We start from the raw sequence: 55,182 nt of genomic DNA, 5'->3' as shown, positions 1-55,182 counted from the left end.
ATCGGGTGAACACGCATTCCAAACCGTCCGACCTTCGCATCACCGACATGCGGGTCGCCGAAATCGTCGGCGCGCCGTTCACCTCGGTGCTGCTGAAGATTTACACCAACCAAGGCATCGTCGGGCTTGGCGAGGTGCGCGACGGCGCCAGCGCCACCTACGCGCTGATGCTGAAGAGCCGGTTGCTTGGCGAGAACCCATGCAACATCGACCGACTGTTTCGCCGGATCAAGCAGTTCGGCGGGCACGGCCGGCAAGGCGGCGGCGTATCGGCGATTGAAATCGCGTTGTGGGATCTTGCCGGCAAGGCATATGGCGTCCCGATCTATCAGATGCTCGGCGGCCGTTTTCGGGAGAAAGTGCGCGTCTACTGCGATACCGACGCCGCCGTACCGAGCGGCACCGAGACTGGTAAGCGCCTCAAGCAGCGCATGGAGCTCGGCTTCACCTTTCTCAAGATGGATTTGGGATTGATGCAGATCGCGGATGTGCCCGGGGCGGTCGTGTTTCCTGCCGGCTCATTGGAAGGATACCGCGATCCTCCCAATCGCGGGCCGCTGAAAACTATTGAAGAGCGGCGCGTCCGCAATGCTGCCTACGATTTGCATAACGTCCAGCACCCGTTTACCGGCCTTCACTTTTCCGACAAGGGCCTCGACCTGCTGGAACAATACATCGCCGAGGTTCGCGAGGTCATCGGCATGGATGTGCCGCTCGCGATCGACCATATCGGCCATATCTCGATGCAGAACGGCATTCGCCTTGCCAGGCGAATTGAAAAATACGTGCCGGCCTGGCTCGAGGATGTGATCCCATGGCAGTATACCGAGCAATACCGACAACTGCAGGACGCCACCACGGTGCCGATCTGCACCGGCGAGGACATCTACCTCAAGGAGGGCTTCGAGCCTCTTCTCAAGAGCGGCGGCGTCTCCGTTATCCACCCGGACCTGCTCACCAGCGGGGGGATCCTCGAGACCAAGAAAATCGGCGATATGGCGCAGGACCGCGGCGTCGCCATGGCCATCCATATGGCGGAAAGTCCGATCGCGGCAATGGCCGCGGCACATGTCGCGACCGCGACCGAAAATTTCATGGCGCTCGAATACCATTCCGCCGATGTCGACTGGTGGGACGATATCGTCACCGGCCTTCCGAAGCCGCTGGTGCAGAACGGCTTCATCACAGTTCCGGACAAACCGGGCCTCGGGATTGACGACGTCGTCGACGAGGTGATCTCGCAGCATCTGCAGCCGGGTGTCGCCGCCATATGGCAGCCTACCGACCACTGGGACGATGAGTATTCCTGGGACCGCACCTGGAGCTGAGGCGAAAAGGAACCGAAGATGAAGATCACCGATCTCCGCTGTGCCGTCATCGGCAAACACCCGATCGTCCGCATCGTCACGGACGAGGGCCTCTACGGCTTGGGCGAAGTCGAATTCACCAAGTCCTATCTGAAGCCCTGGGTGCTGCATTTTCGCGACGCGCTGATCGGCGAGGACCCGACCGACGTCGAGCGAGTCATGCTGAAGATCCGCCAACGCGGCTCTTTCAAGCCCTATGGCGCGGCGGTGAGCGCGATTGAGCATGCGCTTTGGGATATTGCCGGCAAGGCCGCCGGTGTGCCCGTCTACAAACTGCTCGGCGGCAAGGTGCGGGACAAGGTGCGCGTCTATAACGGCTCTGTTCGCCGGAAACGCACGGGCGACCGGCCGGAGGATTACGCCGCCGACGTCAAGTGGATGATGGAGCAGCCGCAGAACTTCTTCATGATCAAGCAAGGAATCTCGTTCCACTCCAACATGAAGGACACCATCGAAGATTTCCACTACGGCGTAACGCAGAAGAAGGCCGGCTATCACGGCGCCATGGATCAGGGCGTGATCAGCGAGCGCGGTTTCAATCACATGCTCGATTGCGTGATCGCCATGAAGGAAGTGCTCGGCGACAAAGTCAGCCTGGCGCTCGACTGCGGTCCCGGCTGGATGCTGCCCGACGCGATCAAATTCGCCCGCGCGGTCGAAAAGTACAATTTGATGTGGCTCGAGGACATGCTGTCTGGCGACTACGTGCCGTGGGTCAATCCGCAGGCCTATCGGGAACTGACAACCTCCACCTCGACGCCCATCCACACTGGTGAGCAGATCTATCTGCGGCACAATTTCAAGGAACTGATCGAGACGCAGGCGGTACGCGTCATCGGCCCCGATCCAGCCGATATTGGTGGCATTGCCGAGCTCAAATGGGTCGCCGAGCACGCCTATATGCACTCGATCCTGATGGCACCGCACGGCACTGCCAACGGCCTGCTGGGCCTCGGCGCGCTGATCAATGTCTGCGCCACGTTGCCGGCAAATTACGTCGCGTTCGAGTACCCGAGCGCCTCCGACCCCTGGTGGGAGGATCTGGTAATCGGCTTGCCGCCGCAGATCGTGAAGGACAGCATGGTGGACCTGCTGGAAGCGCCGGGGCTGGGCCTCGACATCGACGCTGAAGCGGCCAGGAAATATCTGAGCGAAGAGGATGCGGGCTTTTTCGACTGAACCTCCCTGCGCCTGTCGCGGCCAGCGGCAGTAGAACTAAAACAGCCGCCTGCCTCGCGGCAGGCGGCTGTTTGCTTTGTTACGATTATCTAAGATTACATATGGATCGGCTTGAAGAAGGTCGCAAGCGCGGCTTCCTTCACCGCTTCCGACATGGTCGGATGCGCGTGGCAGGTACGGCCGAGATCTTCCGACGAACCGCCGAACTCCATCAGCACGGCGATCTCGTGGATCATCTCGCCGGCGCCGAAGCCGACGATATGGCCGCCGAGCACCCGGTCGGTTTCCTTGTCGGCAAGGATCTTAACGAAGCCGTCGGTCGCCAGCATCGCACGCGCCCGGCCATTGGCCGTGAACGGGAACTTGCCGACCTTATAGGCGACGCCTGCCGCCTTCAGCTCTTCCTCGGTCTTGCCGACGGAAGCGATTTCCGGCTGGGTGTAGACGACGCTCGGAATGACCTCGTAGTTCACATGGCCATGCTGCCCGGCGAGGATCTCGGCAAGCGCCACGCCCTCGTCTTCTGCCTTGTGCGCCAGCATCGGACCCTTGACCACATCACCGATCGCATAAATGCCGTCGACATTGGTCTTGTAGTGACCGTCGATCTCGACACGGCCACGATTGTCGAGCGTCACACCGGCCTCTTCGAGGCCAAGACCCGCCGTATAGGGCTTACGTCCGGTGGCAATCAGCACGACCTCGGCGTCGAGCGTCACCTTATCGCCGCCCTTGACCGGCTCAAAGGTGACCTTGGCGCCCTTGTCGCCCTTTTCGACGCCGGTGACCTTGGCGCTGAGATTGAAATCGATGCCCTGCTTGGCCAGCATGCGCTGGAATTGCTTGGAGACTTCACCGTCCATGCCGCCAAGGATGGTGTCGAGATATTCGACGACGGTGACCTTGGCGCCGAGGCGTGACCAGACGGAACCGAGCTCGAGGCCGATGACGCCGCCGCCGACGACGATCAGCGTTTCCGGCACCTTCTCCAGTGCGATGCCGCCGGTGGACGAGATGATGGTCTTTTCATCGATCTCGACCTGCACGCCGGGGATGCCGGCGACGTCGGAGCCGGTGGCGATGACGATGTTCTTGCCTTCGATCTCCTGCATCGTGCCGTCTTCGGCGGTGATGGCGACCTTGCCGGCCGAGATGATCTTGCCGCTGCCCTGGAAAGCATCGATCTTGTTCTTCTTGAAGAGGAAGGCGACGCCGTCGACATTCGACTTCACCGTGGCGTCCTTGTGAGCCATCATATTGCCGAGATTGAGCGTCGGCGCCGCAATGTCGATGCCGAGCGCGCTCATGCCGTGGCCGGCCTGATGGAACATTTCGGAGGCATGCAGCAGCGCCTTCGACGGAATGCAGCCGACGTTCAGGCAGGTGCCGCCATAGGTCGCGCGCTTTTCGACGACGGCGACCTTGAGGCCGAGCTGGGCTGCCTTGACGGCGCAGACATAGCCGCCCGGGCCGGTTCCGATAATGATCACATCGTAAGACATTGCTTCTTTCCCTTTGGATTTTTCAATTAGTCGGCCGCGCGCGACAGCGCGAGGCGGAAGCCGAAGCCGACGAGCGCCGCTCCGGTAACGCGGTTGAACCATTTGCCGCTGGCGATGAAGCGGTCACGGATCGCCTTGACCGTGAAGAAATAGGAGACACCGGCAAACCAGGCGACCAGCGCCGTCGCCATGCCGATGCCGTAGGAGAACTGGATCAGCGCCGGCGTGTCGTGATGCACCAGCGTCGAAAACAGCGACAGGAAGAACAGCACCGGCTTCGGGTTCAGTGCATTGGTGATGAAACCCATGCCGAGGCATTTCAGCATCGAGACCGGCTTGCGGTCCTCGGCCGTCACTTCGATCTCCTGCACCTTGAAGCCCGGCTCGCGGAACGACTTGATGCCGAGATAGACCAGATAGGCGACACCCGCCCATTTGATCATCGCAAACAGCATCAGCGATTTCGACACGATCAGGCCGAGGCCGAGGATGGTGTAGCTGATATGGAAGAGGAGCGAGAAGCCCATGCCGAGCCCGGTCATAACAGCGGCGCGGCGCCCATGCACGATGCTCTGGCGCAGGATGACGGCGAAATCGGCCCCCGGCACGACGATGAAGATCGAGAAAACCGCCATCAGGCCGAGAAATTCGAGAATATACTGCATGCTGTTTTATGCCCTGTCTTCTAGCGGCCGCCGCTCACATTGAGGATCGCGCCGGTTATATAGGAAGCCGAAGGGGAAAGAAGATAGAGGATCGCATCCGCCACCTCCTCGGCCGTGCCGGCCCGCTGCATCGGGACCGACGGCGCCATCTCGCGCGCCCGGTCCGGCAGCCCGCCCGAAGCATGGAGGTCGGTTTCGATGATGCCGGGCCTGACCGCATTCACGCGAATGCCCTCGGCAGCGAGCTCGCGCGAAAGCCCGACGGTGAACGTGTCGATCGCCGCCTTCGAGGCGGCATAATCGACATATTGCGTCGCCGCGCCGAGGATCGCCGCCATCGACGAGACGTTGACGATCGCCCCGCCCCGTCCGCCGTGCCGGCTCGACATCCGGCGTATGGCCGCTGCGGCGCAGAGCATCGAGCCGGTCACATTGACGCGCAGCATGCGCTCGATCCGCTCTGCCGACATCTCATCGACCCGCTGAGGATAGTCGACGATGCCGGCATTGTTGACGAGACCGTCCAGCCGGCCGAAATGGCCGTCGACCGCCGCAAACATCGCAGCGATATCCGCAGCCTTGCCGACATTGCCCTCGATCGCCACCGCCTCGCCGCCATTCTCGACGATCGACGCCACGACCACATCTGCGGCCTTGCGGTTGGACGCGTAATTCACCGCGACACGCCAGCCCTGGCGCGCAGCGAGACGGCAGACAGCGGCGCCAATGCCCCGGCTCCCGCCGGTCACGAGAACAACAGGGGTATCGCTCATGTCGCACACTCCTTGAATGTCAGCACATCCCATGGCGCCACCGACGCCTTGCCCTCGCCCCAGGCGCTGGATTCCCGGATGGCAGGGCCAAGGCCGGGCAGCACCAGCCTTTCGGCCGCCACGGCCCCTTCCGGCTGCAGATTGTCCATCTCCCCCTTGGCATCCACGCCATAGACGGCGCCCTGCCAGACCGTGCAGGCATCGAGATCGGCGCCGGTCGCATCACCCTCGGGGCAATTGAACATCAGAATGCCGATGGCGCGCACCGGATTTTCGGATGGCATGACATAGCCTTCCATCACGACCGGCGTCTTGAGGGCATGGACTTTAAACTGGTTGCTGGCGGCAGCCGAGGCGGAATTCAGCGGTGAAAAGCGCAATTCATAGGCGCCATCGCGATCGACATAAACGGCCCGTTCCTGCTTGCATTCCGCCCCGAGCAAGGACACCGGAACGGCGCAAAACGCAGCGGCGGCGACTGTAGCCACGCCTTTCCGCCTCGCCGTGATCCCGACACTCCCGCTCATTGCAGCTTCGGTTCCTTCCGCCCGTCGGCATTCTCGACCACGTTGAAATCCGTCAGCAGCACCAGCGCCCGGCCATCCCGGTCGAGCCCCCAGAAAACCGGATAGAAACCGTCGCCCCAGCCGCTCCAGAACACCGCGACATTGCCCTTCTTGCCGGTAATCGGCCGGTGCAACGCATAACGGCCCTTGTTGGCATCAAGGTCCGCAGCCAGCACATCGTCGTAATAATTGACATCGGCGTCAGGTTTTTGCGCCTGCGCCTGCGCTTCACGCTCTCCGATCAGCTCAAGCGTATCGGCATCCATGTAACAGCCGAGGCCGGCATCGACCGGGTAGCCGAAAATCTCGCCGTCCTTCAGCGTCGCGACGTCCTGGCCGGGCAGGACGGCAAGCTCCCAATGATCAGGCTTGCCCTCGGCAAACCGCATGCTGGCGGCAGCGATGCGCCCGAAGGCCTGGTAGAGCGTCACCGGATATTCGCCCGGCGCAACCGTTCTTGCGAGCGCCGGACGATCGGGCTGGGCGAGCGGATCGGCCGCGACGATGCGCCCGGAGGTCAGCTCGACATTGCCCATATGGATCACGCCTATCGACCGTCCGGAAAGTTCGGCGTCGCTGAGCGCCACCAGCTCGAAATTGCTGCTTGCCTTGCCGATATCCAAGCCGGCCGCCGCCGCGGAGACCGGGACATGCGCGGCGGCAGCGCAGAGAAGAAGGCGCGCCGCTCGCATGATCCGGTTCCGCATCGAAAGCGCTCCCTTAGAGATCGAGAACCAGACGTTCCGGATCTTCCAGGCTCTCCTTGACGCGCACGAGGAAGGTGACCGCTTCCTTGCCGTCAACGATGCGGTGATCGTAGGACAGCGCCAGATACATCATCGGACGGATGACCACCTGGCCGCCGATCGCCACCGGCCGCTCCTGGATCTTGTGCATGCCGAGAATGCCGGACTGAGGCGCGTTGAGGATCGGCGACGACATCAGCGAGCCGTAAACGCCGCCATTGGTAATGGTGAAGGTGCCGCCCTGCATGTCGGCCATCGAGAGCGAGCCGTCACGGGCTGCCTTGGCAAGACGGCCGAGTTCCTTCTCGACTTCGGCGATCGACATCTGGTCGGCATCGCGGATGACGGGAACGACGAGACCCTTGTCGGTGCCGACGGCCATGCCGACATGGCAGTAGTTCTTGTAGATGACGTCGGTGCCGTCGATCTCGGCATTAACCGCCGGCAGTTCCTTCAGCGCATGCGTGACGGCCTTGGTGAAGAAGCCCATGAAGCCGAGCTTGACCCCGTGCTTCTTCTCGAAAATGTCCTTGTACTTGTTGCGCAGATCCATGACCGCCTTCATGTCCACCTCGTTATAGGTGGTGAGCATGGCGGCGGTGTTCTGCGCGTCCTTCAGGCGCTTGGCGATCGTCTGGCGCAGGCGCGTCATCTTCACGCGCTCTTCACGCGAGGCATCCTCGACCGTCGACGGGCCGCGTGCAGCGGCAGGAGCGGCGGCGGGTGTCGCAGCCGGAGCGGAAATGCCCTTGGCGACGGCAGCAATAACATCACCCTTCAGCACCTGGCCGCGCTTGCCGCTGCCGTCAATCTGATCGGCCGAAAGGTTGCTTTCGGCAAGCATCTTCGAAGCCGCCGGTGCCGGCGGCATGGTGGAGACGGAGGCGCTCGACGCCGATGCGGCAGCAGCGGCAACCGGCGCCGGCTGAGCGGGAGCAGCAGCGGCCGGCTGGGCAGGCGCGGCGGCCGGTGCAGCAGGAGCCGGTGCGGCCGCAGCGACCGCACCTTCGGCGATCTGGCCGAGCAGTGCGCCGAGGCCGACGGTCTCGCCGGCGGCGACAACGATTTCCGAAAGCGTGCCGGAAGCGGGTGCCGGAACTTCGATGGTCACCTTGTCGGTTTCAAGCTCGAGAATCGGCTCGTCGGCCTTGATGGCGTCGCCGACCTTCTTGAACCAGGTGCCGACGGTTGCCTCGCTGACGGATTCACCGAGAGTTGGAACGCGGATTTCTGTGGCCATTGTTCAGATCCTGATTTCGTGTGTGTTCGTTTTAAGCGTTTCAGACGGCGGGCGGCCGCAAGATGATCGAGGGCATCGGCAGGATATCGAAACGGAAACCGAAACCGGAAGCAATGACCGGGTCGCCGTCGGCAAGAGCCTGCGCCGCCGCCTGATCCTCGACTTCGACGATTGCCATGCCGAAGGCGCCTTCACCCTCGAAGACGGGGCCGACGACGATCGCCGATCCCGCAAGCGCGTGCCGGTGCCAGTATTCGACATGGCGCTTCATCGCCGCCATTTCCTCTCCGGTCCCGTCATGCGGGAAAGTGGGGCGCGGCGGCAGCAGTCTCAGAAAGAAATAAGCCATTTGCGCCCCCCTTGTATTAGCCGCCCAATGCATCCTCGAGGAATGCGGCGAGCTGCGACAGATGCTTGGACATCAGGCCTGTCGCCGGCGAGGCGGCGGCCGGACGGCCGGTGTAGCGGACGCGCTGGTACTTTGCGTCGATGTGGGCGAGCACCCATTCGAGGAAGGGATCGATGAACGACCATGCGCCCATGTTCTTCGGCTCTTCCTGGCACCAGACCATCTCCGCATTGCGGAAGCGCGACAGCTCGTTGATCAGCGCCTTTGCCGGGAACGGATAGAGCTGCTCGACACGCAGGAGATAGATGTCGTCGATGCCGCGCTTTTCACGCTCTTCGAGAAGGTCGTAATAGACCTTGCCGGAGCACATGACGACACGGCGGATCTTGTTGTCCTTCTGCAGTTTGATCGGGCCGTCCTTGATCACCTCGGCATCGTCCCAGAGCAAGCGATGGAAGGCGGATTCACCGGCCATTTCGGCAAGCGTCGAGACCGCCCGCTTGTGGCGCAGCAGCGACTTCGGCGTCATCAGGATCAGCGGCTTGCGGAAGTCGCGCTTCAGCTGGCGGCGCAGGATGTGGAAGTAGTTCGCCGGCGTCGTGACGTTGGCGACCTGCATGTTGTCCTCAGCGCAAAGCTGCAGGAAACGCTCGAGGCGGGCCGAAGAGTGTTCCGGACCCTGGCCCTCATAGCCATGCGGCAGCAGGCAGACGAGGCCCGACATGCGCAGCCACTTGCGCTCGCCCGACGAGATGAACTGGTCGAAGACGACCTGCGCGCCGTTGGCGAAATCGCCGAACTGCGCTTCCCAGAGCGTCAGCGCATTCGGGCGGGCAAGCGAATAGCCATATTCGAAACCGAGCACGGCCTCTTCCGAAAGCATCGAATTGATGACTTCGTAGCGACCCTGCGTCGGCGAAAGATTGGCGAGCGGAATGTAGCGTTCCTCGGTTTCCTGATCGTAGAGAACCGAGTGGCGCTGCGAGAAGGTGCCGCGTTCGCAATCCTGGCCGGACAGGCGGATCTTGCTGCCTTCGACGCAGAGCGCGCCGAAGGAGAGCGCTTCGGCCATCGCCCAGTCGATGCCCTCGCCGGTGGCGATCATATTGGCGCGGTTTTCCATGAAGCGCTGGATCGTGCGGTGCGCATTGAAGCCCGCCGGGATCTCGGACAGCTTGCGGCCGATTTCCTTCAGCGTCTTCATCGGCACGGCGGTCTTGCCGCGGCGCTGCTCGTCGGCATTGTCAGCGGCGCGCAGGCCCGACCACTCACCATCAAGCCAGTCGGCCTTATTGGGCTTATAGTGCTGGCCGGCCTCGAACTCCTGTTCGAGATGAGCGCGCCAGTCGGCCTTCATCTTCTCGACTTCGCCTTCGGTCAGCAGGCCCTCGGCGACGAGGCGCGCCGCATAGAGCTGCAGCACGGTCTTGTGGCCGCGGATCACCTTGTACATCTTCGGCTGCGTGAAAGACGGCTCATCGCCTTCATTGTGGCCGTAGCGGCGGTAGCAGAACAGGTCGACCACGACGGGCTTATGGAACTTCATGCGGAATTCGGTCGCGACCTTGGCCGCATAGACCACCGCTTCCGGATCGTCGCCGTTGACGTGGAAGATCGGCGCCTCGATCATCTTGGCGACGTCGGACGGATAGGGCGACGAACGCGAGAAGGCCGGGTTCGTGGTGAAGCCGATCTGGTTGTTGATGATGACGTGCATGGTGCCGGCGACGCGGTGGCCGCGCAGGCCGGACAGGCCGAGGATTTCGGCAATGACACCCTGGCCGGCAAAAGCTGCGTCGCCATGGATCAGCAGCGGCAGAACCTTGGCGCGTTCGGAAAGCGGAATGATGTCGCCGTCCCAGACGGTAGCGCTCATATCCTGCTTGGCGCGAACCTTGCCCATGACGACCGGATCGACGATTTCCAGATGCGAGGGGTTTGCCGTCAGCGAGACATGCACCTTGTTGCCGTCGAATTCGCGGTCGGAAGAGGCGCCGAGATGGTACTTGACGTCGCCCGAACCTTCGACTTCGTCGGGTGCGTAGGAGCCGCCCTTGAACTCGTGGAAGATCGCCCGGTGCGGCTTGCCCATGACCTGGGACAACACGTTGAGGCGGCCGCGATGGGCCATGCCGAACACGGCTTCCTTGAGGCCGAGGTGGCCGCCGCGCTTGAGGATCTGCTCCAAAGCCGGGATCAGCGACTCGCCGCCGTCGAGGCCGAAGCGCTTGGTACCCTTGAACTTGACGTCGAGGAACTGTTCGTAGCCTTCAGCTTCGACCAGCTTGGCGAGGATCGCCTTCTTGCCTTCGGCCGAGAAGGCAACACCCTTGTCCGGGCCTTCGATGCGCTCCTGGATCCAGGCCTTCTCTTCCGGATTGGAGATGTGCATGAATTCGACGCCGAGCGTCGAGCAATAGGTGCGCTCGAGGATATCGATCATCTCGCGGATGGTCGCGTATTCCAGGCCGAGCACGTTGTCGATGAAGATCCTGCGGTCGTAATCGGCTGAGGTGAAGCCGTAATTCTCCGGCGACAGCTCGCGATAGTCGTCGACCGAAGCGGCGATGCCGAGAGGGTCGAGCTTGGCATGCAGGTGGCCGCGCATGCGGTAAGCGCGGATCATCATGATGGCGCGGACGGAATCGCGCGTCGCCTGCAGAACGTCGGCGCCGTCGGCGGGCTTGCCCTGCGCTTCGGCCTTGGCCTTCACCTTGGTTTCGATGACCTTCTCGACGATGCCCCAATCGCCATCGAGAGCCGACACCAGGTCGCCGCCAGCCTGAAGCGGCCAGTTCTTCTTGCGCCAGGAAGCGCCCTTGGCCGCCCTCTTCACATCGCTGGGATCTTCCTCCAGCGCCTTGAAGAAGGTGCGCCACTGATCGTCGACCGATGCCGGGTCCTCTTCGTACCGCGCATGAAGCTGCTCGATATAGGCAGCGTTGGCGCCATCCAGAAACGAGGTGATCTGAAACTGCTCGTTGGCTTCTTGCCGTGCCATGGTGATATGCGGACGCTTCCGTCCGCCTCCTGACTTTGATGAATTTGCCGGCTCGATCGCCGGCTGCCGCATTCCGATCGCCGCCTGTCCGCGGCGCATCTGCATGTCTCGTGCCGTCAAGACCGGGCGGAAGCGCAGATGCCGTCCTCCGCCCGGGTATTAAGTTGGTTTAGCCCTTGAGGACTTCAACCAGCGTCTTGCCGAGGCGGGCCGGAGACGGCGACACCTTGATGCCTGCCGATTCCATCGCCGCGATCTTCGATTCCGCGTCGCCCTTGCCGCCGGAGACCACAGCACCGGCATGGCCCATGGTGCGGCCCTTCGGTGCTGTGCGGCCGGCGATGAAGCCGGCCATCGGCTTCTTGCGGCCCTTCTTGGCCTCGTCCTTGAGGAACTGCGCGGCGTCTTCTTCTGCGGAGCCGCCGATTTCGCCGATCATGATGATGGAGGTCGTGGCTTCGTCGGCCAGGAACATTTCCAGCACGTCGATAAACTCGGTGCCCTTGACCGGGTCGCCGCCGATGCCGACGGCCGTCGTCTGGCCGAGGCCTTCGTTGGAGGTCTGGAAGACGGCTTCATAGGTCAGCGTGCCCGAGCGGGACACGATGCCGACCGAACCCTTGCGGAAGATCGAGCCCGGCATGATGCCGATTTTGCATTCTTCCGGCGTCAGGATGCCCGGGCAATTGGGGCCGAGCAGCCGCGACTTGGAGCGGTCGAGGCGAGCCTTGACGCGCACCATGTCCATGACCGGGATGCCTTCGGTGATGCAGGTGATGAACGGGATCTCGGCATCGATAGCCTCGATGATCGCGTCGGCGGCACCGGCCGGCGGAACATAGATGACGGTCGCGTCGGCGCCGGTCTTTTCCTTGCCCTCGGCAACGGTCGCGAAGATCGGCAGGCTTTCGCCCTTTGCGCCGGACCAGGTTTCGCCGCCCTTCTTCGGGTGGATACCGCCGACCATCTGCGTGCCGTAGTAGGCGAGCGCCTGTTCGGTGTGAAACGTGCCGGTCTTGCCGGTCAGACCCTGCACGAGGATCTTGGTGTCTTTATTGACGAGAATAGACATGCGAGGCCTTTGTCTAGGAGAGGTTGGAAGACGTGGGGGACGAACGACGATAGATGCCGCTGACGACCTCCTGCCAAGTATCGCTGCCTGCAGGCGAAAAGCTGACGCCCATCCGGTAGCAGTCTTCATTTTCAAATGCGAATACGGTGCGCTGTCTGCCGCGCGGCGAAGTCTTCATCAGCACGAGTTCATTGCCGGGCCACTCGCCGGAAGCCGGCGAAGGCGGCGCAAAACCCGCGGTGTCGAATTGGTAGAGCTTGTAGGCCTGGTCTGAGACATCGAAGCCGAAAACATTTCGGGCCTCGAACGAAACAGCACCATCGCGCGTCTGGCGGTAGCGCTGCTCGATGAAGAATCCACCGAACAGCGTCTCGCCGGAAAGCTCGGCGCTGGCCCTGCCTTCGCTCGTCCACGCCGACGCCGCGACATGCTCTTCCCCTTCCCAGGTGCCGGCGAAGGCATTGAGGCGGAGATGAGCAGCAGATGGCGTCGACTGGAAGGCCATGATCGCTCTCAGCCGTTGATCGCCGCGACGATCTTCTTGGCCGCATCGTCCAAGTCGTCAGCCGCCGTAATCGCCAGACCCGACTCGTTCAGGATCTTCTTGCCGAGCTCGACATTGGTGCCTTCAAGGCGCACGACCAGCGGAACCTTGAGGCCGACTTCCTTGACCGCGGCAATGACGCCCTCGGCGATGACATCGCACTTCATGATGCCGCCGAAGATGTTGACGAGAATGCCTTCGACCTTGGGGTCTGCAGTGATGATCTTGAAAGCCGCAGCAACCTTCTCCTTGCCGGCGCCGCCGCCGACGTCGCAGAAGTTGGCCGGCTCCTTGCCGTAAAGCTTGATGATATCCATCGTCGCCATGGCAAGGCCCGCGCCGTTGACCATGCAGCCGATATTGCCGTCGAGCGCGACATAAGCGAGGTCCCACTTCGAGGCCTCGATTTCCTTGGCGTCTTCTTCGGTTTCGTCGCGCAGCGTCTTGACGTCGTCGTGACGGAAGAGCGCATTGCCGTCGAAGGACATCTTCGCGTCGAGAACCCGCAGATGACCATCCTTCATGACGATCAGCGGATTGACCTCGAGCAGCGCCATGTCTTTCTCGTTGAAGGCCTTGTAGAGCGCCGGGAAGAGCGACTTCGCATCTTCGGCGGCCGCACCGTCGAGCTGCAGAGCCTTGGAAATCGCAGTAACGTCGGCAGCCGTCACGCCAGCTTCCGGATCGATGGCAATCGTCTGGATCTTCTCCGGCGTGTCATGGGCGACAGCCTCGATGTCCATGCCGCCCTCGGTGGAAACCACGAAAGCCACGCGGCCGACCGAACGGTCGACCAGCAGCGAGCAATAGAGCTCGCGAGCGATGTCGGCGCCGTCTTCGATATAGAGGCGGTTGACCTGCTTGCCGGCGTCGCCGGTCTGCGCCGTCACCAGCGTATGCCCGAGCATTTCCTTGGCATGGGCAACCACTTCGTCGATCGACTTGGCGAGACGCACGCCACCCTTGGCCTCCGGCGACAGTTCCTTGAACTTGCCCTTGCCGCGGCCGCCGGCGTGGATCTGGCTCTTGACCACGTAAAGCGGGCCGGGAAGCGACTTGGCGGCAGCCTCAGCCTCTTCGACCTTAAGAATAGCCACACCCTCGGCGACTGGCGCGCCATAGCCCTTCAGCAGAGCCTTGGCTTGATATTCATGAATGTTCATGGGTCTATCCCTGTTTGGATTACGTCAGCGCCAATTACTTGAGGGCAGGCGCGATATTGATGCAGGCTTCGCAGAGACCGGCGACGGCGCCGACGGACTTGTCGAAGGCTTCCTTCTCGGTCTTGTTGAGATCGATCTCGATGATGCGCTCAACGCCGCCGGCGCCGATGACGGTGGGAACGCCGACATACATGTCCTTGACGCCGTACTGGCCGCTCAGGTGAGCCGCGCAGGGCAGAACGCGCTTCTTGTCCTTGAGGTAGGATTCGGCCATCTCGATCGCCGAGGCGGCCGGCGCGTAATAGGCCGAGCCGGTCTTCAGCAGGCCGACGATTTCGGCGCCGCCGTCACGGGTGCGCTGGATGATCTCTTCGAGGCGTTCCTTGGTGACCCAGCCCATCGTGACGAGGTCGGTGAGCGGAATGCCGCCGACCGTCGAGTAGCGGGCGAGCGGCACCATCGTGTCGCCGTGGCCGCCGAGCACGAAGGCGGTGACGTCCTGGACGGAGACGTTGAATTCCTTGGCGAGGAACAGACGGAAGCGCGAGGAGTCGAGAACGCCGGCCATGCCGACGACTTTGTTGGCCGGAAGGCCGGAAAACTTCTGCAGCGCCCAGACCATGGCGTCGAGCGGGTTGGTGATGCAGATTACGAAAGCGTTCGGGGCGTATTTTTTGATGCCGGCGCCGACCTGCTCCATGACCTTGAGATTGATGCCGAGAAGATCGTCGCGGCTCATGCCCGGCTTGCGGGCAACGCCGGCGGTGACGATGCAGACGTCAGCGCCTTCGATCGCGGAATAGTCGCTGGCGCCCGTCAGATTGACGTCGAAGCCTTCGACCGGCGAGGACTGAGAGATATCGAGACCCTTACCCTGAGGAATGCCGTCCGCAATGTCGAAGAGGACAATGTCGCCCAGTTCCTTCAGGCCGGCGAGGTGCGCCAGCGTGCCACCAATCATGCCAGAACCAATGAGTGCGATCTTGTTACGCGCCATTTCGCTGTTTCCTTTGCCATCAAATTCGGTGAACGACGCGTCAAGGCACCGCCCAATGACGCAATCGCATAGACCGAAAGCCCAAAAATGGCAATCCATTAATTTTGATGCAGCAATTTCAATCGTTTAGATACAAAAATTCTTACGTAAACGTAAGATATTATGTCACCAAATTGTTATTCGGCGGCGCGCTTCTCGTGGTGCAGCGCAAGATATTCGGCACTGCGCATCTCAAATAGCCGTGATGCCGTGCGGTCGAATTCAAACCCCTCCGTGCCCCGACGGTGCAGCAATAGTTCCTCCGGCATGGCCGCCGCGGAAATGTAGAGCCGCACGGCATGGTCGTAGAACGTATCGACCATAATGATGAAGCGTTTGATCTGGTTCCGTTTTTCCGGCCCGAGCAAGGGAACGTGATCGAGAAAGACCGTGTCGAAGCGCTCGGCGATCGCCAGAAAGTCGACCGCCCCGAGCGGCCTGTCGCACAGATCGATGAAGGAAAACCGCGCCATGCGCTCGGCGGCGAGCGGCACGTGGATGTGGCGCCCCTTCATCGGAATATCCAGCGGCTGCGCCTTGCGCCCGTGCAGCGCCTGCGTCCAGGACGCATCCATCGCCATGTCGTTATGATCGTTGATCGGCACCAGATAGACCGGCTGGCTGCTCAGCTTCTCCATCCGGTAATCGGTCGGCGAATCCAGGGTGACGACGTCGACGTGCTGCTTGAGAAGGGCGACGAAGGGCAGGAAGAGGCCGCGGTTGAGGCCATCCGGGTACAGATTGTCGGGCTCAACATTCGAGGTCGCGACCAGCACGCATCCGCGCGCGAAAAGCTCGGAGAACAGCCGCGACAGGATCATCGCATCGGCGATATCGGTGACCGTGAATTCGTCGAAGCAGAGCAGCTCCGCTTCCTCGTAGAGGGCGGCGGCAACCGGCGGCATCGGGTCGGCCTGCTTCGTCTCGCCGTTCTTGAGCTTCAGCCGATGCGTTGCGATGCGGTTATGCACATCCGCCATGAATTCGTGGAAATGCGCCCGCCGCTTCTTTTTGCAGGGCGCCATCGAGAAGAACATGTCCATCAGCATGGTCTTGCCGCGTCCGACGCTGCCGTGGATATACAGTCCCTTGATGCCGGCGGCGGATTTCTTCTTGGCGGCAAACAGCCAGCCAAGCGCGCTCGATTTTGCCGCTGGCCGTTGCTGCTTCAGCCCGGCAAGCACCCGATCCAGGCTTTTGGCCACATCCATCTGGGCGGCATCGACCTGCAGCGCACCGGAAAGTGTCAGCGATTTAAGCTGTTCGCAGACGCTGAGCGCATAATCTGGCATTGGCTGCATGAGGGCATATCCGCCTGTCAGTCATCGGCGGGGCCGCCGGATCGTTACCGCGCCGGTATTTGTTACCGCGCCGGTATTTGTTACCGGCTGAGGCTGATCTGCTGGCCCGTGCTGGTCTGGCCCTCGAAGCGGTTGTCGGCCGTCTTGTAGACGCTGCCGAGCTGGTTGCCCGAACGGTCCTTGAGCAGCACCTGCTTGCCGGCAACCTCCCAGGATCCCATCGCCGTCAGCTCGCCGACACAGCCGCGCGTGCCGCCGCGCGAACCACTGCCGAGATTGGTGAGCGTCAGGAACATGTCGCAGCTGCCATTGACACGCCAGCTTCCGACCATCGATTCCTTGGTGACATCGAGCGCATTCGCAGCCATTGCGCCGGACTGCGCGCCCGGCATCGGTGCCGTCGATGCCGGCGCCGCCGGGAATTGCGAATTGTTGACCGGCGGAAGCTGCCCACCCTGAACCGAGGGAACCGGCTGCGCCGTCAACGGCGCCGGCCCGGCATTCGGGCTGGAGTTGTAATCATATGCCGTACGCTGACAACCGGCTAGAGCGAGAGCCACCACCAGACCTGTCATCGCATATCGCAACTGCATCATCATACTCCTGATTTCGGCTAGCGCCGCAGAGAAACGGGCGTGAGACAAGTCCGATTATCGTAACTCGCTTTGGTTAATCAAGTCGGACGGCATAAATTGCCCGTGACAACAACTAACCGAAAAACGATACAGTTCAACTGTCCCGCTGCAAAACTTCCTGCACATAGAATTTGTCAGCAAGGTGTTGCGCGTGCTGATCTCTATCCGGATCCCGGTCGAACTCCCGCAATATCTCGGAATAACGCTCGAACGAGCTCTTCAGAAAGGATTGCACCAGCATCGGCGGCAGCCCCTCCCCCATTTCGCGCGTCTGTTTCTTGACATGCACGAGATCGAGTATCGCCGTTCGAAGGTCAGGAGCGATCGAGATCGCCTCGAGACATTCCAGCATATTCATCGGTGGCAGCACGCGAAACGAACGCTGGCGCATCCATTCGAGCGCGATGGCCGGACGCACGGCATAAAGAAACTTCTTCAGCTTAATCGCCCCCTCGCCCTGGCTCTGAAAATGCTGCCGCATGAGCCCGACATAATGAGCAGCGACCTTTTCCGGCACCATGATGAGATCGAGCAGCGCGGCGAGACGCGAGCGAAAACCCGATTCCTCTTCATAAGCGATCGGCGATTTCAGCCATTCGACCACCACCGCGTTTCCCTTGAGCGCAAGCAGCAGCGCCTTTCGCAGATCCCAGCCGCCGGTATCGATATCGCCGATGATCGGAAATTCGATGACATCGCGCACGGAAGCAAGGGCGAGGTGGTGCTCGACGGGACGGATATAGACGAAGCGGCAGTCATAATCGCTGTCGGGCGACGGAAATCCCCAGGCGCGGCTGCCGCTTTCGATCGCAAAACCGATACGGATACCCTGCTCGCGCACCGAGGCGAGCCGTGACCTGATCTCTCTGACGGCTTCGGGATCGAAGCCGTCTATTCCGCCATTGGCATGCATACGTTGATCAGACCCGGCGCTCGACCATCATCTTCTTGATTTCGGCGATCGCCTTGGCCGGGTTGAGACCCTTCGGGCAGGTCTGCGCGCAATTCATGATCGTGTGGCAGCGATACAGGCGGAACGGATCCTCGAGGTTGTCGAGACGTTCGCCGGTGGCCTCGTCTCTGGAGTCGATCAGCCAGCGATAGGCCTGCAGCAGAACGGCCGGACCGAGATAGCGGTCGCCGTTCCACCAATAGCTCGGACAGGAGGTCGAGCAGCAGGCGCAGAGGATGCATTCATAAAGACCGTCGAGCTTCTGCCGGTCCTCATGGCTCTGCTTCCATTCCTTGGCGGGCGCCGGCGATACCGTCTTCAGCCAGGGCTCGATCGAACGATGCTGGGCGTAGAAGTTGGTGAGGTCAGGCACCAGATCCTTGACGACAGGCAAATGCGGCAGCGGATAGATCTTCACCGCGCCGGTGATATCGTCGAGGCCCTTGGTGCAGGCAAGCGTGTTCGTACCGTCGATATTCATCGCGCAGGAGCCGCAGATGCCCTCGCGACAGGACCGGCGCAGCGTCAGCGTCGGGTCGATCTTGTTCTTGATGTACAGCAGGCCGTCGAGCACCATCGGGCCACAATCGTCGACATCGATGTAGAAGGTATCGATCGACGGGTTCTGCCCGTCATCCGGGCTCCAGCGGTATACGCGGAATTCGCGGGTGTTTGTCGCACCCGCCGGCTTCGGCCAGACCTTGCCTTCGCGCATCTGAGAATTCTTGGGGAGAGCGAGTTCAACCATATCCGGTTCCTCTTGAGATCAGTACACGCGAGCCTTCGGCTCGATCTTGTACGGATCGATGCCTTCGGCGATCAGCTGGGTGTGAACCGGGCGGTAGTCGAGCTTGACGTCGCCTGCTTCGCCGACCCAGGCGAGCGTGTGCTTGCGCCAATTGACGTCGTCGCGGCCGGCAAATGCACCCTCGGTATAATCCTCGCGGGCATGCGAACCGCGGCTCTCCTTGCGGGCCTCGGCGCCGTAGATCGTCGTGATGGCGTTGGCCATGAGGTTCTGCAGCTCCAGCGTCTCCACAAGATCCGAGTTCCAGATCATCGAGCGGTCGGTAACCTTGATATCACGCATTTCCTGCCAGATCGCCGAGATGCGCCGGCAGCCGGATTCCAGCGATTCCTGGGTGCGGAAGACGGCCGCGTCTTCCTGCATGGCGCGCTGCATTTTCTCGCGCAGTTCCGCCGTTGGCGTGGCGCCGCTGGCGTGGCGCAGCCCGTCGAAACGGTCCATGATCTTGTCGCAGGCTGCGACATTGAGATGTGGGATCGGCGCGGCGCGGTCGATCACTTCGCCGGCGCGGATCGCCGCGGCGCGGCCGAAGACCACGAGGTCGATCAGCGAGTTGGAGCCGAGGCGGTTGGCGCCGTGCACCGACGCGCAGCCGGCTTCACCGACGGCCATCAGCCCGGGGATGATCCGTTCCGGATTGGCGCCGTCGGCGTTCAGCACCTCGCCCCAATAATTGGTGGGAATGCCGCCCATATTGTAATGAACCGTCGGCAGGACCGGGATCGGCTCGCGGGTGACGTCGACGCCGGCAAAGATCTTGGCGCTCTCGGAGATCCCCGGCAGCCGCTCGTGCAGCACGGCCGGATCGAGATGGTCGAGATGCAGGAAGATGTGGTCCTTGTTCTTGCCGACGCCGCGGCCTTCGCGGATCTCCAGCGTCATGCAGCGCGAAACGACGTCACGCGAGGCAAGGTCCTTGGCCGACGGCGCGTAGCGCTCCATGAAGCGTTCGCCCTCGGAGTTGACCAGATAACCGCCTTCGCCGCGTGCGCCTTCGGTGATCAGACAGCCCGAACCGTAGATGCCGGTCGGGTGGAACTGCACGAATTCCATGTCCTGCAACGGCAGGCCCGCGCGCGCCACCATGCCGCCGCCGTCGCCGGTGCAGGTATGGGCTGAGGTTGCCGAGAAATAGGCGCGGCCGTAGCCGCCGGTCGCCAGCACCACCATCTTGGCAGCGAAGCGATGGATCGTGCCGTCATCGAGGCACCAGGCGACAACGCCGGTGCAGCGGCTGCCGTCTTCCGACATGATCAGGTCGAGCGCGAAATACTCGATGAAGAATTCGGCGTTGTGGCGCAGCGACTGGCCGTAGAGCGTGTGCAGGATGGCGTGGCCGGTGCGGTCGGCAACGGCGCAGGTGCGCTGCACCGGCGGGCCTTCGCCGTAATTCTGCATATGGCCGCCAAACGGGCGCTGGTAGATCTTGCCTTCCTCGTTGCGCGAGAACGGCACGCCGTAATGCTCGAGCTCATAGACCGCCTTCGGCGCTTCCATGGTCAGATACTGCATGGCGTCGACGTCGCCGAGCCAGTCGGACCCCTTGACGGTGTCGTAGAGATGCCACTGCCAGCTGTCGGGCGTCATGTTGCGCAGCGAGGCGGCAATCCCGCCCTGCGCCGCGACCGTGTGCGAGCGGGTCGGGAACACCTTGGTGATGCAGGCCGTGCGGAAACCCTGCTCGGCCATCCCCAGCGTGGCGCGCAAGCCGGCGCCGCCGGCGCCGACGACGATCACGTCGTAGGAGTGATCGACATATTTGTAGGCCTTGCCGTTCTGGGCGGGTGAAGTCGGTGCCATATCGAGCTTATCCTACGAATGCGATTTTCAGAATGGCGAAGAGACAGAGGCCGGCGATCAGGATCGCAAAGAAGGTGTTCAGCATCAGAAGAGCGATCTTGCCGAACTCGCCGTGCACGTAATCCTCGATGATCACCTGCATGCCGAGCTTCATGTGGATGACGCCTGAAATCACCATAAGTCCCATGACGACCGCGACGAAGGGGTTCGACAAGGCGCGAACCACATCCGCATACGGCGCGCCTGCATAGGCGATCATGAAGAAGAGGAAGAAAAGGATGAGTGGAACATTGGCGACGGCCGTCAGACGCTGGCGCCAGAAATGGTCCGTGCCGTCCTTGGCGGAGCCGAGCCCGCGAACCTTGCCGAGGGGGGTGCGCATATCCATGAGAGGACCTTCAGAAGCGAATGAGGAAGCCGATCACCCAGACCAGCACGGTCAGACAGAGCGACCCGATGATGTTGGCAATGGCGAGCTTGGTCGAGAATTCCTTCCCGAAGCCGTAGCCGAGATCCCACATGAAGTGGCGGAAGCCGCCGAGCATGTGGTGCAGCAGCGCCCAGGTATAGCCGAGCAGCACGAGCTTGCCGAGAAGGCTGCCGAGCACCCAGTTGGCCCAGTCGTAGGAGCCTTGGCCGCTTGCCGCTGCGATCAGCCACCAGGCGACGAGCAGCGTCCCGACATACAGCGCGCCACCGGTAATGCGGTGGACGATGGACATGACCATGGTGGGAATAGGTTTGTAGATTTGCAAATGCGGCGACAGGGGCCGGTTATTTGTCACGTTCGCCATCAGAACCTCGCGGCGGCTTCTCTGCGCTCCCGGATTTCGGAGCATGCTCAGTCAACCACACGATGACGTATTCTCTGTGTGCGTTGCATCAATTGCGACGTTTAATCACCGGAAACGCCGACGACAAGCACAATCGCTGTCTTGCCTTAATTTAATCGATTGGGGTTACCACGAAATTTGCAGGCTAACGAAACTGGTGTTTCCGGCTCAATAATTGGGCCGTTCTCCCGAGCTGCATGGACAAGCTGCCGCTTTTGGCGCAATCTGGCGTTAACGATTTGTTAACGATCGGAATTCCGGAGGCCGGCGTCCATGTTTCGCAGTCTATGCGCAGTCACCCTGCTTGCACTCGCCGCGCTTGCCGCACTGCCCGCCGCTGCCGGCGAGCGCCGTGTTGATCATCGCTTCACCGACCGTCGCTTTCCCGATCAACGCTTCCTTGCCCATCGCCACGCCCTTCACAACGGATTGTTTCTCGGCGAACGGGCAAGCTGGCGCGATCGCGGCATCCGTTTCGACAACAGCTATGGCCGCCGGCACGGCAGAGAGCGGATGCCGTTCTTGAAGCAGTTTTCGTCGGCGGCAACAGATCGGGTGACCCGCGGCAGCCTCATCGTCGTCTTGCCTCAGGCACGGGTTGAGGACGGCGGCGATAACTATGCCGGCTCTTCCTATGTCTATCAGGTCGATGGCGGAACCTATGTCGGCGGCGCCGGCTACGGTTTCTATCCCGCGCCGCGGCCCGAGCCGCTGGCCCCGAAGGCAAAGGTCATCGACGTCGCCGTCCAGGACGACCCTTGCACCTACGAGGCCAATGTCTGCGTCATCCGGCCTTAGAACACGATGATTTTAGGCCCTGTCGGCCTAAAATCTGAATCCTGTTCTAAATTAAAGGGTTAGAGCATGATATCGCCCGAAAACCGCTCACACTTTTCGGCATCATACTCTGGATTCGGCTGAGCCGGGACCGAACCGCCACACCGTCGTCTTCTTGATTTCGCTGTCTTCGAGCGCCCGCGTCACCGGCACCTCGTAAACCGCGCAGAATTCCAGCCGGTCCCGAGGCAGGTAGCTGCGGCCGGGATCGCCGACCAGAACCAGCTTGCCCTCCACCGCCAGCCGCGACAGCCAGGGAATGAGCGCATCGGCAAACGCGCGGTCGTAGAAGACGTCGCCGGCAAGCACGATATCCGCATCGACGGGTTTGCCGATCAGATCGGTGCCGTTAAACCCCAGCGCAACGCCATTGGTCTCGGCATTCAACCGGATCGCGCTCTCCGTCCAGGGATCGATATCGGCGGCCGTTACCTCCAGGGCACCGGCCATCGCAGCCGCAATGCCGACGAGGCCGCAACCGCTGGCGAAATCCAGCACGCGCTTGCCGCGCACCATCTCCGGATGATCGAGGACGTAGCGCGCCAGTCCCTGGCCGCCCGCCCAGGCAAAAGCCCAGAAGGGCGGCGGCAGGCCGGTCGCCTCCAGCTCCTCCTCCGTCTTCAGCCAGAGCTCATGCGCTTCGCTGGCCAGATGCAGCGAGATCTCCGGCACATGCGGCGGCGCCATCACGCTGGTATTGGCGCGGATGAAGGCTTCCGGATCGGTCTTCAACGCGGCGGATTGTCCAGCCCGCCCATGCGGCAGACTTCGGCCCATTCGTCATCCGTCACCGGCTGCACGGAAAGCCGCATGGAGGTGACGAGCGACATCTTGGCAAGCTTCTCGCTCGCCTTGACGTCCTTCAACGTCACCGGCTTCGGCATGTCCATGACGGCGCGAATGTGGACGCAATCCCACTTCGGATCGCCCTTGGCGGTGGAATCGGGCTGCGACAGGGCTGAGACTTCGACGATCCCGACAATCTCCAGCCCGTCATTGGAGTGGTAGAAGAAGCCCTTGTCGCCGATCTGCATCGCCCGCATGTTGTTGCGCGCCAGATAGTTGCGAACGCCGGTCCATTCCGTGCCCTTTTCGCCGGCGGCCTTCTGCTGCTCCCAGGACCAGGAGGCAGGTTCTGATTTATAGAGCCAGTGCGCCATGCCTCACGCCTCCGGCTTGTTGAATACCCAGTTGTAGGCCTTCACCTCGACGCTTTCGAACAAGCCGGCCTTGGCATAAGGGTCGGCATCGGCAAGCGCCCGCGCCGCCTCCTTTGTCTCAGCTTCGACGATAATCAGGCTGCCGCAGGCCTTACCCTCATCATCGAGAAACGGGCCGGCGATCTTCAGCGTGCCCTCGGCGTTCAGCCCGTTCAGATACTCAAGATGAGGCGGCCGTGTTTCCATGCGCACTTTCAGATGGCCCGGCTTGTCCTTGCAGAGAAGGGCGAAAAGCATGTCTGTCTCCTATTCGGTGGTAATGGGGCGCGTCATCAGCTGCTCGATCGCTTCTGCTATGTCGAGCCTGCCGTCGATGATGGCGGAAACGGCGTCGGTGATCGGCATGCTGACTGCAAGCTCCGCGGCAAGCCGCGAGGCGACGGAGGCGGCAAGCGCGCCTTCCACCAGCGCGCCCTGCAGCGGATCGACCTTTTCGCCGCGCCCGAGCGCGATGCCGAAGCGAAGGTTTCGCGATTGATGGCTGGTTGCCGTCAGCACCAGATCGCCGAGACCGGAAAGCCCGCGCACCGTATCGGCCTGACCGCCCTTGGCGACGACGAAGCGCGACATTTCCGCAAGCCCACGCGCAATCAGCGCCGCACGGGCGGAATCGCCGATGCCGCCGCCTTCGACGATGCCGCAGGCGATCGCCAGCACATTCTTCAATGCGCCGCCGAGCTGCACGCCGATGCGGTCGCTGGAGGCATAAAGCCGGAAGGTCCGGCCTGATATCGCCTGGGCGAGCCGCTCGGCGATCTGCATATCCTCAGCCGCAATCGCCATCGCGGTCGGCAGGCCCTTGGCGATATCGGCGGCAAAACCCGGGCCGGAAAGCACGGCGACGGCATGGTCCGGCAGTTCCCGTTCCAGCATGTCGGTCAGAAGATTACCGGTCGCCCGCTCGATGCCCTTGGCGCAGGTGACGACGATGGCATCCTTGGCGAGATAGGGGCCGTATTGCCGGGCCGCATCGGCCTGCGCCTGCGACGGCATGGCAAAAAGCACGATGGAGGCGCCGGCGATTGCCTCCGGCTCGGCGGCAAATTCCAGCGTATCGGGAAGAGATATGCCAGGCAGCACCGCGTCATGCAGCCGTTCGGCCTTCAGATCTGAAATCAGCGACGGATTGCGCCCGACAAGCGTCACCGCGCTGCGGCCGGCAAGGGCGATGACGGCGGCGAGCGCCGTTCCGAAAGCTCCCGATCCGACGACGGCGATATTTTCGCTCATGCCTTGGCCCCTCTCTTGCCGAAACCGATCAGCGTTTCCGCATTGGAATCGAGCGGCCAGCGCGAACGCGGCTGGACGTCGAGCGAATCCGGCGCAACGCCCGTCGCCATGCGCTCCAGTCCCGCCCAGGCGATCATCACCGCATTGTCGGTGCAGAGGTGCAGCGGCGGCGCAATGAAGCGGAAGCCATTTTTATCACAGAGCGCCTGCAGCGTGCCGCGCAGTTCGAGATTGGCGGCGACACCGCCGGCAACGACGAGAGCGGGCTTCTCATCGATCGCAGCAAATTCCGTCTTGAACCGCTGCAAGCCGCGGCCGATGCGATCCTTCAACGTCCGCGAAATCGCTTTCTGGAACGAGGCGCAGATATCGGCCACATCCTGATCGCTGAGCGGGGCGATATCCTGTGCCGCCTGCCGCACCGCCGTCTTCAAGCCGGAGAAGGAGAAATCGAGCCGCGCCTCGCCGACCAGCGGCCGCGGAAAGGCGAAGCGGTCGGGATTGCCGTCCCGCGCCATCCGTTCCACCGCCGGACCGCCGGGATAGGGCAGACCGAGCAGCTTTGCCGTCTTGTCGAAAGCCTCGCCGAGCGCATCGTCGATCGTCGTGCCCCAGCGCTGATACTCGCCGACGCCGCGCACCAGGATAAGCTGGGTATGGCCGCCGGAGACGAGCAGCATCAGATAGGGAAAGGCAAGTCCGTCGGTCAGCCGCGCCGTCAGCGCATGGCCTTCGAGATGGTTGACCGCATAGAGCGGTTTGCCGGCGGCCCTCGCGATCGCCTTGCCGGTCATCAATCCGACCAGCAGCCCGCCGATCAGCCCCGGCCCGGACGTCGCCGCGATGGCGTCGACTTCATCAAGCGACACATTGGCGCGGTCCAGCGCCTCCTCGATCAGCTCGTCCAGCGCCTCGACATGGGCGCGCGCCGCAATCTCGGGCACCACGCCGCCATAAGCGCTATGCTCGTCGAGCTGGGACAGCACCACGTCGGAGAGCACGTTGGCATTTCCCTCCGCATCGCGCTCGACGACCGCCGCCGCGGTCTCGTCGCAGCTCGTTTCGATGCCAAGGATGCGCAGAAAGGGAACCATGAGGCCTGTTCGTTGATTGCGATGGGATGGAAACCCGTTTACGAGAACTCCGGTAACAACGGAACTGAGCGGATGCAAACAAAACCTTTCCGGATCGGCACGCGGGGCAGCCCGCTGGCGCTTGCCCAGGCGCATGAGGCCCGCGACAGGCTGATGGCGGCGCATCATCTGCCCGAGGAGATGTTCGAGATCGTCGTGCTGACGACCAAGGGCGACCGCATCACCGACCGGTCGCTGGCCGAGATCGGCGGCAAGGGCCTTTTCACCGAGGAGCTCGAACAGCAGCTTGTATCCGGCGAGCTGGATTTCGCCGTGCACTCCGCCAAGGACATGCCGACGACGCTGCCCGAAGGCCTCTATCTCTCTGCCTATCTGCCGCGCGAAGATATCCGCGACGCCGTCATCGGCCGCACCGCGCCCAAACTGATCGACCTGCCGCATGGCGCTACCGTCGGCTCGTCGTCGCTACGCCGCCAGGCGCTGATCCGCCGCATGCGGCCGGATATCAATGTCGTGACCTTCCGCGGCCTGGTGGAAACACGCCTGCGCAAGCTCGAAGAGGGCCAGGTCGACGCGACCTTGCTGGCGCTTGCTGGCCTGAAACGCCTGGGCAAGGTCGAGGTTCTCACAGATATTCTCGACCCCGACACCTTCCCGCCGGCGCCGGCGCAGGGGGCGATCTGCCTCGAAAGCCGTATCGGCGACACTCAGATCGACGATCTGTTGGCGCCGGTCAACGATGCCGCGACCTTCGACACCGTCTCCTGCGAACGCGCCTTCCTCGCCGCGCTCGACGGCTCCTGCCGCACGCCGATCGGCGGTTATGCCGTCTGCGAAGGCGATCTGATCCGCTTCTCCGGCCTCATCATCACCCCCGACGGCCGCAGCCAGCATGCGGTGACGACCGACGGCCACCGCCGCGATGCGGCCGCACTCGGCACCCGCGCCGGCCAGGACGTGCGCGCAAGGGCCGGCAGCGCCTTTTTCGACGACTGGCACTGACGCGGCCATGCGCGTGCTCGTCACCCGCCCCGCGCATTCGGCTGAGAAAACCGCACAACGTCTGCGCGACATGGGCCACGAGCCGCTGCTGCTGCCAATACGCCAGCCGGCGCACGACAGCGCCGCAGCCGCAGCCGCGCTTGCAAGAACCAGCGGCGCGATCGCCGTGACCAGCGCCGAAGCCGTCAGGGTCATCTCCGTTCTCGGCGAACAACTCCGTCCGCATCTTGCCCGCCCGCTTTTCGCGGTTGGAGAGACAACGGCCAAGGCAGCGCGCGGCCTCGGCTTCCGATCGGTCGCGTCCTCTAGCGGCAACGGCCGCAATCTCGCTGAGCTCGTCGCCGCGCAGGCGGCAGACGGCCTGCTCTACCTTGCCGGCACGCCGCGTGCGGAAACGTTCGAAGCCGGATTGCGCCAGCTCGGCATCGGCTTTTCCGTCGCCGAATGTTACCGCATGCAGCCTGTCGCCCCTGGCCCGGCCGAGATCGAGGCTATCTTCGCAGGCACGCCGCCGCAGGCCGTTCTCTTCTATTCCCGGCAGACAGCTGACGATTTTTTTGGCGTGGCGGAACTTCGCTCGGCCCTGTCGGTAGGAAGCGGAATCCGCCTTCTCTGCCTCAGCGAGGCCGTCGCGCAGGCTGTCCCGGCGGCGCTGAAAAAAAATGCGGCGATTGCGCCGATGCCGGATGAGAAAAGTCTTTTGTCGCTGCTTTGAATGCTTTAGCCGCCCAAATTTGATCTAACCTCTTCCCTTAATTGGCATCACTGTCTAGTTTCGTTGCAATGCAGGATAAAGAGGACCTCATGGTATCGGGAAACCCGCCACGCCATTCGAAGAGCGCCGACGAGCCGGTCACGATCGACCTCGAAGCACAGGATTTCGCCTCTGCAGCCGATACCGAAAAGCCGGTTGAGAATGATGTCGGCAACGCCGACAACAGCTCCGCCGATGCCGGCGTGACGCCCGAAACCGAGGCTGCGCCGCAGTTCGAACAGGGACGGGCCGAGCAGGAGCAACCCGAACACGAACAAGCCGAACAAGAGGACCAGCCTGCAACGGACGTTCCGGAGGAGGAACCGGCAGCCCCGGAGCCTGCCTTCGCGCCTCCTCCCGAGCAGCCGCGCCGCGCCGCCACCTCCGGCCTGATCGCCGCCGGCATCTTCGGCGGCCTGGTGGCGCTGCTTGGCGCCGGCGCCATTCAATATGCCGGCTATCTCCCGGGTTCCTCCGAGCCGCAGGCGACATCGCCTGACATCGCCGATCTTTCCGGGGAGATCGATGGCTTGAAGCAGACGCTCGCGAATCTTGCCGCCAATCCAGCGAGTACAGATGACGGCGCGCTTGAAAAGCGCATCGCCGCGCTGGAAACGACTGCCAAGGCGCCCGCAGCCGCCGCACCGGCCGATTCGGCAAATGTCGAGGCACTCAACCAGAAGATTGCCGAGCTGACCGGCCAGGTCGACCAGCTGCGCGCCACGCTCGCCCAGTCTTCCGAGCAACAGACGACGAGCGGCGCCGATATCGCCAAGCGTCTCGACGAGGCTGAGAAGAAACTGAACGAGCCGCGCGAGGATGTTGCCGTCGCCCGGGCAATCGCGGCGGCCGCCCTCAAGGCGGCGATCGATCGCGGCGGGCCGTTCCTGGCCGAACTCGATACTTTCGCCGGCGTCGCCCCTGACGATCCCGCCGTTGCCGACCTCCGAGCCTTTGCCGAGACCGGCATTCCCTCGCGCGCGGAACTCATGCGTCAAGTTCCAGATGTTGCCACGGCGATCATAGAAGCCGTCAACCAGCCGGATCCGAACGAGAGCTGGTCGGACCGGTTGATGTCGAGCGCCAAGTCGCTGGTATCAGTCCGTCCCGTCGGCAATATCGAGGGCGACAGCGTCGAAGCCATCGCCGCCCGCATGGAGGACAAAGTGAAGAGCGGCGATCTGCCGGCTGCTTCCGCCGAATGGAACAATCTGCCGGCTCCCGGCAAGCAGGCGTCCGCCGCCTTCAAGCAATCGCTCGAGGCGCGTATCCGCGTCGAGGAACTGGTCGGCGGGGCGCTGTCGAAAGCCGTTTCTGGCACCGGCAAGGAGGGATGAGACCATGCTGATCCGCCTTGTCCTCTTTGCCCTCTTCGTGCTGCTTCTCGCCTATGGCTTCTCCTGGTTCGCCGATCGTCCAGGCGACCTCTCGCTGATCTGGGAGGGTCAGATCTACCAGACCAAGCTAATCGTCGCGGTTAGCGCGATCATCGCTCTTATCGCCGCCGTGATGATCGTCTGGTGGTTCATCCGCCTGGTCTGGACCTCGCCGCATTCGGTGACGCGGTATTTCCGTGCCCGCAAGCGCGACCGCGGTTATCAGGCGTTGTCGACCGGCCTGATCGCCGCCGGCGCCGGCAATGCGCTGCTCGCCCGCAAGATGGCCGCCCGCTCGCGCGGCCTTATCCGCGCCGATCAGGAGCCGCTGATCAACCTGCTCGAGGCCCAGGCGGCCCTGATCGAAGGCCGCCATGACGAGGCGCGCGCCAAATTCGAGGCGATGGCCAACGATCCCGAGACACGCGAACTCGGTCTGCGCGGCCTTTATCTGGAGGCCCGCCGCCTCGGGGCCAACGAGGCCGCCCGTCAATATGCCGAGAAGGCTGCAGACAATGCGCCTTATCTGCCCTGGGCCGCACAGGCGACGCTCGAATATCGCAGCCAGGCCGGCCGATGGGACGATGCGATCCGGCTGCTCGAACAGCAAAAGGCCGCCCGTGTCGTCGAAAAGGGCGACGCCAACCGTCTGCACGCGGTCCTCTTGACGGCGCGCGCCGGCGAAAAGCTGGAAGGCAACCCGACGGGTGCCCGCGACGACGCGCAACAGGCGCTGAAGCTCGCCGCCGATTTCATTCCGGCAGCCCTCATTGCCGCGAAGGCGTTGTTTCGCGAAGGCGGGGTGCGCAGGGCCGCCTCAATCCTCGAACAGGCATGGAAATCGACACCGCATCCCGAAATCGGCCAGGCCTATGTCAGGGCCCGCAGCGGCGATTCCACGCTCGACCGGCTGAAGCGCGCCGAACGGCTGGAGGCGCTGCGCCCGAACAACGTCGAATCCCTTCTCGTCGTCGCCCAGGCCGCACTCGACGCACGGGAATTCGCCAAGGCCCGCGCCAAGGCGGAAGCGGCAGCCCGCATGCAGCCGCGCGAAGCCGCCTTCCTGCTTTTGGCCGACATCGAAGAGGCCGAAACCGGAGACCAGGGCCGCGTGCGCCACTGGCTGGCCCAGGCACTCAAGGCACCGCGCGATCCGGCCTGGGTCGCTGATGGTTTCGTGTCGGACAAATGGCTGCCGGTATCGCCGGTGACCGGCCGCCTCGACGCCTTCGAATGGAAGGCGCCCTTCGGCCAGATCGAGGGACCGCTCGAAGACGGTTCGACGCCTGCCTCGATCGAAACCGCCCTGAAGACCTTGCCGCCGCTGCGCGACGTCAGGCCGGAAAGCCCGGTCAACGACCATCGGATCATCGAACTGGAACGCGCCGCGACGATCGCCGAGGCTGCGCGCCCGACGCCGGCACCGGCACCGGCGCCGGCGCCGGCAAAACCGAAGCCCGTCGAACCCGCCAGCGGCAAAGCGCCCGCACCGGGCGAAGCGAAACCTTTCTTTGGCGGCCTGCCGGATGATCCCGGCGTTCGCGACCCCAGGGTGGACCCGGAACCCAAGACACGGCTCCGCCTTTTCTGAAATGGAACGAAAACCGCATGTTCGAACGCTTTCAGGCCTTCTTCCAGAAGCTCACAGCCGACCATCCAAAGAAAGGTTTTGCCCCTGACGATCCGCGCATCGCAGTGGCCGCCCTCTGTATGCAGGTCATGGAAGCCGACGGCCAGATCAAAGCCAGCGAGAAGAAGCGGCTGCGCAAGCTGTTGAAGGAGCAATATGCGCTCGACGGCAAGCAGCTGGATGCCCTGATGGCGGCCGGCCTCGAGGCCGAAAGCACCGCCGTCGATTATTATCGCTTCACCGCCGACCTGAAACGCCACCTCAATACCGAGCAACGGCTGGAGCTGATCGGCATTCTCTGGGACATCGTCTATGCCGATGGCGAACGCAGCGAAATGGAGGACCATGTGATCTGGCGTATCGCCGATCTGCTCGGCGTCTCCTCCCGCGAGCGCATCCAGAAGCGGCAGGAAGCGGCCGCCAGGGTGACGGATGTCCGGGTAGCGCAAGATGATAGCGACTGAGCAAAAATCGGACCGCGACGGGCGTCCGATCCTCATCGTCCTGCATCAGGAGCGGTCGAGCCCCGGCCGTGTCGGCCAATTGCTCGTCGAAAAGGGCTATCGTCTCGATATCCGCCGCCCGGTTCTCGGCGAACCGCTGCCGACGACGCTTCAAGACCATGCCGGCGCCGTCGTCTTCGGCGGGCCGATGAGCGCCAATGATCCTGACGACTTCGTCAAGAAGGAGATCGGCTGGATCGACATTCCCTTGCGCGAAAAACGTCCCTATCTCGGTATCTGTCTCGGCGCGCAGATGCTGGTGCGTCATCTCGGCGGCAAGGTCCAGTCGAATGCCGACGGCTCGACGGAGATCGGCTGGTATCCACTGCGCCCGACCGAGAAGGGCCGCCTGCTGATGCATTGGCCGAAGATGGTCTATCATTTCCACCGCGAAGGCTTCGAGCTGCCGCACGGCGCCGATCTTCTGGCTGAAGGCGACACCTATCCGAACCAGGCCTTCCGCTATCACGGCAACGCCTGGGGCCTGCAGTTCCACGCCGAACTGACCCGGGTGATGATGCATCGCTGGGTGGTGCACGGCGCGCACCGCTTCATCCTGCCGAACGCCCAGCAGGGCCGCGAACACCTCGAAGGCCGCATGCTGTTCGACGCGCCGCTGAAAGCCTGGTTGACCGAATTCCTCGATATCGTCTTCGAAGGCAAACCGGCAAAGGCCGCCTCTTCGATCACACTTCCCGCATAGAGGACTGCGTATCCGCCCTATCTCACGTGCTGGGGGCGTCGAGCGTATCGATCCGGCGCAATTTGGGGAAACTCGAAGCCCAGATCGCCGCCACCGCCAAAGTTCCGATTCCGCCGATAACGACCGCCGGCACCGCGCCGAAGATCGATGCCATCGTGCCCGCCCTGAATTCGCCGAGTTCGTTCGAAGCGCCGACGAAGACCATGTTGACCGCATTGACGCGGCCGCGCAGCTGATCGGGCGTCCAGAGCGCAATCAGGCTCTCGCGCACATAGACCGATACCATGTCGGCCGCCCCCATCAGCGCCAGCGCCGCGATCGAGACTTCGGTGTTGGTCGAGATGCCGAAGACGATGGTTCCCAAACCGAACAGGGCAACACCGATGAACATGTAGATACCGGCGCGGTGTTTGAGCGGATAGGCGGCGAGGAAGATCGCCATGACGATGGCGCCGAGCCCCGGTGCCGCGCGCAGCAGGCCGAGCCCCCAGGGGCCGAGCGTCAGGATATCGCGGGCGAAGATCGGCATCAGTGCCGTCGCGCCGCCAAGCAGAACGGCGAAGAGATCGAGCGAGATCGCCCCGAGCACGACCTTTTCGGCACGGATGAAACTGAAACCGCCGAGGATCATCGCCCAGCTCTTGGCCTCGCCCGTCGTCTTCTGTTCAGGCTTCGGGATCATGTAGAGGAGAGCCGCCCCGAGGATGGAAAAGACCACCGCCACCGTATAGGCGGTCGTCGCGCTGACGCCGTAGAGCAGACCGCCGATCACCGGCCCGGTGATTGCCGCGAGCTGCCAGGACGACGAATTCCAGGCGATCGCATTGGAAAGGTCCTGCTCCGGCACCAGATTTGGAGCCAGCGACTGCACCGCCGGCGACATGAAGGCGCGTTCGATGCCGAAGATCAGAAGCACCGCGAAAACCGGCAGCGGCGTGAAAGTCCCCATTACAGTCATGATCAGCAGCGCCAGCGTGCAGAGCGCACTCACCAGCGAGCAGAGGGCGGCGATTGCCCGGCGATTGTACCGGTCGGCCACCGAGCCGGTGACGAGCATGAGCAGCAGCGACGGCAGGAATTGCACGAGACCGATCAGGCCGAGATAGATCGCCTTGCCCGTCTGGTCGTACATCTGCCAGCCGACGGCGACGCTGACGATCTGCTGTGAGAAGGACAGCAGGAAGCGCGCTAGGAAGAACCGCGTGTAGGACGAATGCCGGAACGCGGCAAAACGGTCTCCGGTGGGCGAAAACGACATGGATGTTTTCCGAGGAGACGGGCGCGGGAATAGCTGAAAGGCCGCCCGTTAAACATGATTCACCGCGCGTTCCCACACGGCACTTGCTCGTTTAGTCGCCAATGTCTACATGTCTGTCAACAACGAATTGGAGAAGACGATGTTTGCGCTGTTTCAAACCATTGATTTGGCTTTGAATATTTACACCTGGATCCTGATTGCCAGTGCCATTTTTTCCTGGCTCTATGCCTTTAACGTCATCAACTCCAGCAATCAGTTCGTCAATTCGGTCGGCACATTCCTGTATAACGTCACCGAACCGGTGCTGAAGCCGATCCGCAGCCGGTTGCCGAACCTTGGCGGCATCGACATTTCGCCGATCATCCTGCTGCTGATCATTTTCTTCCTGCGCACCTTGCTTTGGACAACGCTGTATCCGCTGGTCGCTTGAGCCGTCCCTGGAGCCTTTTCGATGATCATGTCCGCCTCGCCGTCCGGCTTACGCCGAATGGCGGGCGTGACGCGATCGATGGCATCGAGGCGGATGGCGAGGGCGAAACGCACCTGAAGGCGCGCGTCACATCCGTCCCGGAAAAGGGCAAGGCCAACAAGGCCCTGATCCTTCTAATCGCCCAATCGTTGCGCATCCCCAAATCCAGCATCAGCCTCGTCTCCGGCGACACCGCGCGCAAAAAAATCCTCCGGATCGACGGCGACCCGGAGGATTTGGCAAAAAAGCTTGAAACGCTTTTAGGCTGAACAATCAGCCCTTCGTCTTCTTGGCGCGCTCGACGGCTTCGAGGATAAGCTGGCCGGCTTCCTTGGAATCGCCCCAGCCGAAGATCTTCACCCACTTGCCGGGTTCCAGATCCTTGTAGTGCTCGAAGAAGTGCTCGATCTGCTTCAGCGTGATCTCGGGAAGGTCGGTATAGTCCTTGACCTTCTCATAGCGCAGCGTCAGCTTCGGCGACGGCACGGCGATGATCTTTTCGTCCTTGCCGGAATTGTCTTCCATCTTCAGGACGCCGATCGGGCGCACATTGATGACGCAGCCCGGAACCAGCGGACGGGTGCTGGCGATCAGCACGTCGATCGGGTCGCCGTCTTCAGACAGCGTGTGCGGCACGAAACCATAATTGCCCGGATAGGTCATCGGCGTATAGAGGAAACGATCGACAACCAGCGTGCCGGCTTCCTTGTCCATTTCATACTTGATGGGATGGCCGCCGACCGGAACCTCGACGATAACGTTGACGTCCTCAGGTGGATTATTACCGATGGAAATGGCGTCGATGCGCATAGGAACTCCCGCGGGGTTGAATTTCTCGCAGCCAGATAATCAGTTTCATCTCGCAACGCAACATTTGAGATCACCAATGCGTGATGGCATCGGCGCAAAGAACTCGAAACTTTCGAAGAGGGGCAGGCGATTACCGACCTAGCCGGTCAGTTCCAGATGAAGCCGATCTTCTTCAGCTGCTTGTGGTCGAAATTTTCCATGCCTTCGCAGAAATCGACACCGCCGTGATGGCGGTAGAACCGGCCGGCGGTCTCGTTTTCCTCGAGGCACCAGACGACCAGCCCGTTGCAGCCGAGCGACTTCAGCAGCCGGCGCGCCTCGCCGAACAGCATTCGGCCGAGGCCGATGCCCTGATACTCCGGCCGAAGATAGAGCTCGTAGATTTCGCCTTCCTGCGGCAAAGCGCGGGCGCGGTTGAGACCCAGCGTCGCGTAGCCGGCAACCGTTCCGGCGACATCGAGAACCAGGAGCGTCGCCGGTCCACGCGTCGCCTTGCGCCACCAGTTTTCACCGCGGCGTTCAATCATCTGCGTCAGCGCCCGATGCGGGATAATGCCTGCGTATGTGTGCTGCCAGGCAAGCCTGTGCGTTTCCGATATGGCTCGGGCATCGTGTGGTTCGGCCCGCCGAACATCGATCGACAACGTCTTCATAACGTTTACTCTGGTCCCGCCGAAGGCAATTAACCATATGCAGCCAGCGCATCGTGATCGATTGCCCACAGACTTGATATGTGGACGACAGATAAAATTTAACGCTTTTTTAACGATTGTCACAAGTCGGAATCAGCGCGGCGCACAATAAAAAACCCCGGCACGAAGGCCGGGGTTTCAAAGGGTGCTTTGAAGCTCTCAGAGAGCCGCTTTCGACTTTTCGAAACGCTTGCGATCGTTTGCGTCGAGATACATCTTGCGCAGGCGAATATTCTTCGGCGTCACTTCCATCAGCTCGTCTTCCTGGATCCAGGAAAGCGCACGATCGAGCGTCATGCGGATCGGCGGCGTCAGCTTGACGGCTTCGTCCTTGCCGGCGGCGCGGATATTGGTCAGCTGTTTGCCCTTCAGGACATTCACTTCAAGATCGTTATCGCGCGTATGGATGCCGATGATCATGCCGGCATAGACCTTTTCGCCCGGCTCGATGATCATCGGGCCGCGGTCTTCCAGGTTAAACATCGCATAGGCGACGGCTTCGCCGGGAGCATTGGCGAGCAGCACGCCGTTGACGCGGCCACCGATCACGCCCTTGTAGGGCTGGTAGTCGTGGAACAGGCGGTTCATGATCGCCGTGCCGCGCGTATCCGTCAGCAGTTCCGACTGGTAGCCGATCAGGCCGCGGGTCGGTGCGTAGAAACGCAGGCGGAGGCGATTGCCGCCCGACGGACGCAGCTCGACCATTTCGGCCTTGCGCTCGGACATCTTCTGGACGACGACACCGGAATGTTCTTCATCGACGTCGACGACGACTTCTTCGATCGGCTCCAGAAGCTGTCCGCTTTCATCCTTGTGCATGACGACGCGCGGGCGCGACACGGCAAGCTCGAAGCCTTCGCGACGCATGGTTTCGATGAGAACGGCGAGCTGAAGTTCGCCGCGGCCGGACACGTAGAACGAATCCTTGCCTTCGGCTTCTTCGATCTTCAGGGCGACGTTGCCTTCGGCTTCCTTGAAGAGACGGTCGCGGATGACGCGTGAGGTCACCTTGTCGCCTTCGGTGCCCGCCAGCGGGCTGTCGTTGACGATGAAGGACATGGTGACCGTCGGTGGGTCGATCGGCTGGGCCTTCATGGCTTCCGAGACGGCCGGGTCGCAGAACGTATCGGCGACAGTACCCTTGGAGAGGCCGGCGATCGCGACGATGTCGCCCGCATGGGCTTCGTCGATTGCCGTGCGCTCGATGCCGCGGAAGGCGAGGATCTTGGAGATGCGGCCGGTTTCGATCAGCTTGCCGTCCTGGCCGAGAACCTTGACGGCTTGGTTCGGCTTGATCGAGCCCGATGCGATGCGGCCGGTGATGATACGGCCGAGGAAGGGGTTGGCTTCGAGGATCGTGCCGATCATCCGGAACGGGCCTTCTTCGACCGTCGGCTCCGGAACATGCTTGAGCACCAGGTCGAGAAGCGGTGCAAGGCCCTCATCCTTCGGCCCTTCCGGATTGACGTTCATCCAGCCGTCGCGGCCCGAACCGTAGAGGATCGGAAAGTCGAGCTGCTCGTCGGTCGCGTCGAGATTGGCGAAAAGATCGAAGACTTCGTTGATGACTTCTTCGTGGCGGCCGTCCGGACGGTCGATCTTGTTGATCGCGACGATCGGGCGAAGGCCGACCTTCAGCGCCTTGCCGACGACGAACTTGGTCTGCGGCATCGGGCCTTCGGACGCATCGACGAGAACGATCGCGCCGTCCACCATCGAGAGAATGCGCTCGACCTCACCGCCGAAGTCGGCGTGGCCGGGCGTATCGACGATGTTGATACGCACACCCTTCCACTCGACGGAGGTTGCCTTGGCGAGAATGGTGATGCCGCGTTCTTTTTCGAGATCGTTCGAGTCCATCACGCGTTCAGCGACACGCTGATTTTCGCGGAACGAGCCGGACTGCTTGAGAAGCTCATCCACCAGGGTCGTCTTGCCATGGTCAACGTGCGCGATGATCGCGATATTGCGAAGTGCCATATGTGAAATCTCTGAGGCTGCGGCGCACGCTCTTGAGGACGCGCCTATTGGTTTGGGGCGTCCATACAGTTTTTTTTGCGTTTGCGAAAGAGGGGAACGCGCAAAAGCTGCGGCATGGCTGCCGCCATGCCGCATCGAAGCGTGTCATCAAATTGTCTTAGGCGTCGCTGCCTGTCAATTCCTCGAAGGTCGAAAGTCCCTTTTTGACCAGCATCGCATCCGGGCTCGGCAGCTTGCCGCGGAAAGCCTTGTAGGCGTCCTCCGGATCGACCGAGCCGCCCACGGAATAGATGTTTTCCTTGAGCTTGCGCGCCATCTCGCCGTTGAAGGCGTCGCCCGTCTCCTCGAAGGCGGCAAAGGCGTCGGCGTCGAGCACCTCCGACCACATGTAGGAGTAATAGCCGGCCGAATAACCGCCGGAGAAGATATGCTGGAAGTGCGGCGTCGCGTGGCGCATGACGATCGACTTCGGCATGCCGATCTCGGCCAGCACCTCGGCCTGCACCGCCATCGGGTCGGCGACCGCCTCTCGCGTGTGAAAGGCCATATCAACAAGCGCCGACGAGGTGAACTCGACGGTGTTGAAGCCGGCATTGAAAGTGCGCGCGGCCAACACCTTGTCGAGCAGCGCCTGCGGCATCGGCTCGCCGGTTTCGACATGCACGGCATAACGCTTCAAAATAGCGGGCACTGTCAGCCAGTGCTCGTAGAGCTGTGAGGGAAGCTCGACGAAATCGCGCGAAACGCCGGTGCCGGAGACCGAGGGGTAGGTGACATTCGACAGCATGCCGTGCAGCGCGTGGCCGAATTCGTGGAACAGCGTGCGCGCATCGTCGAGCGACAGCAGCGCCGGTTTGCCCTCGGCCGGCTTGGCGAAGTTGCAGACATTGTAGATGATTGGCAGCTCGCCGTGGCGGCCATTCTTCAGTTCGAGCCTGTGCTGCGATTGCAGCGAGCTCATCCAAGCGCCCGATCGTTTCGAGCCGCGGGCGAAATAATCGCCGAGGAAGAGGGCGACCAGCCGGTCTTCGCGGTCCCGGATCTCAAACACCCTGACATCCGGGTGATAGGCGGCCACGCCCTTCTTCTCGACGGCGCGGATACCGAACAGCCGTTGGGCCACGTCGAAGCAGGCCTCGATGATCTTCTCGAGTTGCAGATAGGGCTTGAGCTCGGCTTCGGAAAAATCGAATTTCCGCGCCCTGATCTTTTCGGCGTAATGGCGCCAGTCCCAGGGCATCACCTCGTGGTTACGCCCCTCCTCGGCGATCAGCGCCGCGATATCGGCCTCCTCCTCGCCGGCACGTTTCACCGCCCGCGCCCAGACGGCTTTGAGCAGGTCGTTCACCGCCTCCGCCGTCTTTGCCATCGTGTTGTCGAGCTTCAGCTCGGCGAAATTGCCGTAACCGAGCAGGCTCGCCACCCGATGGCGCAGCGCCAGCGTTTCCTTGATGACGCCGCGATTGTCCGTTTCGCCGTCATTTTCGCCGCGCGCCACCCAAGCCTTGAAAGCCTGCTCGCGCAGATCGCGGCGCTCCGAAAAGGTGAGGAACGGCTCGATGATCGAGCGCGACAGCGTCACCGCATATTTGCCCTCGTCGCCGCGTTCGCGCGCCGCCGCGGCCATCGCGTCGCGCAGAAATGCCGGCAGCCCGTCGAGTTCGGCCCCATCGGAAAGCACCAAGGCCCAGGCCTTCTCATCGGCAAGCACGTTCTGGCCGAATTGCGTGCCGAGACCGGCAAGCTTTTCATTCATCTCGGCGAGTTTCTCCTGCTCGGCCTTCTCGAGCTTGGCGCCCGATTTGACGAAGCCTTTCCAGTGGCGCTCCAGCACGCGTGTCTGTTCGAGCGTCAGGCCGAGGCTTTCGCGTTTTTCCCAGAGCGTGTCGATGCGGGCAAAGAGCGCGGCATTCATGCCGATCTTCGAATAGTGGCGCGACATCTTCGGCGAGATCTCCCGCTCCAGCGCCTGGATCACATCATTGGTATGCGCGCCCGCCTTGTTCCAGAACAGCGCCGAAACGCGCGACAGTGCATCGCCGGCGATCTCCAGCGCCGTGACCGTATTGTCGAATGTCGGCGCCTCGGCATTTTCGGCGATCTCGTCGATCTCCCGTTCATGGGCGGCAAGCGCCGCTTCGAAGGCGGCGGCGAAATCGCCGTCATCGACAGCATCGAAACGCGGCAGGCCGTGAAGGCCGTCCCAAGTCACCAGCGCCGGATTGAAATCATGGGGAGAAGGCATCGGAGAATTCCTTTTTGGCATGCACGGGTTCGTCAATATAGGAGAGCTGTCGTAGAATTGGTATGCGGCAAGGACCTTTTGCCTCGCCTGCAAAATCTGGTGGACAAAAATTGACGCGCGAAAATTAACCATTCTTTAACGATTGACGCGAATCACGGGCGGGCGCTAGTTTTCCCATGTTTCTTCCTGCACGGGGACATGCGCCATGGAAATTTTTTCTGTGCGGTCTTCTCAGAGTTTGCTATTTAAAAACAACCCTAATAACGCAAAAAGTTCGAAGACCTCTGATATTGAATTCGAGACCCGAGCTCCCGCCCCGGTCTCGTTCCAGATCGACGACAATAGTGATGAAAGTCCGGATTTCACTGCGGTCAGCCCTGGTGAACTGCGCAATTACGCGCGTCAGAGTTTCGACAGCGGCGTGATCGATCAGAACACCTACGCTGCGATCTCCGAGCCTCTGCCGATGCACGCGATCGATCCGCTCGGCAACGTCATCGATCTCTCCAGCGTCACCGACGGCACGAGCTTCAACTTTCTCGATTATTACAAAAGTCAGTTGCAGATCGCCACATCGATCGGCGATCCCGATGAAGTCCAGACGCTGAAATCGATCGTCGATTTCCTGGATAGTTGAATCAGGCCTTGCGCCAGCCGATGAGGCCGGGCGTTGCGTGCCAGAGTGCCTGTGCGGCAAACCCCATGAAGAGGACGCCGGAGCAGCGCACGATCAGCCGCTCATGGGCGCGATAGAAGCGGCGAACCGCGCCGGCGCCGATGATGCCGATCAGGATGATGTCGGCCGTCACGAAACCGACGAAGGACACGCAGAGAAGCATCGGCAAGGCCTCGAAATCAAGCGCCCCGGCCGAGCCCGCGACCAGTGCGGTGAAGGTGGCGAGCGCCACGGGATAGCCCTTTGGATTGGTGACGCCGAAGATCAGCCCGCGGCGAAACGGCCGCTCGACCACCACCAGAGCCTGTCCCTCGGCTTTCGGCTTGGCATTGACGGCGCTCCAGCCGATCCAGGCAAGGTAGAAGCCGCAGGCAAGGCCGAGCAGGTCGAAGACGAAGGTTCCGATGGTCTTGGCGCCGACGATCGCGATCAGCGCCAGTGACGACCAGATGAGATCCCCGACCAGATGCCCCATCATGAAAAAAGCGCCGGCCTTGCGGCCCTGCCCGGCACCGATGCCGAGCAGCTGCAGGAAGGCCGGTCCCGGAATGAGCACGTAGAAGAGCGCCGCCAGGAAGGCGCCGAAGACCAGGGACTGAGTCATGGAGATGCTCCGGAGGATGACCGCGGCAGAGTAAGCCATCCCGGGTATCCGTCAAGGGCGGTTAAATGGCGATGTAAAGCGGCATGGATGAGCATCGAGAGGGTGGTTCTCATTTTCGCTGGGTACCGGCCTGGGCTTTCGGCAAGTAAATTTTGCCCATTCGATCAAGGCTTTCCCTTGATTGCCAACCGACTGCCGGCATCACCGAGGTCGAAGGTTAAAGTGACGCAACTTCAAGAGGGTGAACATGATGGACAGACTCTTCTATATCGGCGTGTCAGCCGCTCTGTTTGCGGCCTTTGCCTTTTCGCTCAACTTTGTTGTTCCCTTCATCATCGGTGATTATTCCACCTTTGATTTCGCCCTCATCCGTCATGTTGTCTCGGGTCTGGTCGGGATATACATTCTGTTTTCGGAAAAGCGCGTCGTGCGCCATCTCACACTTCGGAACTGTTTACAGGCCATCTGGCTCGCCTTCATCGGATATGTCGGTTACTTCCTGACGGTGACGGGAGCAGCCGTCTTTGCCGGCCCCGTGATCGCTCCGGCCTTTCTCGGTCTGGTGCCGATCGTGTTGATGGTCATTGGCAATCAACGTCAGGGATCATTGCCGTGGCGATCCCTCATGGCGCCTTTGGCGCTTGTGCTGGCCGGCCTTATCCTCGTCAACGGCACGGCATTCACGGCTCAGGGATTGAACTCCGTCGAATCCTTGTGGGTTGGCGTGCCGCTGGCGCTCGCTGCCGTGGGACTTTGGGTCTGGTTCGCTCTCACCAATCAGGCTGCACTCGCCGCTCGCCCGGAAATGCCCTCCGGTGTGTGGTCGGCCCTGATATTGGTCGGAGGTGGCGTCTTGATGCTGGCCTTCTATCCCGTCGGTGCCGCAATGGACCTCTTCCAGCTTCCAGCACTGGGATTCGGCTGGAATGCCGCTGGCAACTTATATGTTTGGGGTGCGTCTTTCGCGCTGCTGGCAACCGCAGGCGGCGTCTGGGCCTGGAACATTGCCTCACGCAGCCTGCCCGTTGCCCTGGCTGCGCAGCTGATCGTTTCGGAAACAGCCTTCGGTGTCATCGGCGGACTTATCGTGCACGCTCGTTGGCCAACACCGATCGAAGTCGCTGGGGTGGTAGTCCTGATCGCTGGCGTTGTTCTGTCAGTACGAATTTTCTATGCTCGCCAATTTGCCCCGGTAAGGACATTGCTTGCGCAGGAGTGATCTCTGGACGCTGGCCACTCAAATTCTTCGATCGAACACAGCGACCGGCGTCTTCAGCCGATAGAGCGTCGTCGGTCGCCGGGCCCGCTCGGTCTGTCGTTTTTCGCCCTCGACCACTTCGAGCAGATCAAGATCGTTGACCTTGCGGCGAAAGGCGCTTTGGTCCAGCCGCTCGCCCATCACCGTCTCATAGATTGCCTGCAGTTCCGACATCGTGAAGACCTCGGGAAGCAGCCTTGCCGGAATGGTCGAGTAGGCGCCCTTGCCGCGCAGCCGCGCCAGCGCGGCGATGACGATCTCCTGATGGTCGAAGGGCAGTTCGCCTGCGGTCTCGACCGGCCGCAATTCCAGGGGGCTGGCGGCACCCTCCAACGCTCCCTGCGGGACCAGCGCAAAATAGGCGATCGATACCGACCAGTCGCGAGGATCTCGCCGCGCCGAAGCGAAGGTCGCCAGCTGTTCGAAGAAAATGCCCTCAAGCCCTGCCTTGGCCTTGAGGATGCGCCGCACCGCCGACTCCGCATCGGCGTCCTCGTCAACGTGCAGATAGCCGCCGATCAGCGCCGGAACGCCGGCAAAGGGCTCGGCGGGCCGCGGCAGCAAGGCCACGCATAATCGTCCTTGGTGCAGCGTCAGCAAGACGATGTCGACCGTCACGATCGGCCGCGCGAATTCAGCTTCTGCCATTGGCATCTTTCTGGTGAGCGTTCCGGGCTTTCATAACGGCCAATCATAAAAATAACAATTTGCAAATAGCAATTTGCAAAATGCAATTTGCAAGTCTATATGATTGCTAACGAAGGCAGCGGGCAGAACCTGCAAGCCTGATCGCCAAGGCAACAGCAAAGGAGTGATGCCATGGGTATGGGACGTTTCAGCACAGCCGACTGGGCGGCCTACAACGCACGCCATGTGGATGGCCGCAGCCGATCCGAAGTATTCGGCGCCACCGGCATCGACCCCCGGTTCGATCCGGCGCGCTTTGCCACCCGCGAGAGCCGCGACAGCGGCTACAATCCGCAGTCGACTCCGATTATTCTCGCCTCGGATGTGACCGGCTCGATGGGCATGATCGCCCACGAGCTCATGCGCGGCGGGCTCATCACACTGACATCGGAGATCTATGACCGCCGGCCGGTATCCGATCCGCATATCATGGTGGCGGCGATCGGAGATGCGTATACCGATACTGCACCGCTGCAGGCCACCCAGTTCGAGGCCGACATCTCGCTTGCCAGCCAGATCCGCGCCCTGTGGCTCGAAGGCAATGGCGGCGGCAATGACGGCGAGAGCTACAGCGCCGCCCACCTTCTGGCAGCCCTCAAAACCTCGACCGATGCCTTCGAGAGGCGCGGCCGCAAAGGCTATCTTTTCACCATTGGCGACGAGCCGGTTCACAATGGCCTGACTGCCGACCAGATCGCTCGCATCTTCGGCATCGAACCGCCGCGCGGTCTGAGCGCCCGAGAATGCCTGGCGATGGCGCAGAGAGCCTATGAGGTCTTCCACATCGTCATCCGCGAGGGTTACGCAGCCGCGCGGCTCGATCGGGTGCTGGCGAGCTGGCAGCCCTTGCTGCCAGGCCGGACCTTCGTGCTCGATGACCACAGGCGCATCGCCGAACTGGTGGTGTCGATCATCGAGATCACCGAGGGCCGGGATGCCGGCGAGGTGGCCGCCAGCTGGCCGGGTGCGGCTGCCGCAGTCGTCGCCAAGGCCATCGGCGAACGCCCGAAGCGGCGCCTATTGCCGTTCTTCTAAGCCGGGAAAGTGCGAGACGCTTTCCGGGGGATTTAAAAACAAAAGGTTGGAGCGGTTCTGAGCACCCATAAAAAGCTGAACCGCTCCGGCCCCAAATCGTAGAGAACAAAAGCCCGGCGCGCTCCGGGAACCATTTTGAGGAGCAGAAGATGAGCACTCGAGCACAGGCCGTGATCGGCGCGCTTTATGGCGACGAAGGCAAGGGGCTGATGGTCGATCGCCTTGCCGCGGCCACGCCGAGGGCCGTGGTAGTTCGCAGCAATGGCGGCGCTCAGGCCGGCCACACCGTGGTCGATCCCGCTGGCCGCCGCCATGTCTTCCATCACATCGGCTCGGGCAGCTTTGCCGGGGCCGCCACGCATTTCAGCCGCTTTTTCGTCGCCCATCCGATGCTGCTGCTCGGCGAGCTGGCGGATCTCAGCCAGCTCGGGGCGAGGCCTGAGATCAGCAGCGACCCGCGGGCGCCGATCACCACGCCCTTCGACGTCATCATCAACCAGGCCTTGGAGCTGGCGCGCGGCACTGCCCGTCACGGCAGCTGCGGCCTCGGCTTCGGCGAGACCATCGAGCGCAATCTGCACCCGGATTTCGCCCTCTCGACCAAGGATCTGTTCCGCCCCGATCTGCACGCCCGCCTTGTTTCGATCCGCGATGCCTGGGTGCCTATCCGGCTGGCCGCGCTCGGCATCACCGCCCTGCCCGCAGAACTGGCCGCCGCGCTGGCCGACGACACCACCATCGCCCGCTTCGAGGCCGATTGCGCCGCCTATCTCGACTGCGTCACGCTCTGGCCCGACCGACGGCTGTGCGAACGCGGTGCCGTCATTTTCGAGGCGGCGCAGGGCCTCGGGCTCGATCAGGATTGTGGCGCCTTCCCCCACGTCACCCGCTCGAATACCGGGCTCGCCAATATGCTCGCTATTGCAGCCGAAGCCGGCATCACCGAACTCGAAGCAACATATGCGACACGCTGCTACACCACCCGGCACGGCGCAGGCCCCCTCAAGGGGGAAACTCCGACACTTCCCGGCGTCAATGTCGTCGACCCCACCAACGCGCCGAACGAGTGGCAAGGGTGCCTGAGGCTCGCCCCGCTTGATCTCGGCCTGTTGCGTGAGGCCATAACCCGCGATCTGACGGTGGACCGCAACGGTACCACGGTTAGAGCCGGACTGGCGGTGACCTGCCTCGATCAGGCGGAGGACGGGTTTGCCGTGACGGATTGCGAAGAGATGATACGGCTTGATCCTGCGAAAGCCGCGTCTGAGATAGCCGGTCTTGTCGGCCTGCCGCTCTGGGCCGAAAGCTGGGGACCGAGTCGCGGTGACGTCAGGCCGTGCGTGGATGCGGCTGCCGCGTGAATCACCGGCAATAAATAGAGCCCGCGCGGCAATGCCGGCGGGCTCCAACCCGTTCGAAAGCGAACCCGGGATTTACTTCGCGAGGTTGCGCTTCCCGAGCGTGCGCAGGCGCAACGCGTTGAGCTTGATGAAGCCGGCTGCGTCCTTCTGGTCGTAGGCGCCCTGATCGTCCTCGAAGGTGACGAGCTTGTCGGAATAGAGCGACTTTTCGCTTTCGCGGCCAATGACCATGACATTGCCTTTGTAGAGCTTCAGCGTCACTTCGCCTTCGACATGCTCCTGGCTCTTGTCGATCAGTGCCTGCAGCATCTCGCGCTCCGGCGAGAACCAGAAGCCGTAATAGATCAGCTCGGCGTAACGCGGCATGATCTCGTCCTTGAGATGCGCAGCCCCGCGATCGAGCGTGATCGATTCGATGGCGCGATGCGCCGAGAGCAGGATCGTGCCGCCGGGCGTTTCGTAAACGCCGCGCGACTTCATGCCGACGAAACGGTTCTCGACGAGGTCGAGACGGCCGATGCCGTTGTCGCGGCCGTAATTGTTGAGCGTTGCCAGCAGCGTCGCCGGCGACATCTCGACGCCGTTGATCGAGACGGCATCGCCCTTGCGGAAGCCGACCTTTATCACCGTCGCCTTGTCGGGCGCGGCCTCAGGCGAGATCGTGCGCATATGCACATATTCCGGCGCCTCCTGGGCGGGGTCCTCGAGAACCTTGCCCTCGGAAGAGGAATGCAGAAGGTTGGCGTCGACGGAGAATGGCGCCTCGCCCTTCTTGTCCTTGGCGACGGGGATCTGATGCTGTTCGGCGAAGGCGAGCAGGTCGGTGCGGCTCTTGAAGGACCAATCGCGCCACGGCGCGATGATCTTGATGTCGGGGTTCAGGGCATAGGCTGAGAGTTCGAAACGAACCTGGTCGTTGCCCTTGCCGGTGGCGCCGTGGGCGATCGCATCCGCACCCGTCTTGCGGGCGATATCGATCAGATGTTTGGAAATTAGCGGCCGGGCGATCGAGGTGCCGAGCAGGTAGACGCCTTCGTAAACGGCATTGGCGCGGAACATCGGGAAGACGAAATCGCGCACGAATTCCTCGCGCACATCCTCGATGTAGATCTCCTTGATGCCGAGCATCTCGGCTTTCTTGCGCGCCGGCTCCAGCTCTTCGCCCTGGCCGAGATCGGCGGTGAAGGTGACGACTTCGGCGCCGAGTTCCGTCTGCAGCCACTTCAGGATGATCGAGGTGTCGAGGCCGCCGGAATAGGCGAGAACGACTTTCTTCACGTCTTTGTATGATGCCATGATGATGAGGTCCGTTGCATAAAAGGCCGGCGAAAACCCGGTGTCGCGGCACTTTTAGCGAGATTGGCGCGTGACGCAAGGGCAAGTGCCAAGCCGCCGGCGCGATAGCGTTGACAGCGCCAAAGCGGAGCCCATATTCGCCAACGTCCGAGCAATGATCGAGGAGGGGCTCCCCGTGACCAATATTCAAGACATTTTCAAGAAATCCAATGTTGCCGTCGTCACCGGCGGCGCGTCCGGCATCGGCCTGGCGGCGGCGAAATATTTCGCCGGGCGCGGCATGAGCGTCGCCATCGCCGATCTCGGCGGCGATCGGCTGGCCGAGGCCGCCGACCAACTCAAGGCCATTGCCGGCGAGGAAAATGTGATGGCGGTCGAAACCGACGTCGCATCCAGGGAGTCGCTGGAGGCGCTCGAACGTGCCGTGCTCCAGCGTTTCGGCCGTGTACACGTGCTGATGAACAATGCCGGCATCGGCCCGGAAACCTCGATCTTCAGCCCACAGGCCAACTGGGACCATATCTTCGCCGTCAACCTGATGGGCGTCATCAACGGCACGCGCACCTTCGGCCCGAAGATGCTGTCGCACGGCGAGCCCGGCCTGATCATCAACACCGGTTCGAAACAGGGCATCACCACGCCGCCCGGCAATCCCGCCTACAATATCTCCAAATCGGGCGTGAAGGTCTTTACCGAAGCGCTGGAGCATGAGCTTCGCAACATCGACGGCGGCAAGATCTCCGCCCATCTTCTGATCCCCGGCTTCGTCTTCACCGGCCTCACCAAGGGCGACCGCGCGGAAAAACCGGCCGGCGCCTGGACACCGGAGCAGACCGTCGACTTCATGGTCGAAAGCCTCGAGCGCGGCGATTTCTATATCCTCTGCCCCGACAACGATGTGGCCCGGCCGGTCGACGAACGCCGAATGGCCTGGGCGGCCGGTGACATCATCGAGAATCGCCCGCCGCTGTCGCGCTGGCACAAGGACTATGCCGATAAGTTCAAGGCCTTCCTCGAACAGAAGTGATCGGCGGCACTGCATATCATCAGGACGTGTGCAGCGGTTCCGGGAGAACGATATGCACAAAACAAACAGCGAATGCGCGTCGCATGAATCAAGTTTCGTGCGACGCGCATGAGAAGGTTTGATTGGTAATTTTCCGAAAGCCGGATAAGAGATCGTCAGGTCTTTCCGGCTTTCGGAGTGTGCCATGGATTTCCTGCCCAGCCTGCCGACGCTGCTCGGCTTTGCCGCCGCGACGCTGCTGCTCGCGGCGACCCCCGGCCCCGACATGACGCTGTCGATCAGTCGCGCGCTCGCCCAGGGCAAGTATGCAGCACTCTTCGTCGTCGTCGGCACCAGTCTCGGCATCGTCGTTCACACCATGCTGGTCGCCTTCGGCATTTCGGCGCTGATCACTGCCTCGCCGAGCGCCTTCCTGATCCTGAAAACCGGCGGCGCCGGCTATCTGCTCTGGCTGGCGGTGCAGGCGATCCGCTTCGGCTCGAAGCTCACCGTCGCCAAGGTCGAGGAACAGAAGGGCACAGTGCTTTCGAACATCTCGTCTGGCTTCTGGGTCAATCTTCTGAACCCCAAGGTCATTATTTTCTTCATGACCTTCCTGCCGCAATTCGTCAGCGCCGGCGATCCCGCCGTCACGCAGAAGCTGCTGTTCCTCGGGCTTTGCTTCATTCTGATCGGCATGCCCGTCAATGCCAGCGTGATCTTCGCCGCCGACTGGCTGGCTTCCTGGCTGCAGAACAACAGAAAGGTGCTGCGCGGCATGGACTATACTTTCGCCGGCGTCTTCTCGATCTTCGCCGCGAAAATCCTGCTCACGCAGGCCAGATGATCAGCACCATGTCAGGCCAATTAGCCGATCAGCACGCTGTCAGCGCTAGCCGATCAGCAAAGCATCGTCGTCGAGCGTCTGGCCGCGCATCTTGCGGAACATCGCGATCAGATCCTCGACCTGCAGGTTCTTTCTGTTGTCGCCCGCGACATCGAGAACGATCTCGCCGCCATGCAGCATGATCGTGCGGTGGCCATAGTCCAGCGCCTGGCGCATCGAATGCGTCACCATCATCGTCGTCAGCTTGCGCTCGGCCACGATCTTCTGCGTCAGGTTCATCACGAATTCCGCCATCCCAGGGTCGAGTGCGGCCGTATGTTCGTCGAGCAGCAGCACTTCCGAGCCGGCAAGTGTGGCCATGACGAGCGAAACCGCCTGACGCTGCCCGCCGGATAGCAGATCCATGCGGTCCTTCAGCCGGTTTTCCAGCCCGAGATTGAGTTCGGCGATCCGCTCGCGGAAATAGTCGCGCCTGCTGCCCCCGAGCGCCGGCGCAAGTCCGCGCTTCTCGCCGCGGCGGGCGGCCAGAGCAAGATTTTCCTCGATCGACAGCGAACCGCAGCTTCCCGTCAGCGGATCTTGGAAGACCCGCGCGACGAGACCGGCGCGTGATGCCGTCGACTTGCGCGTCACCTCGTTCTTACCGATCAGCACCTGCCCCTCGCTCGGCAGGACATCGCCGGCGAGCACGCCGAGCAGCGTCGATTTGCCGGCGCCGTTGGAGCCGATGACGGTAACGAAGGAGCCCTGCTCGATGGTCAGGCTGACACCGTTCAGCGCCTGCTTCTGCAGCGGCGTACCGCGCCCGAAAACGACCTTGATGTCCTTGACGCTGATCATGATGCAGCACCTCCGCGAAGACGGGGAAGGATGAGCGCCACGGTGACCAGCACTGCCGTCACGAAATTGAGATCGGAGGCCTGCAGGCCGATGACGTCGCTGGACAGCGCCAGCTGGATCGCAATGCGATAGAGGATCGAGCCGAGCACGCAGCCGATCAACGCGATCAACAGGCCGCGGCGACCAAGCAGCGTCTCGCCGATGATGACGGCGGCCAGACCGACGACGATCGTGCCGACACCCGAGGTGACGTCGGCAAAGCCGTTGGTCTGGGCAAACAGCGCACCGCCGAACGCCACCAGCGCATTCGAGATCGCCATGCCGAGATAGATCTGCCGGCTGGTATCGACACCCTGCGCCCGGGCCATCCGCGCATTGGCGCCGGTCGCCCGCATGGCAAGTCCGGCATCGCTTTCCAGGAAGCGCCAGACCAGGACGAGGGCGACGATCACGAGAACGCCGACGAAGAGCGGCCGCACGTAGAAATCGCGCAGGCCATGGCCGAAGAACGGGCTGATCATCGTATCGGCGTTGATGAGGGCGACGTTGGGTTTGCCCATCACGCGCAGATTGACGGAAAACAGCGCGATCATCGTCAGGATCGAGGCGAGCAGATTGAGGATCTTGAAGCGCACGTTGAGCAGCGCCGTCACCATGCCCGCGGCCGCACCCGCCGCCATCGCGACCACAGCCGCAAGCCAGGCATTGACGCCGGCAATGATCAGCACCGCGGTCACCGCTGCACCAAGCGGAAACGAGCCGTCGACAGTCAGATCGGGAAAGTCGAGAATGCGGAAGGCGAGATAGACGCCGAGAGCGACGAAGGAATAGACCAGACCGAGCTCGACGGCCCCCCAAAATGCGATTTGGCTCAAGGCTTTCAGCCCCTTTTGTTACCGTTCCGCCCGTCGCGAAACCGCAGCTTTTTAATACTTCAGCCGCCCCCGCGCAAACGGGAGCGGCTGAATGTGAATGGTCGATCGAACGACGGCCGATTATTCGATGACCTTGTTGGCGCGGGAAAGCACGCTCTCGGGCAGAGTGACGCCCATCTTGGCCGCCGCCGCCTTGTTGACGACGAGGTCGCTGCCGGCAGCGGTCTTGACCGCGATATCGCCCGGGTTTTCGCCTTTCAGCACCCGCACGACGATCTCGCCCGTCTGCTTCCCGACATCGTAATAGTTGAAGCCGAGGGCGGCGACCGAACCGCGCGAAACCGAATCCGTATCGGCGGTGAAGAGCGGCAGCTTGCTTTCTTCGGCAACCGCGACGGCGCCTTCGAGTGCGGAGATGATCGTGTTGTCGGTCGGGATGTAGATCGCATCGGCGCGGCCGACGAGGGCGCGGGCCGCGCCCTGGACCTCGGCCGACTTGGTGGCGGCTGATTCCACAACCTTCAGGCCCGCCTTTTCGGCTTCGGCCTTCAGCACGGCAAGCAGCGAAACGGAATTGGCCTCACCGGAATTGTAGAGGTAGCCGATGGTTTTCACATCGGGCAGGATTTCCTTGATCAGCGCCAGATGCTCGGCGACCGGCGACATGTCGGAAAGGCCGGTGACGTTGCCGCCTGGTTTGTCCATGTTCTTGACGAGCTGAGCGCCGAGCGGGTCGGAGACCGCGGTGAAGACGACCGGAATGTCGCGCGTCGAGGAGACGACCGCCTGAGCAGAGGGCGTGGAGATCGGCACGATGACATTCGGCTCGTCGCCGGCGAACTGGCGGGCGATCTGAGCTGCCGTCGCCGGATTGCCCTGCGCCGACTCGAACACGAATTTCAGGTTCTCGCCCTCCTTATAGCCGGCGGCCGTCAGCGCATCGAGAACGCCCTTGCGGGCCGCATCCAGCGCCGGATGCTCGACGATTGCCGTCACGGCGACCGTGACGTTGTCAGCCTTTGCGGGCAGGGAAAGGGCCAAACTGGCGGCAAGAGCGAGCAGAATCGGGCGCATTTGTATCCTCCTGATTGATTTTGGCGGCACTATTAGGAAAAGCGCATGCTTAAATCAATGCAGGAGAATTGTAGCGAGGATCAAACTTGCTGATCAGTCGTCGGCGCCGTGATTGGCGATCATCATCGCCTCGAAGGCCAGGCGCTCGGTCTTGCGCATGCGTTCGGACTCCGATTTCAGCTGGCCGCAGGCGGCAAGAATGTCGCGCCCGCGCGGCGTGCGGATCGGCGAGGCGTAACCGGCCGAATTGATGAAATCGGCGAACTTCTCGATCTGCTCCCAGTCGGAACACTGATAATTGGTGCCGGGCCAGGGATTGAACGGAATGAGATTGATCTTCGCCGGCACGCCTTTCAGCAGCTTGATCAGCCCCTTGGCGTCTTCGAGGCTGTCGTTGACATCCTTCAGCATCACATATTCGAAGGTGATGCGCCGCGCATTGGAAAGGCCGGGATAGGCTTTGCACGCCTCGATCAGCTCCTTCAGCGGATACTTCTTGTTGATCGGCACGAGAATGTCGCGCAGGTCGTCGCGCACCGCATGCAGCGAGATCGCCAGCATGACGCCGATCTCCTCGCCGGTGCGGAAGATTTCCGGCACGACGCCGGAGGTTGAAAGCGTCACGCGACGCCTGGAGAGCGACAGGCCGTCGCCATCCGTGGCGATCAGCAATGCCTGCTTGACGGCGTCAAAATTATAGAGCGGCTCGCCCATGCCCATCATCACGATATTGCTGACCTTGCGGCCCTCGGCAGGCATGATCGTGCCTTGCGGCGCTTCGCGATCGGGGAAGTCGCCAAGCCGGTCGCGGGCAAGCAGCAGCTGCGACAGAATTTCCTCCGCCGTCAGGTTGCGCACCAGGCGTTGCGTCCCGGTGTGACAGAAGGAGCAGGTGAGCGTGCAGCCGACCTGGCTGGAGATGCAGAGCGTGCCGCGGCCCTCTTCCGGAATATAGACGGCTTCGATTTCGACCGGGCGGCCGGCGCCGCGCGGGGGAAAACGCAGCAGCCATTTGCGCGTGCCGTCGTTCGAGACTTGCTCTTCGACGATTTCGGGACGCGCGATGGTGAAATGCTGCTTCAGCATTTCGCGCATGTCCTTGGCCACATTCGTCATATGGTCGAAATCGGAAACCCCGCGCACATAGATCCAGTTCCACAGCTGCGCGACGCGCATCTTGATCTGCTTCTCGGCCACGCCCTTTTCCCGAAGCGCCGCCCCCATCTCCTCACGTGAAAGCCCGATCAGGGACGGCTTTTCGACGCTGGCAGACGTGTGCGCCTGCGGCTTGGTGACAACGATCGCATCCGTGACGGACATAGTCTTTAGATCCCGAATTCAAACACGTAACCGCCCCGCAAGCCCGCGGACTTCAGGAGCAAACCGGAAGAGGTGAGGCGCATGACGGCACATTGGCAGAAAATGAATGGCGGAACGGCGACTGATATCGCGATCTGTCCGCTGTTGGCGCGCCCTTTAGCATCATTTTGTCCGCGCGTCACTATAGATGGAAAACAGCAAAGGCCGGCGCAAGGCCGGCCTCTTGAAACTCTGCGGCTGGAGACCGCTTACTTGCAGCTTTCAATCTGCTTCAGCGCAGCCGAGATGCCCGAAAGCGAATAGCTGTAGGAGGTGCCGGTGCCTTTGCGCGACACGGCATTCACCGTCATCGAATGACCGGTCTTCATCGCGGCGACCAGGGCGGGCTCCTGCGCCGCATTCTCGACCCAGCCGGCCTTGTCCTTGGTGAACATCACGAAGGTCTTATTGTCGATGACGACATTGATCTTCGAATTTTCCTTCACCGTGTAACCCATCATCGCCTGCGGTTCGTAGGAGATGTTCTGGCCCGGACGCTGCGAGACGATGAAGAAGTTGTCGCCGTGGTCGACGCTTGCCGGCTGCTTTGCCGTCGGAACCGACAACACGTAGCAGACGGTGCTGGCGCCCGACTTGTAGGAGTAGGCGCCCCATGCCTGGAACTGCTGGATGCGGTTCGGCGCGGCCTGCTGCGCTGCCGCAACTCCGGCCATGGCAAGGGTGAGTGCGAGAGCGGATACGATACTTTTTACAAACATGGATTCCTGCCGGTTCTTGCGATTCAAGGCCCGAAGCGATCATAGCGGGCGCCGCATAATCACGATCTGCTTTATTTTGACTTAATTCAGGTTACCAAATGGTCAACAATAGCTGCGATTTGTATCTGCCTGTGTCATTTCAGCTCGGGTACCAATTTTCGCCCCTTTGACGGTATCGGCCGCGACACGGTGCCCCGATGGCACTGGCCGTCCGTTCGGCTGAATTTAAGACACAAAGATTCAGGCAAGAGTTTGACCTTTCCCAAATCCGTTGTACCTCAGTAAGACTTGGAAATCCGATACGAAATTATTGCCGCAGGGGGCTCGTGAGGGGACATGGATGCCGAGCAAAGACAGCGTTTCGCTGCCCTCGCGAAGGCCGTCGCCAGGGATCGCGACCAGCAGGCCTTTTCCATCCTGTTCGACTATTTCGCACCGCGGCTGAAAGCCTGGCTGATGCGCCAGAAGATGACATCAGCCGAGGCCGAGGAACTGGTCCAGGAGATCATGATCGTGCTTTGGCATAAGGCGGATCTCTACGATGCCACGCGATCTTCCCTTTCGACCTGGCTTTTCCGCATTGCTCGGAACCGCCGCATCGACGTGCAGCGCCGCACCAATACCCGCATCTTCGACGAGACCGATCCGGCCCTGCAGCCGTCGGCCGAGATCGGCGCAGATGAAATCATCGACAATGATGATCGCGACGCCAGGATCCGCGCCGCCGTCGGCCAATTGCCGGAGGAGCAGCGCGACATGCTGCGTGCCGCCTTCTTCCTTGGTCAATCGCATTCGGAGATCGCCGAAGCGACCGGGCTGCCGCTCGGCACGGTGAAATCGCGTATCCGGCTCGCCTTCGGCAAGCTCCGCAAGGTGCTGGAGCGCGAAAACGCTTAAATAGTTTTCATCGTTTCCTCAGTCCGGTCGGCCAGAACGCGGTCGGCTGCCTCGTAGTGACCTGGGCGGATATGGCCGCGCACCATGGCGAAGGCGGCCGAGAGCACGGCGATGTCGTCGGAGAAGCCGATGACGGCGAAAACATCCGGGATCATGTCGACGGGCATGACGAAATAGGCGAGTGCTGCGAGCAGCACGCCGCGCACTTTCGTCGGCGTCTGCGGATCGAGCGCACAGTAAAACCCGGCAATGACATCGCGTGAGAACGGAATCTGCCGCACGGCGCGGCGGAAGGTCGGCCAGAATTTCTGCCTGACCGTCTTCTCCCGCCGGCTCTGGGTGTCCTCGTCGCCTGGCAACAGAATTTCCCCGAACTTGACCTCGTCCATCCCTTCCATCCTTTCGTCCCTGCGAACATATGGTGATGGCGCGAACTCTTTCAATCGGCCCCGCTTTTAGACGCCGCGTCGGGTCGCGGCCTTGTCCATCGCCTTGGCGAGCTTGAAATCCAGCTCCGTCAGTCCGCCGGCATCATGCGTATTCAGCGTGACATCCACCCTGGAATAGACGTTGAACCATTCGGGATGGTGGTTGAGTTTTTCGGCGGTGATCGCCGCCTCGGTCATAAAGCCGAATGCCTCGATGAAATTCGAAAACTTGAATGTCTTCGATATCGATGAAGCCGCCTCATTGAGTACCCAGCCCGCAAGCCCGGCCAGTTGCGCCTCGACCGCGGTCCGTTCCAGTCTTTCCATTTTCATGCCATGGTCCTCTCATCTGCCGACAGGTTTACCGATGAAACGCATCAGCATCCTCTTCGTTTGCATGGGCAATATATGCCGTTCTCCGCTCGCGGAAGGAATTTTCAGCCATCTGGTCGCCGAGGCGGGCCTGACCGGCCGTTTCACGGTCGATTCCGCCGGCACCGGCGGCTGGCATGAAGGCGCACCGCCCGACCAGCGGTCGATTGCCACCGCCAAAAGCCACGGCATCGATATCTTGAGGCAACGCGCCCGCCGAATCCGCTCCAGCGATTTCAGGGATTTCGATCTGATCCTGGCGATGGACCGCGACAATGTGGCGGCGCTCGAAACGATCGCGCCGCCTGAGGCGACCATCGGCCTCTTCGGCGATATCGCGCTTGGAACGGGAGAGGATATTCCCGATCCCTATTATGGCGGCCCGGCAGGTTTCGAGCTGGTCTATACCAGACTCTTGACCGGCTGCAGCAGCCTGCTCGAAGCGCTGGGCACCGAGCGCGCCTCGTGCAGCGGGAACACTTCCTCGGTGAGGTAGGGCCCGCCGCCGACCGA

At 62.1% G+C, this 55,182-nt stretch carries 59 protein-coding genes (2 of these 59 only partly in view); 19 read left to right on the top strand and 40 right to left on the bottom strand.

All coding sequences use genetic code 11. The features are described from left to right. Together OS035_RS14615 and OS035_RS14610 are read left to right on the top strand one after the other, a co-directional pair. Positions 1-1,328: the 3' portion of a mandelate racemase/muconate lactonizing enzyme family protein gene (locus OS035_RS14615; RefSeq protein WP_183778373.1), read on the top strand. 34 nt of this gene lie to the left of the window's left edge; 1,328 of the gene's 1,362 nt are visible here — the last part of the coding sequence; its start codon lies beyond the left edge, outside the window; the stop codon is at positions 1,326-1,328. Between the two features lie 18 nt (positions 1,329-1,346). After that, a complete protein-coding gene (locus OS035_RS14610; RefSeq protein WP_331813825.1) occupies positions 1,347-2,546 on the top strand; it encodes a mandelate racemase/muconate lactonizing enzyme family protein in 1,200 nt (399 codons plus the stop codon). A 95-nt stretch (positions 2,547-2,641) separates the two neighbouring features. Here the strand turns inward: OS035_RS14610 and lpdA are convergent, their stop codons facing one another. From lpdA to sdhC, 19 genes are all read right to left on the bottom strand, one after another. Continuing rightward, positions 2,642-4,048, bottom strand: a complete 1,407-nt coding sequence (gene lpdA / locus OS035_RS14605; RefSeq protein WP_331813824.1) for a dihydrolipoyl dehydrogenase — start codon at positions 4,046-4,048, stop codon at positions 2,642-2,644. Positions 4,049-4,074: 26 nt separating this feature from the next. Further along, complete coding sequence (locus OS035_RS14600) at positions 4,075-4,713, bottom strand: LysE family transporter (protein WP_097624905.1); 639 nt, start codon at positions 4,711-4,713, stop codon at positions 4,075-4,077. 20 nt (positions 4,714-4,733) lie between these two features. Further along, on the bottom strand, positions 4,734-5,486 hold the full coding sequence (locus tag OS035_RS14595) for an SDR family oxidoreductase (protein WP_331813823.1): 753 nt from the start codon (positions 5,484-5,486) through the stop codon (positions 4,734-4,736). Then, the gene (locus OS035_RS14590) at positions 5,483-6,013 is read right to left on the bottom strand and encodes a hypothetical protein (protein ID WP_331813822.1); all 531 of its coding nucleotides are present in this window, start codon (positions 6,011-6,013) and stop codon (positions 5,483-5,485) included. The genes OS035_RS14595 and OS035_RS14590 overlap by 4 nt, the downstream gene beginning before the upstream one ends. Further along, on the bottom strand, positions 6,010-6,759 hold the full coding sequence (locus tag OS035_RS14585; protein ID WP_310805850.1) for a DUF4241 domain-containing protein: 750 nt from the start codon (positions 6,757-6,759) through the stop codon (positions 6,010-6,012). The genes OS035_RS14590 and OS035_RS14585 overlap by 4 nt, the downstream gene beginning before the upstream one ends. A 13-nt stretch (positions 6,760-6,772) precedes the next feature. Then, positions 6,773-8,038 (bottom strand): 2-oxoglutarate dehydrogenase complex dihydrolipoyllysine-residue succinyltransferase, encoded by a 1,266-nt coding sequence (odhB, locus tag OS035_RS14580; protein ID WP_331813821.1) that lies wholly within the window; start codon positions 8,036-8,038, stop codon positions 6,773-6,775. Between the two features lie 40 nt (positions 8,039-8,078). Continuing rightward, positions 8,079-8,387 carry a YciI family protein gene (locus OS035_RS14575; protein WP_003589815.1) on the bottom strand — a complete coding sequence of 103 codons (309 nt, stop codon included), beginning with the start codon at positions 8,385-8,387 and terminating at the stop codon, positions 8,079-8,081. A gap of 16 nt (positions 8,388-8,403) precedes the next feature. Continuing rightward, positions 8,404-11,388: a 2-oxoglutarate dehydrogenase E1 component gene (locus tag OS035_RS14570; protein ID WP_097625140.1), complete on the bottom strand. Its 2,985-nt coding sequence runs from the start codon at positions 11,386-11,388 to the stop codon at positions 8,404-8,406. A 169-nt stretch (positions 11,389-11,557) separates the two neighbouring features. After that, positions 11,558-12,460: a succinate--CoA ligase subunit alpha gene (sucD, locus tag OS035_RS14565; RefSeq protein ID WP_012559209.1), complete on the bottom strand. Its 903-nt coding sequence runs from the start codon at positions 12,458-12,460 to the stop codon at positions 11,558-11,560. A 13-nt stretch (positions 12,461-12,473) separates the two neighbouring features. Next, a complete protein-coding gene (locus OS035_RS14560; protein WP_097624912.1) occupies positions 12,474-12,965 on the bottom strand; it encodes a DUF1579 family protein in 492 nt (163 codons plus the stop codon). A gap of 8 nt (positions 12,966-12,973) precedes the next feature. Further along, a complete protein-coding gene (gene sucC / locus OS035_RS14555) occupies positions 12,974-14,167 on the bottom strand; it encodes an ADP-forming succinate--CoA ligase subunit beta (protein WP_097624913.1) in 1,194 nt (397 codons plus the stop codon). A 34-nt stretch (positions 14,168-14,201) separates the two neighbouring features. After that, positions 14,202-15,164 carry a malate dehydrogenase gene (gene mdh, locus OS035_RS14550; protein ID WP_003543522.1) on the bottom strand — a complete coding sequence of 321 codons (963 nt, stop codon included), beginning with the start codon at positions 15,162-15,164 and terminating at the stop codon, positions 14,202-14,204. A gap of 176 nt (positions 15,165-15,340) precedes the next feature. Continuing rightward, positions 15,341-16,504, bottom strand: coding sequence for a cell division protein ZapE (gene zapE, locus OS035_RS14545; RefSeq protein WP_097624914.1), 1,164 nt, complete (start codon positions 16,502-16,504; stop codon positions 15,341-15,343). 80 nt (positions 16,505-16,584) lie between these two features. Then, entirely contained in the window at positions 16,585-17,097 is a 513-nt protein-coding gene (locus OS035_RS14540; protein WP_012559213.1) for a protease inhibitor Inh/omp19 family protein, read from the bottom strand. Between the two features lie 136 nt (positions 17,098-17,233). Next, complete coding sequence (locus OS035_RS14535; RefSeq protein ID WP_097624915.1) at positions 17,234-18,052, bottom strand: nucleotidyltransferase domain-containing protein; 819 nt, start codon at positions 18,050-18,052, stop codon at positions 17,234-17,236. Positions 18,053-18,059: 7 nt separating this feature from the next. Then, positions 18,060-18,839 (bottom strand): succinate dehydrogenase iron-sulfur subunit, encoded by a 780-nt coding sequence (locus OS035_RS14530; RefSeq protein WP_049733450.1) that lies wholly within the window; start codon positions 18,837-18,839, stop codon positions 18,060-18,062. Positions 18,840-18,857: 18 nt separating this feature from the next. Further along, complete coding sequence (gene sdhA, locus OS035_RS14525) at positions 18,858-20,699, bottom strand: succinate dehydrogenase flavoprotein subunit (RefSeq protein WP_097624916.1); 1,842 nt, start codon at positions 20,697-20,699, stop codon at positions 18,858-18,860. A 7-nt stretch (positions 20,700-20,706) separates the two neighbouring features. Then, complete coding sequence (sdhD, locus tag OS035_RS14520; RefSeq protein WP_003567272.1) at positions 20,707-21,087, bottom strand: succinate dehydrogenase, hydrophobic membrane anchor protein; 381 nt, start codon at positions 21,085-21,087, stop codon at positions 20,707-20,709. A 10-nt stretch (positions 21,088-21,097) separates the two neighbouring features. After that, positions 21,098-21,493, bottom strand: coding sequence for a succinate dehydrogenase, cytochrome b556 subunit (sdhC, locus tag OS035_RS14515; protein ID WP_012559217.1), 396 nt, complete (start codon positions 21,491-21,493; stop codon positions 21,098-21,100). Positions 21,494-21,805: 312 nt separating this feature from the next. Here sdhC and OS035_RS14510 point away from each other — a divergent pair, with 312 nt between their 5' ends. Continuing rightward, positions 21,806-22,330 carry a hypothetical protein gene (locus tag OS035_RS14510; RefSeq protein WP_097624917.1) on the top strand — a complete coding sequence of 175 codons (525 nt, stop codon included), beginning with the start codon at positions 21,806-21,808 and terminating at the stop codon, positions 22,328-22,330. A gap of 102 nt (positions 22,331-22,432) precedes the next feature. Here OS035_RS14510 and OS035_RS14505 read toward each other — a convergent pair whose 3' ends face one another. From OS035_RS14505 to tsaD, 5 genes are read right to left on the bottom strand one after another with little or no spacing between them, the layout of a single operon-like run. Further along, on the bottom strand, positions 22,433-23,101 hold the full coding sequence (locus OS035_RS14505) for a class I SAM-dependent methyltransferase (RefSeq protein ID WP_097624918.1): 669 nt from the start codon (positions 23,099-23,101) through the stop codon (positions 22,433-22,435). Continuing rightward, positions 23,098-23,529 (bottom strand): EVE domain-containing protein, encoded by a 432-nt coding sequence (locus OS035_RS14500; RefSeq protein ID WP_049733437.1) that lies wholly within the window; start codon positions 23,527-23,529, stop codon positions 23,098-23,100. The genes OS035_RS14505 and OS035_RS14500 overlap by 4 nt, the downstream gene beginning before the upstream one ends. A 3-nt stretch (positions 23,530-23,532) precedes the next feature. Next, on the bottom strand, positions 23,533-23,826 hold the full coding sequence (locus tag OS035_RS14495) for a YciI-like protein (RefSeq protein ID WP_097624919.1): 294 nt from the start codon (positions 23,824-23,826) through the stop codon (positions 23,533-23,535). A gap of 9 nt (positions 23,827-23,835) precedes the next feature. Then, positions 23,836-24,819, bottom strand: a complete 984-nt coding sequence (locus tag OS035_RS14490) for an NAD(P)H-dependent glycerol-3-phosphate dehydrogenase (RefSeq protein ID WP_097624920.1) — start codon at positions 24,817-24,819, stop codon at positions 23,836-23,838. Continuing rightward, on the bottom strand, positions 24,816-25,913 hold the full coding sequence (tsaD, locus tag OS035_RS14485; RefSeq protein ID WP_097624921.1) for a tRNA (adenosine(37)-N6)-threonylcarbamoyltransferase complex transferase subunit TsaD: 1,098 nt from the start codon (positions 25,911-25,913) through the stop codon (positions 24,816-24,818). Before tsaD ends, OS035_RS14490 begins: the two co-directional genes overlap by 4 nt. A gap of 72 nt (positions 25,914-25,985) precedes the next feature. Between tsaD and hemC the strand changes: the two genes are divergently transcribed. From hemC to OS035_RS14455, 6 genes are all read left to right on the top strand, one after another. Next, the gene (hemC, locus tag OS035_RS14480; RefSeq protein ID WP_131710919.1) at positions 25,986-26,915 is read left to right on the top strand and encodes a hydroxymethylbilane synthase; all 930 of its coding nucleotides are present in this window, start codon (positions 25,986-25,988) and stop codon (positions 26,913-26,915) included. A 7-nt stretch (positions 26,916-26,922) separates the two neighbouring features. Beyond that, positions 26,923-27,630, top strand: coding sequence for a uroporphyrinogen-III synthase (locus tag OS035_RS14475; protein WP_097624923.1), 708 nt, complete (start codon positions 26,923-26,925; stop codon positions 27,628-27,630). Positions 27,631-27,698: 68 nt separating this feature from the next. Next, positions 27,699-29,006, top strand: coding sequence for a COG4223 family protein (locus OS035_RS14470; RefSeq protein WP_183778395.1), 1,308 nt, complete (start codon positions 27,699-27,701; stop codon positions 29,004-29,006). A 4-nt stretch (positions 29,007-29,010) separates the two neighbouring features. Further along, entirely contained in the window at positions 29,011-30,636 is a 1,626-nt protein-coding gene (locus OS035_RS14465) for a heme biosynthesis protein HemY (protein WP_331813820.1), read from the top strand. 17 nt (positions 30,637-30,653) lie between these two features. Then, positions 30,654-31,139, top strand: a complete 486-nt coding sequence (locus OS035_RS14460) for a tellurite resistance TerB family protein (protein ID WP_003589787.1) — start codon at positions 30,654-30,656, stop codon at positions 31,137-31,139. Next, complete coding sequence (locus OS035_RS14455) at positions 31,126-31,881, top strand: glutamine amidotransferase (RefSeq protein WP_183778398.1); 756 nt, start codon at positions 31,126-31,128, stop codon at positions 31,879-31,881. The genes OS035_RS14460 and OS035_RS14455 overlap by 14 nt, the downstream gene beginning before the upstream one ends. 22 nt (positions 31,882-31,903) lie before the next feature. On the opposite strand, the gene OS035_RS14450 is transcribed toward OS035_RS14455, so the two are convergent. Beyond that, complete coding sequence (locus tag OS035_RS14450) at positions 31,904-33,139, bottom strand: MFS transporter (RefSeq protein ID WP_183778400.1); 1,236 nt, start codon at positions 33,137-33,139, stop codon at positions 31,904-31,906. Between the two features lie 139 nt (positions 33,140-33,278). On the opposite strand from OS035_RS14450, the gene OS035_RS14445 reads away from it, so the two are divergent. Beyond that, positions 33,279-33,569 (top strand): YggT family protein, encoded by a 291-nt coding sequence (locus OS035_RS14445; protein ID WP_003543619.1) that lies wholly within the window; start codon positions 33,279-33,281, stop codon positions 33,567-33,569. Then, entirely contained in the window at positions 33,566-33,877 is a 312-nt protein-coding gene (locus OS035_RS14440) for a DUF167 domain-containing protein (RefSeq protein WP_331813819.1), read from the top strand. Before OS035_RS14445 ends, OS035_RS14440 begins: the two co-directional genes overlap by 4 nt. 4 nt (positions 33,878-33,881) lie before the next feature. Here the strand turns inward: OS035_RS14440 and ppa are convergent, their stop codons facing one another. From ppa to OS035_RS14420, 4 genes are all read right to left on the bottom strand, one after another. Then, on the bottom strand, positions 33,882-34,418 hold the full coding sequence (gene ppa / locus OS035_RS14435) for an inorganic diphosphatase (RefSeq protein WP_012559229.1): 537 nt from the start codon (positions 34,416-34,418) through the stop codon (positions 33,882-33,884). A gap of 146 nt (positions 34,419-34,564) precedes the next feature. Further along, a complete protein-coding gene (locus OS035_RS14430) occupies positions 34,565-35,071 on the bottom strand; it encodes a GNAT family N-acetyltransferase (protein ID WP_003582861.1) in 507 nt (168 codons plus the stop codon). A 198-nt stretch (positions 35,072-35,269) separates the two neighbouring features. Continuing rightward, a complete protein-coding gene (gene typA / locus OS035_RS14425; RefSeq protein ID WP_097624930.1) occupies positions 35,270-37,090 on the bottom strand; it encodes a translational GTPase TypA in 1,821 nt (606 codons plus the stop codon). 157 nt (positions 37,091-37,247) lie between these two features. After that, the gene (locus tag OS035_RS14420; protein ID WP_097624931.1) at positions 37,248-39,335 is read right to left on the bottom strand and encodes a M3 family metallopeptidase; all 2,088 of its coding nucleotides are present in this window, start codon (positions 39,333-39,335) and stop codon (positions 37,248-37,250) included. Between the two features lie 205 nt (positions 39,336-39,540). Between OS035_RS14420 and OS035_RS14415 the strand changes: the two genes are divergently transcribed. Then, a complete protein-coding gene (locus OS035_RS14415; protein ID WP_183855553.1) occupies positions 39,541-39,972 on the top strand; it encodes a hypothetical protein in 432 nt (143 codons plus the stop codon). 1 nt (position 39,973) lies between these two features. Here the strand turns inward: OS035_RS14415 and OS035_RS14410 are convergent, their stop codons facing one another. Then, positions 39,974-40,615: a LysE family translocator gene (locus tag OS035_RS14410; protein WP_097624933.1), complete on the bottom strand. Its 642-nt coding sequence runs from the start codon at positions 40,613-40,615 to the stop codon at positions 39,974-39,976. 250 nt (positions 40,616-40,865) lie between these two features. Here OS035_RS14410 and OS035_RS14405 point away from each other — a divergent pair, with 250 nt between their 5' ends. After that, the gene (locus OS035_RS14405; protein WP_183855658.1) at positions 40,866-41,834 is read left to right on the top strand and encodes a DMT family transporter; all 969 of its coding nucleotides are present in this window, start codon (positions 40,866-40,868) and stop codon (positions 41,832-41,834) included. Between the two features lie 18 nt (positions 41,835-41,852). Here the strand turns inward: OS035_RS14405 and OS035_RS14400 are convergent, their stop codons facing one another. Continuing rightward, positions 41,853-42,521 carry an NUDIX hydrolase gene (locus OS035_RS14400; RefSeq protein WP_097624934.1) on the bottom strand — a complete coding sequence of 223 codons (669 nt, stop codon included), beginning with the start codon at positions 42,519-42,521 and terminating at the stop codon, positions 41,853-41,855. 171 nt (positions 42,522-42,692) lie between these two features. On the opposite strand from OS035_RS14400, the gene OS035_RS14395 reads away from it, so the two are divergent. Next, a complete protein-coding gene (locus OS035_RS14395; protein ID WP_183778408.1) occupies positions 42,693-43,595 on the top strand; it encodes a hypothetical protein in 903 nt (300 codons plus the stop codon). A gap of 149 nt (positions 43,596-43,744) precedes the next feature. Then, positions 43,745-44,956 carry an adenylosuccinate synthetase gene (locus tag OS035_RS14390; RefSeq protein ID WP_331813818.1) on the top strand — a complete coding sequence of 404 codons (1,212 nt, stop codon included), beginning with the start codon at positions 43,745-43,747 and terminating at the stop codon, positions 44,954-44,956. 72 nt (positions 44,957-45,028) lie between these two features. Here OS035_RS14390 and OS035_RS14385 read toward each other — a convergent pair whose 3' ends face one another. Continuing rightward, complete coding sequence (locus OS035_RS14385; RefSeq protein ID WP_097624937.1) at positions 45,029-46,252, bottom strand: argininosuccinate synthase; 1,224 nt, start codon at positions 46,250-46,252, stop codon at positions 45,029-45,031. A gap of 175 nt (positions 46,253-46,427) precedes the next feature. Between OS035_RS14385 and OS035_RS14380 the strand changes: the two genes are divergently transcribed. Further along, on the top strand, positions 46,428-47,279 hold the full coding sequence (locus OS035_RS14380; protein ID WP_183855550.1) for an SDR family NAD(P)-dependent oxidoreductase: 852 nt from the start codon (positions 46,428-46,430) through the stop codon (positions 47,277-47,279). A gap of 184 nt (positions 47,280-47,463) precedes the next feature. Beyond that, entirely contained in the window at positions 47,464-48,105 is a 642-nt protein-coding gene (locus tag OS035_RS14375) for a LysE family translocator (protein ID WP_097624938.1), read from the top strand. A gap of 45 nt (positions 48,106-48,150) precedes the next feature. Here the strand turns inward: OS035_RS14375 and OS035_RS14370 are convergent, their stop codons facing one another. The 5 genes from OS035_RS14370 to OS035_RS14350 form a co-directional block, all read right to left on the bottom strand. Then, a complete protein-coding gene (locus OS035_RS14370; protein WP_097624939.1) occupies positions 48,151-48,945 on the bottom strand; it encodes an ABC transporter ATP-binding protein in 795 nt (264 codons plus the stop codon). Further along, positions 48,942-49,820, bottom strand: a complete 879-nt coding sequence (locus tag OS035_RS14365) for an ABC transporter permease (protein ID WP_012559241.1) — start codon at positions 49,818-49,820, stop codon at positions 48,942-48,944. The genes OS035_RS14370 and OS035_RS14365 overlap by 4 nt, the downstream gene beginning before the upstream one ends. Positions 49,821-49,940: 120 nt before the next feature. Continuing rightward, positions 49,941-50,894 carry an ABC transporter substrate-binding protein gene (locus OS035_RS14360; protein ID WP_097624940.1) on the bottom strand — a complete coding sequence of 318 codons (954 nt, stop codon included), beginning with the start codon at positions 50,892-50,894 and terminating at the stop codon, positions 49,941-49,943. Between the two features lie 93 nt (positions 50,895-50,987). Further along, complete coding sequence (rlmN, locus tag OS035_RS14355; RefSeq protein WP_097624941.1) at positions 50,988-52,214, bottom strand: 23S rRNA (adenine(2503)-C(2))-methyltransferase RlmN; 1,227 nt, start codon at positions 52,212-52,214, stop codon at positions 50,988-50,990. A 248-nt stretch (positions 52,215-52,462) separates the two neighbouring features. Next, a complete protein-coding gene (locus OS035_RS14350) occupies positions 52,463-52,972 on the bottom strand; it encodes an invasion associated locus B family protein (protein WP_003589764.1) in 510 nt (169 codons plus the stop codon). Positions 52,973-53,308: 336 nt separating this feature from the next. Between OS035_RS14350 and OS035_RS14345 the strand changes: the two genes are divergently transcribed. Then, on the top strand, positions 53,309-53,869 hold the full coding sequence (locus OS035_RS14345) for a sigma-70 family RNA polymerase sigma factor (RefSeq protein WP_097624942.1): 561 nt from the start codon (positions 53,309-53,311) through the stop codon (positions 53,867-53,869). On the opposite strand, the gene OS035_RS14340 is transcribed toward OS035_RS14345, so the two are convergent. Continuing rightward, complete coding sequence (locus OS035_RS14340) at positions 53,866-54,258, bottom strand: YkvA family protein (RefSeq protein ID WP_097624943.1); 393 nt, start codon at positions 54,256-54,258, stop codon at positions 53,866-53,868. The two genes, OS035_RS14345 and OS035_RS14340, sit on opposite strands and share 4 nt — an antisense overlap. Positions 54,259-54,324: 66 nt before the next feature. Further along, positions 54,325-54,630 (bottom strand): 4a-hydroxytetrahydrobiopterin dehydratase, encoded by a 306-nt coding sequence (locus OS035_RS14335; RefSeq protein WP_097624944.1) that lies wholly within the window; start codon positions 54,628-54,630, stop codon positions 54,325-54,327. Positions 54,631-54,664: 34 nt separating this feature from the next. On the opposite strand from OS035_RS14335, the gene OS035_RS14330 reads away from it, so the two are divergent. Continuing rightward, the gene (locus tag OS035_RS14330; RefSeq protein ID WP_097624945.1) at positions 54,665-55,165 is read left to right on the top strand and encodes a low molecular weight protein-tyrosine-phosphatase; all 501 of its coding nucleotides are present in this window, start codon (positions 54,665-54,667) and stop codon (positions 55,163-55,165) included. Here the strand turns inward: OS035_RS14330 and thpR are convergent. Then, positions 55,072-55,182, bottom strand: the final stretch of a protein-coding gene (thpR, locus tag OS035_RS14325; protein WP_064841016.1) for an RNA 2',3'-cyclic phosphodiesterase. Its footprint extends 483 nt past the window's final position; the window shows 111 of its 594 coding nt (coding positions 484-594); its start codon lies off the right edge, out of view — the gene reads right to left on this strand; its stop codon occupies positions 55,072-55,074. The two genes, OS035_RS14330 and thpR, sit on opposite strands and share 94 nt — an antisense overlap.

Source organism: Rhizobium sp. 268, assembly GCF_036571585.1.
GTDB classification, from domain to species: domain Bacteria; phylum Pseudomonadota; class Alphaproteobacteria; order Rhizobiales; family Rhizobiaceae; genus Rhizobium; species Rhizobium redzepovicii.
Note: the sequence above shows the minus strand (reverse complement) of the source record. Positions and strands in the feature narration are given on the sequence as shown.

Excerpts from the sequence above, each read along its gene's own strand:
- OS035_RS14385 (WP_097624937.1), bottom strand. The coding sequence starts at position 46,252 with ATGGCATCATACAAAGACGTGAAGAAAGTCGTTCTCGCCTATTCCGGC.
- OS035_RS14390 (WP_331813818.1), top strand. The coding sequence starts at position 43,745 with ATGAGCACTCGAGCACAGGCCGTGATCGGCGCGCTTTATGGCGACGAA.
- OS035_RS14535 (WP_097624915.1), bottom strand. The coding sequence starts at position 18,052 with ATGCATGCCAATGGCGGAATAGACGGCTTCGATCCCGAAGCCGTCAGA.
- OS035_RS14370 (WP_097624939.1), bottom strand. The coding sequence starts at position 48,945 with ATGATCAGCGTCAAGGACATCAAGGTCGTTTTCGGGCGCGGTACGCCG.
- sdhC (WP_012559217.1), bottom strand. The coding sequence starts at position 21,493 with ATGGCGAACGTGACAAATAACCGGCCCCTGTCGCCGCATTTGCAAATC.
- mdh (WP_003543522.1), bottom strand. The coding sequence starts at position 15,164 with ATGGCGCGTAACAAGATCGCACTCATTGGTTCTGGCATGATTGGTGGC.
- OS035_RS14415 (WP_183855553.1), top strand. The coding sequence starts at position 39,541 with ATGGAAATTTTTTCTGTGCGGTCTTCTCAGAGTTTGCTATTTAAAAAC.
- OS035_RS14410 (WP_097624933.1), bottom strand. The coding sequence starts at position 40,615 with ATGACTCAGTCCCTGGTCTTCGGCGCCTTCCTGGCGGCGCTCTTCTAC.
- OS035_RS14585 (WP_310805850.1), bottom strand. The coding sequence starts at position 6,759 with ATGCGGAACCGGATCATGCGAGCGGCGCGCCTTCTTCTCTGCGCTGCC.
- OS035_RS14510 (WP_097624917.1), top strand. The coding sequence starts at position 21,806 with ATGTTTCGCAGTCTATGCGCAGTCACCCTGCTTGCACTCGCCGCGCTT.
- OS035_RS14330 (WP_097624945.1), top strand. The coding sequence starts at position 54,665 with ATGAAACGCATCAGCATCCTCTTCGTTTGCATGGGCAATATATGCCGT.
- lpdA (WP_331813824.1), bottom strand. The coding sequence starts at position 4,048 with ATGTCTTACGATGTGATCATTATCGGAACCGGCCCGGGCGGCTATGTC.
- OS035_RS14360 (WP_097624940.1), bottom strand. The coding sequence starts at position 50,894 with ATGCGCCCGATTCTGCTCGCTCTTGCCGCCAGTTTGGCCCTTTCCCTG.
- OS035_RS14530 (WP_049733450.1), bottom strand. The coding sequence starts at position 18,839 with ATGGTTGAACTCGCTCTCCCCAAGAATTCTCAGATGCGCGAAGGCAAG.
- OS035_RS14475 (WP_097624923.1), top strand. The coding sequence starts at position 26,923 with ATGCGCGTGCTCGTCACCCGCCCCGCGCATTCGGCTGAGAAAACCGCA.
- OS035_RS14420 (WP_097624931.1), bottom strand. The coding sequence starts at position 39,335 with ATGCCTTCTCCCCATGATTTCAATCCGGCGCTGGTGACTTGGGACGGC.
- OS035_RS14610 (WP_331813825.1), top strand. The coding sequence starts at position 1,347 with ATGAAGATCACCGATCTCCGCTGTGCCGTCATCGGCAAACACCCGATC.
- odhB (WP_331813821.1), bottom strand. The coding sequence starts at position 8,038 with ATGGCCACAGAAATCCGCGTTCCAACTCTCGGTGAATCCGTCAGCGAG.
- tsaD (WP_097624921.1), bottom strand. The coding sequence starts at position 25,913 with ATGGTTCCCTTTCTGCGCATCCTTGGCATCGAAACGAGCTGCGACGAG.
- OS035_RS14405 (WP_183855658.1), top strand. The coding sequence starts at position 40,866 with ATGGACAGACTCTTCTATATCGGCGTGTCAGCCGCTCTGTTTGCGGCC.
- OS035_RS14445 (WP_003543619.1), top strand. The coding sequence starts at position 33,279 with ATGTTTGCGCTGTTTCAAACCATTGATTTGGCTTTGAATATTTACACC.
- OS035_RS14465 (WP_331813820.1), top strand. The coding sequence starts at position 29,011 with ATGCTGATCCGCCTTGTCCTCTTTGCCCTCTTCGTGCTGCTTCTCGCC.
- rlmN (WP_097624941.1), bottom strand. The coding sequence starts at position 52,214 with ATGTCCGTCACGGATGCGATCGTTGTCACCAAGCCGCAGGCGCACACG.
- hemC (WP_131710919.1), top strand. The coding sequence starts at position 25,986 with ATGCAAACAAAACCTTTCCGGATCGGCACGCGGGGCAGCCCGCTGGCG.
- OS035_RS14335 (WP_097624944.1), bottom strand. The coding sequence starts at position 54,630 with ATGAAAATGGAAAGACTGGAACGGACCGCGGTCGAGGCGCAACTGGCC.
- OS035_RS14590 (WP_331813822.1), bottom strand. The coding sequence starts at position 6,013 with ATGAGCGGGAGTGTCGGGATCACGGCGAGGCGGAAAGGCGTGGCTACA.
- OS035_RS14450 (WP_183778400.1), bottom strand. The coding sequence starts at position 33,139 with ATGTCGTTTTCGCCCACCGGAGACCGTTTTGCCGCGTTCCGGCATTCG.
- OS035_RS14395 (WP_183778408.1), top strand. The coding sequence starts at position 42,693 with ATGGGTATGGGACGTTTCAGCACAGCCGACTGGGCGGCCTACAACGCA.
- sdhD (WP_003567272.1), bottom strand. The coding sequence starts at position 21,087 with ATGGATATGCGCACCCCCCTCGGCAAGGTTCGCGGGCTCGGCTCCGCC.
- sucC (WP_097624913.1), bottom strand. The coding sequence starts at position 14,167 with ATGAACATTCATGAATATCAAGCCAAGGCTCTGCTGAAGGGCTATGGC.
- zapE (WP_097624914.1), bottom strand. The coding sequence starts at position 16,504 with ATGCAGCCAATGCCAGATTATGCGCTCAGCGTCTGCGAACAGCTTAAA.
- OS035_RS14495 (WP_097624919.1), bottom strand. The coding sequence starts at position 23,826 with ATGCTTTTCGCCCTTCTCTGCAAGGACAAGCCGGGCCATCTGAAAGTG.
- OS035_RS14455 (WP_183778398.1), top strand. The coding sequence starts at position 31,126 with ATGATAGCGACTGAGCAAAAATCGGACCGCGACGGGCGTCCGATCCTC.
- OS035_RS14500 (WP_049733437.1), bottom strand. The coding sequence starts at position 23,529 with ATGGCGCACTGGCTCTATAAATCAGAACCTGCCTCCTGGTCCTGGGAG.
- OS035_RS14350 (WP_003589764.1), bottom strand. The coding sequence starts at position 52,972 with ATGTTTGTAAAAAGTATCGTATCCGCTCTCGCACTCACCCTTGCCATG.
- OS035_RS14490 (WP_097624920.1), bottom strand. The coding sequence starts at position 24,819 with ATGAGCGAAAATATCGCCGTCGTCGGATCGGGAGCTTTCGGAACGGCG.
- OS035_RS14595 (WP_331813823.1), bottom strand. The coding sequence starts at position 5,486 with ATGAGCGATACCCCTGTTGTTCTCGTGACCGGCGGGAGCCGGGGCATT.
- OS035_RS14345 (WP_097624942.1), top strand. The coding sequence starts at position 53,309 with ATGGATGCCGAGCAAAGACAGCGTTTCGCTGCCCTCGCGAAGGCCGTC.
- OS035_RS14560 (WP_097624912.1), bottom strand. The coding sequence starts at position 12,965 with ATGGCCTTCCAGTCGACGCCATCTGCTGCTCATCTCCGCCTCAATGCC.
- OS035_RS14460 (WP_003589787.1), top strand. The coding sequence starts at position 30,654 with ATGTTCGAACGCTTTCAGGCCTTCTTCCAGAAGCTCACAGCCGACCAT.
- OS035_RS14600 (WP_097624905.1), bottom strand. The coding sequence starts at position 4,713 with ATGCAGTATATTCTCGAATTTCTCGGCCTGATGGCGGTTTTCTCGATC.
- OS035_RS14430 (WP_003582861.1), bottom strand. The coding sequence starts at position 35,071 with ATGAAGACGTTGTCGATCGATGTTCGGCGGGCCGAACCACACGATGCC.
- OS035_RS14575 (WP_003589815.1), bottom strand. The coding sequence starts at position 8,387 with ATGGCTTATTTCTTTCTGAGACTGCTGCCGCCGCGCCCCACTTTCCCG.
- typA (WP_097624930.1), bottom strand. The coding sequence starts at position 37,090 with ATGGCACTTCGCAATATCGCGATCATCGCGCACGTTGACCATGGCAAG.
- ppa (WP_012559229.1), bottom strand. The coding sequence starts at position 34,418 with ATGCGCATCGACGCCATTTCCATCGGTAATAATCCACCTGAGGACGTC.
- OS035_RS14375 (WP_097624938.1), top strand. The coding sequence starts at position 47,464 with ATGGATTTCCTGCCCAGCCTGCCGACGCTGCTCGGCTTTGCCGCCGCG.
- OS035_RS14400 (WP_097624934.1), bottom strand. The coding sequence starts at position 42,521 with ATGGCAGAAGCTGAATTCGCGCGGCCGATCGTGACGGTCGACATCGTC.
- sdhA (WP_097624916.1), bottom strand. The coding sequence starts at position 20,699 with ATGGCACCGACTTCACCCGCCCAGAACGGCAAGGCCTACAAATATGTC.
- OS035_RS14340 (WP_097624943.1), bottom strand. The coding sequence starts at position 54,258 with ATGGACGAGGTCAAGTTCGGGGAAATTCTGTTGCCAGGCGACGAGGAC.
- sucD (WP_012559209.1), bottom strand. The coding sequence starts at position 12,460 with ATGTCTATTCTCGTCAATAAAGACACCAAGATCCTCGTGCAGGGTCTG.
- OS035_RS14540 (WP_012559213.1), bottom strand. The coding sequence starts at position 17,097 with ATGCAGTTGCGATATGCGATGACAGGTCTGGTGGTGGCTCTCGCTCTA.
- OS035_RS14570 (WP_097625140.1), bottom strand. The coding sequence starts at position 11,388 with ATGGCACGGCAAGAAGCCAACGAGCAGTTTCAGATCACCTCGTTTCTG.
- OS035_RS14470 (WP_183778395.1), top strand. The coding sequence starts at position 27,699 with ATGCAGGATAAAGAGGACCTCATGGTATCGGGAAACCCGCCACGCCAT.